Origin of the sequence: Peptostreptococcus canis (assembly GCF_014229965.1) — a bacterium.
GTDB classification, from domain to species: domain Bacteria; phylum Bacillota; class Clostridia; order Peptostreptococcales; family Peptostreptococcaceae; genus Peptostreptococcus; species Peptostreptococcus canis.
This window is the reverse complement of sequence record NZ_JABGBW010000002.1, coordinates 304,258-361,928: the sequence shown is the minus strand read 5'-3', so window position 1 is coordinate 361,928 and position 57,671 is coordinate 304,258. Positions and strand designations below refer to the sequence as shown.

Annotated in this window: 45 protein-coding genes and 1 pseudogene (1 of these 46 running past the window's edge); 41 read left to right on the top strand and 5 right to left on the bottom strand. The window is 29.3% G+C overall.

From position 1 onward, the window contains the following. From HLB29_RS04655 to HLB29_RS04605, 12 genes are all read left to right on the top strand, one after another. Positions 1-814: the 3' portion of a C40 family peptidase gene (locus HLB29_RS04655; RefSeq protein WP_207719516.1), read on the top strand. It extends 641 nt beyond the left edge of the window; 814 of the gene's 1,455 nt are visible here — the last part of the coding sequence; its start codon lies beyond the left edge, outside the window; its stop codon occupies positions 812-814. Between the two features lie 357 nt (positions 815-1,171). Beyond that, positions 1,172-3,322, top strand: a complete 2,151-nt coding sequence (locus HLB29_RS04650) for a family 10 glycosylhydrolase (protein WP_185623984.1) — start codon at positions 1,172-1,174, stop codon at positions 3,320-3,322. 120 nt (positions 3,323-3,442) lie between these two features. After that, a complete protein-coding gene (locus HLB29_RS04645) occupies positions 3,443-4,792 on the top strand; it encodes an alanine/glycine:cation symporter family protein (RefSeq protein WP_185623983.1) in 1,350 nt (449 codons plus the stop codon). Positions 4,793-4,944: 152 nt separating this feature from the next. Further along, positions 4,945-5,346: a transposase family protein gene (locus HLB29_RS09680; RefSeq protein ID WP_243155083.1), complete on the top strand. Its 402-nt coding sequence runs from the start codon at positions 4,945-4,947 to the stop codon at positions 5,344-5,346. Positions 5,347-5,545: 199 nt separating this feature from the next. Further along, the gene (locus HLB29_RS09675) at positions 5,546-5,734 is read left to right on the top strand and encodes a transposase (RefSeq protein ID WP_408635105.1); all 189 of its coding nucleotides are present in this window, start codon (positions 5,546-5,548) and stop codon (positions 5,732-5,734) included. A 354-nt stretch (positions 5,735-6,088) separates the two neighbouring features. Then, the gene (locus tag HLB29_RS04635) at positions 6,089-8,212 is read left to right on the top strand and encodes a hypothetical protein (protein WP_185623982.1); all 2,124 of its coding nucleotides are present in this window, start codon (positions 6,089-6,091) and stop codon (positions 8,210-8,212) included. A gap of 184 nt (positions 8,213-8,396) precedes the next feature. Further along, complete coding sequence (locus tag HLB29_RS04630) at positions 8,397-10,136, top strand: cell wall-binding repeat-containing protein (RefSeq protein WP_185623981.1); 1,740 nt, start codon at positions 8,397-8,399, stop codon at positions 10,134-10,136. Between the two features lie 736 nt (positions 10,137-10,872). After that, positions 10,873-11,607, top strand: a complete 735-nt coding sequence (locus tag HLB29_RS04625; protein ID WP_185623980.1) for a LytR/AlgR family response regulator transcription factor — start codon at positions 10,873-10,875, stop codon at positions 11,605-11,607. Positions 11,608-12,036: 429 nt separating this feature from the next. Then, positions 12,037-12,936 carry a sensor histidine kinase gene (locus tag HLB29_RS04620; RefSeq protein WP_185623979.1) on the top strand — a complete coding sequence of 300 codons (900 nt, stop codon included), beginning with the start codon at positions 12,037-12,039 and terminating at the stop codon, positions 12,934-12,936. A gap of 164 nt (positions 12,937-13,100) precedes the next feature. Continuing rightward, positions 13,101-14,072, top strand: coding sequence for an LCP family protein (locus tag HLB29_RS04615; protein WP_185623978.1), 972 nt, complete (start codon positions 13,101-13,103; stop codon positions 14,070-14,072). A 56-nt stretch (positions 14,073-14,128) separates the two neighbouring features. Next, on the top strand, positions 14,129-14,701 hold the full coding sequence (locus tag HLB29_RS04610) for a YdcF family protein (protein ID WP_185623977.1): 573 nt from the start codon (positions 14,129-14,131) through the stop codon (positions 14,699-14,701). Between the two features lie 713 nt (positions 14,702-15,414). After that, positions 15,415-15,771 (top strand): NifB/NifX family molybdenum-iron cluster-binding protein, encoded by a 357-nt coding sequence (locus tag HLB29_RS04605; RefSeq protein WP_185623976.1) that lies wholly within the window; start codon positions 15,415-15,417, stop codon positions 15,769-15,771. A gap of 215 nt (positions 15,772-15,986) precedes the next feature. Here the strand turns inward: HLB29_RS04605 and HLB29_RS04600 are convergent, their stop codons facing one another. Beyond that, positions 15,987-17,063 carry a GNAT family N-acetyltransferase gene (locus HLB29_RS04600; protein ID WP_185623975.1) on the bottom strand — a complete coding sequence of 359 codons (1,077 nt, stop codon included), beginning with the start codon at positions 17,061-17,063 and terminating at the stop codon, positions 15,987-15,989. Between the two features lie 123 nt (positions 17,064-17,186). On the opposite strand from HLB29_RS04600, the gene HLB29_RS04595 reads away from it, so the two are divergent. Next, positions 17,187-18,080, top strand: a complete 894-nt coding sequence (locus HLB29_RS04595) for a PIG-L deacetylase family protein (RefSeq protein WP_185623974.1) — start codon at positions 17,187-17,189, stop codon at positions 18,078-18,080. Positions 18,081-18,161: 81 nt separating this feature from the next. Further along, positions 18,162-20,573, top strand: coding sequence for a cell wall-binding repeat-containing protein (locus HLB29_RS04590; protein ID WP_185623973.1), 2,412 nt, complete (start codon positions 18,162-18,164; stop codon positions 20,571-20,573). Between the two features lie 60 nt (positions 20,574-20,633). Here HLB29_RS04590 and HLB29_RS04585 read toward each other — a convergent pair whose 3' ends face one another. Continuing rightward, positions 20,634-21,677 carry an LCP family protein gene (locus tag HLB29_RS04585; RefSeq protein ID WP_185623972.1) on the bottom strand — a complete coding sequence of 348 codons (1,044 nt, stop codon included), beginning with the start codon at positions 21,675-21,677 and terminating at the stop codon, positions 20,634-20,636. A gap of 153 nt (positions 21,678-21,830) precedes the next feature. Between HLB29_RS04585 and HLB29_RS04580 the strand changes: the two genes are divergently transcribed. The 6 genes from HLB29_RS04580 (at position 21,831) to HLB29_RS04555 (ending at position 28,597) form a co-directional block, all read left to right on the top strand. Beyond that, positions 21,831-22,619 carry a Cof-type HAD-IIB family hydrolase gene (locus tag HLB29_RS04580; protein WP_185623971.1) on the top strand — a complete coding sequence of 263 codons (789 nt, stop codon included), beginning with the start codon at positions 21,831-21,833 and terminating at the stop codon, positions 22,617-22,619. An 8-nt stretch (positions 22,620-22,627) separates the two neighbouring features. Further along, positions 22,628-23,653, top strand: a complete 1,026-nt coding sequence (locus HLB29_RS04575) for an N-acetylmuramoyl-L-alanine amidase family protein (RefSeq protein ID WP_185623970.1) — start codon at positions 22,628-22,630, stop codon at positions 23,651-23,653. 32 nt (positions 23,654-23,685) lie between these two features. Then, positions 23,686-25,425, top strand: coding sequence for an Eco57I restriction-modification methylase domain-containing protein (locus HLB29_RS04570; protein WP_185623969.1), 1,740 nt, complete (start codon positions 23,686-23,688; stop codon positions 25,423-25,425). A gap of 145 nt (positions 25,426-25,570) precedes the next feature. Next, positions 25,571-25,837, top strand: a complete 267-nt coding sequence (locus tag HLB29_RS04565; protein ID WP_185623968.1) for an HPr family phosphocarrier protein — start codon at positions 25,571-25,573, stop codon at positions 25,835-25,837. A 115-nt stretch (positions 25,838-25,952) separates the two neighbouring features. Then, entirely contained in the window at positions 25,953-27,668 is a 1,716-nt protein-coding gene (ptsP, locus tag HLB29_RS04560) for a phosphoenolpyruvate--protein phosphotransferase (protein ID WP_185623967.1), read from the top strand. Between the two features lie 272 nt (positions 27,669-27,940). Continuing rightward, complete coding sequence (locus tag HLB29_RS04555; protein ID WP_185623966.1) at positions 27,941-28,597, top strand: hypothetical protein; 657 nt, start codon at positions 27,941-27,943, stop codon at positions 28,595-28,597. Positions 28,598-28,857: 260 nt separating this feature from the next. Here HLB29_RS04555 and HLB29_RS04550 read toward each other — a convergent pair whose 3' ends face one another. Then, on the bottom strand, positions 28,858-29,814 hold the full coding sequence (locus HLB29_RS04550; RefSeq protein ID WP_416389945.1) for a hypothetical protein: 957 nt from the start codon (positions 29,812-29,814) through the stop codon (positions 28,858-28,860). A 146-nt stretch (positions 29,815-29,960) separates the two neighbouring features. Here HLB29_RS04550 and scfB point away from each other — a divergent pair, with 146 nt between their 5' ends. The 14 genes and pseudogenes from scfB to HLB29_RS04480 all read left to right on the top strand — a co-directional run bounded on the left by scfB (position 29,961) and on the right by HLB29_RS04480 (position 46,698). Next, on the top strand, positions 29,961-31,334 hold the full coding sequence (gene scfB / locus HLB29_RS04545) for a thioether cross-link-forming SCIFF peptide maturase (protein WP_207719515.1): 1,374 nt from the start codon (positions 29,961-29,963) through the stop codon (positions 31,332-31,334). A gap of 3 nt (positions 31,335-31,337) precedes the next feature. Then, complete coding sequence (locus HLB29_RS04540; RefSeq protein ID WP_185623964.1) at positions 31,338-33,005, top strand: ABC1 kinase family protein; 1,668 nt, start codon at positions 31,338-31,340, stop codon at positions 33,003-33,005. A 2-nt stretch (positions 33,006-33,007) separates the two neighbouring features. Beyond that, entirely contained in the window at positions 33,008-35,557 is a 2,550-nt protein-coding gene (gene recJ / locus HLB29_RS04535) for a single-stranded-DNA-specific exonuclease RecJ (protein WP_185623963.1), read from the top strand. Positions 35,558-35,609: 52 nt separating this feature from the next. Beyond that, positions 35,610-36,134, top strand: coding sequence for an adenine phosphoribosyltransferase (locus HLB29_RS04530; protein ID WP_185623962.1), 525 nt, complete (start codon positions 35,610-35,612; stop codon positions 36,132-36,134). Between the two features lie 48 nt (positions 36,135-36,182). Beyond that, a complete protein-coding gene (locus tag HLB29_RS04525) occupies positions 36,183-38,429 on the top strand; it encodes a RelA/SpoT family protein (RefSeq protein WP_185623961.1) in 2,247 nt (748 codons plus the stop codon). Positions 38,430-38,439: 10 nt separating this feature from the next. Further along, positions 38,440-38,889: a D-aminoacyl-tRNA deacylase gene (dtd, locus tag HLB29_RS04520; protein ID WP_185623960.1), complete on the top strand. Its 450-nt coding sequence runs from the start codon at positions 38,440-38,442 to the stop codon at positions 38,887-38,889. A 10-nt stretch (positions 38,890-38,899) separates the two neighbouring features. Then, entirely contained in the window at positions 38,900-39,526 is a 627-nt protein-coding gene (locus tag HLB29_RS04515) for an MBL fold metallo-hydrolase (protein WP_185623959.1), read from the top strand. Then, positions 39,526-41,214, top strand: coding sequence for a coproporphyrinogen dehydrogenase HemZ (hemZ, locus tag HLB29_RS04510; RefSeq protein WP_185623958.1), 1,689 nt, complete (start codon positions 39,526-39,528; stop codon positions 41,212-41,214). The genes HLB29_RS04515 and hemZ overlap by 1 nt, the downstream gene beginning before the upstream one ends. After that, complete coding sequence (gene hisS, locus HLB29_RS04505) at positions 41,186-42,448, top strand: histidine--tRNA ligase (RefSeq protein WP_185623957.1); 1,263 nt, start codon at positions 41,186-41,188, stop codon at positions 42,446-42,448. Before hemZ ends, hisS begins: the two co-directional genes overlap by 29 nt. A 17-nt stretch (positions 42,449-42,465) precedes the next feature. After that, the gene (gene aspS, locus HLB29_RS04500) at positions 42,466-44,253 is read left to right on the top strand and encodes an aspartate--tRNA ligase (RefSeq protein ID WP_185623956.1); all 1,788 of its coding nucleotides are present in this window, start codon (positions 42,466-42,468) and stop codon (positions 44,251-44,253) included. Positions 44,254-44,445: 192 nt separating this feature from the next. Continuing rightward, positions 44,446-44,817, top strand: a pseudogene (locus HLB29_RS04495) (SoxR reducing system RseC family protein); the annotation flags it as partial. 17 nt (positions 44,818-44,834) lie between these two features. Beyond that, on the top strand, positions 44,835-45,809 hold the full coding sequence (gene pta / locus HLB29_RS04490) for a phosphate acetyltransferase (RefSeq protein ID WP_185623955.1): 975 nt from the start codon (positions 44,835-44,837) through the stop codon (positions 45,807-45,809). Between the two features lie 195 nt (positions 45,810-46,004). After that, entirely contained in the window at positions 46,005-46,283 is a 279-nt protein-coding gene (locus tag HLB29_RS04485) for a diacylglycerol kinase family protein (RefSeq protein WP_185623954.1), read from the top strand. A 43-nt stretch (positions 46,284-46,326) separates the two neighbouring features. Beyond that, positions 46,327-46,698 (top strand): diacylglycerol/lipid kinase family protein, encoded by a 372-nt coding sequence (locus tag HLB29_RS04480; protein ID WP_330604416.1) that lies wholly within the window; start codon positions 46,327-46,329, stop codon positions 46,696-46,698. A gap of 200 nt (positions 46,699-46,898) precedes the next feature. On the opposite strand, the gene HLB29_RS04475 is transcribed toward HLB29_RS04480, so the two are convergent. Both HLB29_RS04475 and HLB29_RS04470 read right to left on the bottom strand, forming a co-directional pair. Continuing rightward, the gene (locus HLB29_RS04475) at positions 46,899-47,648 is read right to left on the bottom strand and encodes a threonine/serine exporter family protein (protein WP_185623952.1); all 750 of its coding nucleotides are present in this window, start codon (positions 47,646-47,648) and stop codon (positions 46,899-46,901) included. Position 47,649: 1 nt separating this feature from the next. Further along, a complete protein-coding gene (locus tag HLB29_RS04470; protein ID WP_243155082.1) occupies positions 47,650-48,426 on the bottom strand; it encodes a threonine/serine exporter family protein in 777 nt (258 codons plus the stop codon). Between the two features lie 175 nt (positions 48,427-48,601). Here HLB29_RS04470 and HLB29_RS04465 point away from each other — a divergent pair, with 175 nt between their 5' ends. The 7 genes from HLB29_RS04465 to HLB29_RS04435 all read left to right on the top strand — a co-directional run. Next, positions 48,602-50,029 (top strand): cell wall-binding repeat-containing protein, encoded by a 1,428-nt coding sequence (locus HLB29_RS04465; RefSeq protein ID WP_185623951.1) that lies wholly within the window; start codon positions 48,602-48,604, stop codon positions 50,027-50,029. A 267-nt stretch (positions 50,030-50,296) separates the two neighbouring features. Then, positions 50,297-50,836 (top strand): helix-turn-helix domain-containing protein, encoded by a 540-nt coding sequence (locus HLB29_RS04460; protein WP_185623950.1) that lies wholly within the window; start codon positions 50,297-50,299, stop codon positions 50,834-50,836. 24 nt (positions 50,837-50,860) lie between these two features. Beyond that, positions 50,861-51,904 (top strand): spermidine/putrescine ABC transporter ATP-binding protein, encoded by a 1,044-nt coding sequence (potA, locus tag HLB29_RS04455; protein ID WP_185623949.1) that lies wholly within the window; start codon positions 50,861-50,863, stop codon positions 51,902-51,904. Positions 51,905-51,906: 2 nt separating this feature from the next. Then, positions 51,907-52,782, top strand: coding sequence for an ABC transporter permease (locus tag HLB29_RS04450; protein ID WP_185623948.1), 876 nt, complete (start codon positions 51,907-51,909; stop codon positions 52,780-52,782). A gap of 103 nt (positions 52,783-52,885) precedes the next feature. Next, complete coding sequence (locus tag HLB29_RS04445) at positions 52,886-53,581, top strand: ABC transporter permease (protein WP_408635109.1); 696 nt, start codon at positions 52,886-52,888, stop codon at positions 53,579-53,581. Between the two features lie 9 nt (positions 53,582-53,590). Further along, the gene (locus HLB29_RS04440) at positions 53,591-54,682 is read left to right on the top strand and encodes an ABC transporter substrate-binding protein (protein ID WP_330604400.1); all 1,092 of its coding nucleotides are present in this window, start codon (positions 53,591-53,593) and stop codon (positions 54,680-54,682) included. Positions 54,683-55,148: 466 nt separating this feature from the next. Continuing rightward, positions 55,149-57,671: Cna B-type domain-containing protein (locus tag HLB29_RS04435; RefSeq protein WP_185623946.1), on the top strand; the 2,523-nt coding region annotated here is incomplete at its 3' end.

Genomic DNA, 57,671 nt, shown 5'->3' with positions numbered 1-57,671 from the left:
AAAAAATAGTTCATTTGTGAAAAATGGAATATTTAAAGAGGCCGGAAAGTGGTTTAAATATGTGGATGGCAGAAAAGCTCGTGGTTGGTATCAGGACGGTGCTAACAGACTATTCTTTTTAAATACATTTAGTAGAGCTGAAAATATGTGGAGAACTATAGATGGTGTACGCTATTACTTTGATTCAAATGGTGCAATGGTTTCAAATACAATAAGGTATATTGATGGCAGTACATATAAGTTTGAGGCAAACGGAGCTTTAAATAAATCAGTAAAAACTACTGTTATACAGAGGGATATTGATATAAGAGTAAATGCAGACAATAAATCTGCAATTGTAGGTAAGTTTATTAAAGGAAATGGAGTAGAAATAGTTTCTACAAACGGTTCATATTCAAAAGTTAAAAATGGAAATGGGAAAATTGAAGGATGGATACCTTCATCGGCTTATATAAGTGAATCTCAGAAAAGAATAGAAAATGTAATTTCAGTTGCTAAATCTAAATTAGGTGCTCCTTATGTCTGGGGGGCGACTGGTCCAAGTACATTTGACTGTTCCGGATTAATGCTTTATTCTTTCAGTCGTGGAGCGAATGTAAATTTACCAAGAGTTTCAAGGTATCAAGCCAGAGTCGGAAGATATGTAAGTAGAGATCAATTAAGGCCTGGTGACATGGTGTTCTGGGGTTCTCCAGTACATCACGTTGGATTATATATAGGTAATGGTAAATATATACATGCTCCAGAACCGGGTTCAAGTGTAAGAATAGCACAATTAGGTTCATACACAACTGCAAGAAGAGTAATTGAATAGCATTTTAAAGGTGAGATTTTCTCACCTTTTTTATATAAGTATAATAAGAAAATGATTAAATTGCTGTTAAAACTTAATATAAAAAGAATTAAGGTATAAAAAGTATATTATGATAAGTTAATTGTAAATAAAGTATAAGTCTATTTTAATAAGTTAAAAAACGAAAAAATATTTATTTTTTTAAATAAAATATGTTGTTTTTATATCAAATACGTGATAACATTAAGATACGATTATCATAAACTATAAAATACAATTGAAATACAATTAAAACGTCACTTATATTTGAATCAATTGAATGGATACCTTTTTTCTTAATTAAGTACAATAACGTAGAAATTTTAAGGAGGAAGAAAAATGAAAAAGCTTTTTGCAATATTAATGTCAATCGCTTTGTTGATTGGTTCAATAGTATTTTCTACTGATAATAAAGTAGAAGCAAGTGAAAATGAAGTTAGAGCTGCTTGGATTTCCACAGTATTTAATATTGACTGGCCATCTAAAGGTTCTAGGGGAAATGCCGAAGTTCAGAAAAGAGAATATATAAACTTAATTAACAGACTTAAAGGAGCCGGTATAAATACAGTGGTTGTACAAGTCAGACCGGAATCTGATGCAATATACAGATCTAAGATAAATCCATGGTCCAGATTTTTAACTGGAACTCAGGGAAAAGATCCGGGGTATGATCCTCTTGATTTTATTATTAGAGAGTCGCATAATAGAGGACTAAAAGTACATGCTTGGTTTAATCCGTATAGGGCAAGTATATACAGTGATATATCCAATACTTCACCATCAAATTATCTTAATATTCATAGAGATTGGGTTGTGAATTTCAATGGAAAGTGGTATTATGATCCAGGTCTTCCACAAGTGAGAAAATATATTGTGGATACAGTTACAGAAGTAGTGAATAACTATGATATAGATGGAGTACATTTTGATGACTATTTTTATCCGGGGGCCGGATTTAATGATAGTAAATCCTATGCAAAATATGGTTCAGGAGATAAATCAGCATGGAGAAGAGAAAATGTAAATACCATGATTAGAGAGGTGCATGATTCTGTAAGAGAGATTAATCCGAATATCGTATTTGGTGTGAGCCCTGCAGGAATTTGGAGAAATAAAAGAAATGATCCACGTGGTTCAAATACCGGTGGAAATGAATCATATAGTAGTCATTATGCAGATACCAGATACTGGATTAAAAACGGATTAGTAGATTATGTTGTACCACAGGTATATTGGAGAATAGGACATCCTGTTGCAGACTATGAAACATTAGTTAAATGGTGGTCTGAACAAGTGAGAGGTACAAATGTAGATTTATATATTGGTCAAGGTATATATAAAAATGGCCAAAGTGAATATGGAGGCGAAAATGTCGCTGCCCAAATAAAAAGACAGATTCAAATAAATAGAAAATATCCGGATGTCAAAGGAAGCATATATTTTTCGGCAAAAGATATAGTTAATATAAGTCAGGTATATAATGATCTTAAATCTCTATATTTAAATAATCAAGGTAATCAGAATTCTGGAAATCAAGGAAATCAACCTTCTAAACCTGGTGTAAGGCTTCCGTATCAAAATCAGATGTCCGGTCGCAATAGAGCAGAAACAGCAGTAAAGATATCTCAAAAAAGCTGGAAAAATAAAGCTGATTCTGTTGTATTGGTAAACGGAGAAGAATTATTAAATGCCGTTGCATCTAGTACCTTAGCGTCTAAAATGGATGCACCTATATTATTAAAATTTGGTGGTAAAATAAGCAATAGCACTATAAATGAAATAAAGAGGTTAAAAGCAAAAAAATTAATAATAGTAGGAGATAAAAAATCTATAACTGAAGTAGATTCCAGAAGAATAACATCTATGATTAGTGGAATTACAGTGGATAGAATAAATAGTTCTAACCCTCAGATTGTTTCAAATGCAATTGCTAAGAGATTAGATGGAGCTAGTACGGCATATATAGCGAGCGAAGAAGCTCTTGTGGATGCATTGTCTATTTCCGCAAAAGCAGGTAAGGAAAGAGCTCCTATCATTATTTCTTCTAAAAATAATATAAGCAACGAAAATATAAATTATTTAAAGAATAATAATATTAAGAATATATATTTTATAGGTGGTACAAGCGTGCTATCTGATAATGTAATAAAGAAAATAGAAAATTCTTTAGGTATAAATCTGAATGGAAAAAGAATACATGGAAGTAATAGAATTGAAACCAATTCTAAAGTAATAGAAGATTTTTACAAAGAAAAATTTTCTTCAAAGGCATTTGTAACTAGAAGTGATGCACCAATAGATGCAATAACTGTAAGTGTGTTTGCACAAAAAAATAATTCCCCTATAATATTAGCTGGAAATAGCGTTTCTCAGTATCAAAGAAATATTTTGGAACCTAGGGCTGTTAGTTTGCTTTATAAAGTAGGTGGAAATATAAACCAAAATTCATATAGTATAATTCATAGATTGCTTGGTGGCGAAATGAAATAGAAGATATGCCCCCAAGTAATGGTAAGTTTATATTTTGTAGTCAGTAAGTATTTAATCTAACCGGATATTAATCGGTATAACCGAATAATATAAATATTTAATACTTGGGGGTGTTTACCAATGAACGGAGGATTATTGGAAATAGTACAAGCCATAAATGGAATTTTATGGGGAAAAGTTCTTATCTTTGTTCTTGTAGGTTGCGGTATTTTTTTTACATTTAATTTAAGAGGAATACAGATAAGAAAATTTGGTACAGCTTTTAAACAGGCATTTGGTGGTTTTTCATTAAGTGGTGAGAAGGCCGGTAAAGATGGTATGACTTCATTCCAGTCGCTTGCAACAGCAATTGCAGCTCAAGTTGGTACCGGGAATTTAGCTGGTGCAGCAACAGCAATTGTATCTGGTGGACCTGGAGCAATATTTTGGATGTGGATAAGTGCATTTTTTGGTATGGCCACTATATTTGCTGAGGCAGTGCTTGCTCAGACATTTAAAAAAGAAGTAAATGGGCAAATAACAGGTGGACCTGCCTACTATCTAAGATATGGAATGAATAGTAAATTTTTATCTTCTTTCTTTGCTGTATCTATAATAATTGCACTAGGATTCATAGGGAATATGGTTCAGGCAAACTCAATCGGATCTGCTTTTGAAGCTGCTTTCCATATAAATCCATTAATCATAGGTATAATATTGGCGATAATAGCAGGATTTATATTTATTGGTGGTATAGGAAGAATAGCTTCTTTCACTGAAAAACTGGTTCCTATTATGGCAGCTTTCTATATAGTTGGAGGCATTGTTATATTATTTATTATGGGTGCAAAAACTGGAGATGCATTTAGACAGATATTTGTTGGGGCATTTAATCCAAATGCCGTACTTGGTGGTGCAGCAGGTGTTGCAGTTAAAGATACTATAAGATATGGTGTAGCCAGAGGATTATTCTCTAATGAAGCCGGTATGGGTTCGACTCCACATGCTCATGCTGTTGCTAAGGTTGATGATCCTACTCAACAGGGGTTGGTCGCAATAGTTGGTGTATTTATAGATACATTTATAGTTTTGAATGTAACTGCATTGGTAATAATAGCTACAGGAGCAAATGTATCTGGCTTGTCAGGTATTGCCGTTACACAAAAAGCATTTGAAATAGGATTTGGTTCTTTGGGAATAATATTTGTTGCTATTGCATTATTATTCTTTGCTTTCTCGACAATAATAGGTTGGTACTTCTTTGCAGAAGCAAATGTAACTTATCTATTCGGTGAGAAATCACTTAATATATTTAGAGTAATAGTTTTAATATTTATAGTATTGGGAACTACTTTGAAAGTTGATCTTGTATGGGAATTGGCAGATATGTTTAATGCTATCATGGTAATACCAAACGTAATTGGTCTTGTTGGATTATCTAAACTGGTTAAAAAAGCCATGATTTCAGCAGAAGAAAGACATATTTTATAATATATTACAAAAAAATAATGGTTCTATAATATATAGCGTTGATGAGAGAAATTTTTTCTCTCTCAACGCATATTTTTTTGCCAAAAAAAGAACAGCATGTCAAATCTGTTGTATAATTTAATCGCCTAAAAAAACAAACAAGGAGATGTGACATGTGTTCAAAAACTAGTATAACAGAAATTTTGGGAATTAACGATACAAATTTAGAAATTTTAGGAAATAGCAAAAAAATAATTAAAGGAGTTGAGTATACAGTTTTAAGTGGTAGACTTACATACACTCCTAACTATTGTCCAAAATGTCGATGTAAAAACGAAAAATACGATATTGTTAAAAATGGTAGCCAAACCGTAAAGGTTCTTTTTAACAGAGTAAATGTGAATCCTCTATTGCTTATTATAAAAAAACAAAGGTTCTACTGTAAGCACTGCGAAGCAACGTTTATGGCTGAAACTCCGTTGACTGATAAAGGCTGTTTCATATCAAGAGATGTAAAAAAATTAATAGTTTTAAACTTATGTGAGATGAAATCTATGAGTCTTATTGCAAGGTAACATGTAGTGCGGATATTTTAAATGATATATTGAAAATATCACCTACAAAAAGAGAAGTCTATCAATTTTATCAGAAATTCATTTTAAGTATTGAAAAGAAAAACATAGAAATGTTTAGATGGATTCTAAATACTAATAAAAATGAAATACCGGACTGTTTTAAAAAAGCATAAAAACTCTATCTGACTTGGGAGGATATGTGTTGAATGCATTGAAATATCAGTATACAAATGGTATGGTTGAGGGGAAGAACAACAAGATTAAAGTGATTAAAAGGATATCCTTCGGATATTCCAATTTTAGAAATTTTAGATTAAGAATTTTACTTATGGAAAAATATAAGGGCAGCATCCATAACACATCATTTGTTATGGATGCTGCCGCATAATTTTATTGATTAAATTTATCATCAACGTTATTTGACATAGAACCAAAAATTTATCCACCAAAGGTGAAATAATGTAGTAAGCATAACAAAAATATTAATTGTATTGCTATTCACGACTAAAATGGTGATTTTATGCCAAAAGTATTTTTTAAATATATATTTAAGTGTAAAATATCAAATGAAAAATAAATTAAGTAATAAGATAGTGACATTATTATTTATGATTAATTATGTACTTCTAATTGTACACTTATATATAAACTAATAATTTTAATTTTATTTTAAGTCAAAAATCTTATTGCTATATTATTTTGTTTGTATTATTTAATTATTTTTATTTTAGGAGGTTAACTTATGAAAAAAAGTTATCAAAAAAAAATTACAACTGTATTATTATCAGGTACTATAATAATGGGAACGCCATTTATTACAAAAGCTGCAAATTTGATACCACATTCAACTATTTATATTAATAGCTTCGTAGCGAAGGCCAGTGAAATTACAAAGGATTGTACAGTAAAATTTAATTGTAAGGATGTTTTTAAAGGGCATGATGAATTTAAAGTTAAGTTGAGAGTTACTGAAGATGATTCATCTTATGATTCAGATGAAGTATCCGATAAAGATTTTGGGCAAAGAGAAGTTATTGTAAGAAAGGGTAGTAGTCCGCATGCCAGTATTAAATTACCTGGTAAATTTCTGGAGGACAAAGAAGAAGCTGGAAAATTAAAATGGGAAATTACTCCTGTTGATGAAAATAATAAGGAAAGAATGGCTGATATAGTAGGATATCTTCAGCCTAAGTTTTTGAATAAAAAGAACGTATTTAGATTTTCTTTAGAAACAATTGCTAATCCTAGGGTTTATGTTGAATGGAAAGATAATATAAATGATTATTCATCTAGACCAAATAATTTAGGTATGGATTTGTATTATGATAAAGGAAGAGTACAAAATGATTCATATACCGAAGATTCTGATGCATTTGTTCCTACAGAAAATAATAGTTCATTTACTTTTAGAGAAGATTTTGGCGGTAAAATAAAGAGTGACAGTTTTGAAGTAGTTAAAGATGAGACAAAAATAAAGGAACAAAAAATTAATATAAAGGTACATGATAACGAGTTATTAAAAAATAGTAATTACGATGCTATCATAGTGCCAGAAAAAAATGGTATGGTACATAGGTTAAAATTAGTGAAACTATACAATATTAATGTGAAGTCTAATGATATTAATAAAGGTACCTTGAATGGTGATATCAATATTAATAATGTGAAGTTTGGTACTAAATTTGGTGATATAACATTACCGAAACCGGTAGCAAAGAAAGGATATAAATTTGTAGGGTGGACATTAAGTGGAACTATGAATCCAAGTAATGTAAATGCTAACGGTTTACCTAGTGATGATGCAAGTATAGAAAGTGATTTAGAATTAACAGCTAATTTTGCTTCAGAAAGTGATATAAGCTATTCTGTAGAGCATCATATAATTACATTTGATGGTACGGATAAATTAGTTAAAACAGAAAACTTTACAGATGGTGTTACCGATGAGGAAAAGGAAGTAACTCCACTAGAAGCTAGTTCGCAGGAAATTTATGGATATGAATTTGACAAGTCGAATCCGAATAATATTTTAAAGAAAATGATTGTTGTTGATTATCCAAAAAATATATTTAAAGTGTATTATGTGCCTAAAGTAGTGTCTTATAGTGTTAAGTATATTAACCAAGAAGGAAAGCAAGTAGCAACTGAAAAAAACGTTTACAATAAAAAATTTGGTGAAAATATTGAAGAGGAAGCTGTTGAACTACCAGGTTATAAACTTTTAGACTCTTTCAATAAAATAAAAACTTTGACATTGAACTTGAGTAACAATGTAATCGAATTTAAATATGTGCCAAGTGATTTTAAATTTGAAGAATTGAAAAATATAAAGTTAAAAGAATATCCAAAAACAAAATATAATGAGTTTGAAAGAGCTGATTTGAGTCGATTAGAGCTTCTTTTAATTGATAAATATGGAAATAAAAAAGTCATGAAATATGATAAATTAGTGAAAAAAAACTTTGACTTTGAAATTATAAATAAAAAAGGTGATAGAAAGAGTATAAATGAAAAGCTTAGAGTGGATGATAATAAAATCAGAATATCTAAAAATGGCAAACAATTAGATTTTAACATTGAAGTTACAAAAAGAGTTCCTAGTGTAAGTGTAATAAAGCCAACAAGTGGTGCCACTCGTATTAAAGGAAAGGCATTGAGAGATTCACTTGTAACTGTGAAAGTATACAGAAATGGAAGCAAATACACTCAATCAACATATACTTCAATAGCTGATGAAGATGGTTTCAATATTAAATTAAAATTTAATGGAAAAGCCTACAAGTTAAAAACAAAAGATAAAATAGAAGTATATGCAGAAAAAGAAGGTTTTGGAGTTTCTAAAACATTAAGATTTATAATAAAATAATTATGCTTCATATAAAATAGTATATATTTATTTTTAGCAAAAAGTAATAAGATTGAATTTATACCTAAAAAGTTCTACTTTTTTAGTGGAACTTTTTAGTGTTTAATTTTATTTAAGATGATTAATTGTAAGTGTTGATCTGTAAAAATAAAAAAATGGAATTAGATAAAAAAGAGGTGAAATAATGAAGAAAAAATATTTATCGGTTGCAATGGCTACTGCAATTACTGTGAATGTAACACCTATGATTAGTAATGCACAATTTATTGAAATCAAATCGCATAATGATAGAATGAATGAATCGGATATTATGTACAGATTATCTCCTGAGAATAGTAAAAAAAACATTAACAAAACTTTAGAAGATAGATATAATTTCAAGCTTGATTGGAAGGCTTTAAAGGAGTTTTCTGAACCTATAAAATTAAAAATATATGGATATAAGGACATTTCTAATGATTCAGATATACTTATAAGTGAGCAAGATATTGCATTATCAAAAGACAAATTAACAGAATCTATTAATTTGCCAAACAAGACAAGAGATGGAGAAAGAATTAAATATTATACAAAAGTTCTTAATGATAACTCTGAATTTGCAATAAACTTGAGAGAAACTATTGAAACTAGCGAAGATGAAAATGGTATCAATACTACATTAGTGGTGTATTCGATAGCTAATACTAAAGTAGATGTTATTTGGAATGATGGTGATAAAAAAACTCATGATAGACCTGAGATTAAAGTAAATTATGCAAATGGAGTTAATAAGTTTTCTACTGTTGATGAAGATGATAATATAATTGATGATATAAAATTACCTAAAGAGAGTAAAACCATATATTTAAGAGCAGGTACTGGCTTCGATGGTTATATAGAAAGTAATAGTTTTGATAATATAATTGATAAAAAAGATTTCGAAAATTATAAATTAGGCATTGAATTGAATGATAATAAATATAGATATGAATTAACCGGGAATGCAGAAACGGGTTATAAGTTGATTATTAGGAATGCCCAAGGAAGTTACAGAATCAGCGGTAGAGATAGGATAGATACATCTATTGAAATATCAAAAAAGTATTTTAATGATGTTGACACTGTAATAGTTGCAAATGCTCATAAATATGCAGATATTTTATCCGCAGTACCATATGCAAAATTATTGAAATCACCTATATTATATACATATAAAAATTCTATAACTGATGATACAATTCAAGAATTGAAAAGATTAGGTGCAAAAAAAGTAATTATATGTGGTGGCACTGATTCGGTTAGTGGGTTAGTATCAGAAAAGATAATTGGAAATAGTATCGAAGTGGAAAGAGTAAGTGGAGTTGATAGATATGATACATCTGTTAAAATATCAAAAGTAGTAAAGATTAAAAATAGAGATGCCAACAGTTTTATTATTGCAGATGGAGAAAATTTTCCAGATGCAATTTCAGCAGCTAATATAGCTTCAAGAGATGCAATACCTATTTTGTTGACTAAAAAAACTAAATTACCAGAACCAGTTAAATTGTATATTGATGGAGAAAATTATAAAAATAATCTAATATGCGGTGGTAAAAATTCTGTCTCAGAAGAAATAGCCAAATACTTAAGTAAAAAAATGCCAACAGAGAGAGTAGGTGGAATAGATAGGTATCAAACTGCGTACTTAATGGCAGCAAAAGCATATAGAAATCCAAGAGAAGTATTCATTGCTAGTGGTGAGTTATTTGCAGATTCCCTTTCAATAGCAGCTATATCTGGTATTGAATCAAATCCAATTTTATTAACAACGAAAAACAAATTAAATCCATGGATTATTAATTACATAAATGATAATAAGGTGAAAAATTACAAAATAATTGGAGGAGAAAGTGTGATATCTAATGAGGTAGAAAAATTAGTTATTGAAGCAATATTTAAGTAATGATTTTATATTTTTTAAATATATTTCTAGCACCCATACATTCTTTCATTCCATAACAAAAATCCTCCTATGATAATTGGACCGATCCTCAAAAGTTAAACCAAAAAATCTAACGGTTGAGAGATCGGTTTTTTCATATACTTGTATTAAAGTATCTAGTTTTTATTTGACATACAAAAAATTAAGTTATATTATAAAAAAAGGAGAGTTAGATTTTTTCTATCTCCTCCTGTAGTAAATAATTAAATTTAAAAAATTGCTTAATCGGTAGATTAGCCATAGAAGACTAATTTACAGAAAAAATTCTGTACACTCTAAAGAACTGATATTTTCAAGTTAAATAAACATAAAAAGAGTTAGTATTATTAAAAAAGGTAGCATCTTGGATACTATATGTACCCAAGATGCTGCCACATAGATTTCAGATTTTATTCATCAACTCTAGTTGAGAAAGAACCACTATTTTTTATTATTTGATGTGTTTTTATTTATACTAACACTTTATATACTTCGTCTGGCAATACAAATAATATAATATTCCATATTATCATATAATAAATCTTTATTTAATTAATATAATAATATTTTTGTCGTAAATCGTTTTTTTTTGTCGTAAAAAACAGTAATTAATTAAGAATTTTTACTCAAAAATAAGTTAAAATATTATATATATATTTACATTTGTAGATAATCAAAATAAGTACTATATAAAAGATTGAAAACAGGGAGAGAAGATATGAATATTGCTATTGTTGAAGATAATAAATATGAAGCAAATATATTAAAAAAAATATTAGATAAATTTAGCATAAAAAACTTAATTCAAATAAATTATAAACATTTTGACTCTGGAGAAAAATTTTTGGAAGATATAAGTAAAAATAATTATCAAATTGTATTTATGGATATTTATATGAATGAAATGGATGGTATAGAAACATCAGAACAAATCATAAAAGATAATTATAAGCCACTTATAATTTATTTTACATCAAGTTATGAAGATATATGGAGAGCAGTAAAAACACACAACTGTTTTGATTATATTATAAAAGATGATATTACTTATGAAAAAATAGAAAAACTACTACTAGATTCGCTTTTGCAAATAAAAAAGCAAAATATTACTCTAAAATTTTCTGTCGGAAAACAAAAAATACAAATAAAAATATCAACTATACAGTACATTATATCTAACGATAAAAATATAATAATAGTTCTAAAAAATGGTTTTGAACTCAAATATAGAATTACATTTATTAGTATATATGAGTCTTTGAAAATTTATTCTAATTTTATATTGATAAATAGAGGTGTACTGCTTAATATGGATTTTGTAAAATATGCTGATAGCAATGTTTTTATTACAGATAACAAAAATACATTTTCTGTAAGAAGAAAAGACCGTATGTCAATATTAAAAAAATATAATGATTATCAATTTGAAAAATTAATGAAAATGGAGGAATAATATATGGAAAATATTATAAACAGCTTTTATGCTACTTTAGGTAATATTATAATTATACCTTTAGCTTTTTTTTGTTATATTCCTATTTATAAATACAGAAAAACAGACACAAAAAAAATTTTTATAAATCTATTTTTTCATTTTCTATTTGCAATAGCATTTATTTTTTGTGTTTTTTTATTTTTTAAAACAATTTCATATTTTATAGTTTTTGTATTTTTCATGCTTTATTTTTTTAATGTTTATTCGAAAGACTTTGACATTCCTAGACCAAGGCTCTTATTTATTTTCTCAACCGCTTGCCTTATCGGTGGTCTAAGTTTTTTATTTTACAACTATTTAGGTGTAATTTTATATCCATCTGGTAATGCTTTTTCTCTTATTTTCAATATTAAACTAACTATTTATCAGATTATTTTTGAAGTATTTTTGATAGCAGTATTTTTTATACCTGCTAAAAAATATCTTGGTTGGATGATAGTGAATTTTGAAAATGAAAAAATTTGGTTTTTTGCTTCATTATTTCCACTTTTTTTTGCTTTTATATCTAGATTTTTAATATTTTATGAACACAAAAACGCATACATAGGAAGATTTTTTAAAATATATACTTTAGTTTTATTTTCATCATTTTGTGTAATTCTACTTTTATATATTATGTTTTATTTATATGTAAAAAACTTAGTTGAAAATAAAAATCTGCAAGAAAAAACAGCTTATTTTGATATTCAAACAGAACAATTTAGGCAACTTCAACGGTATCTACAAGAAACCAGTCGGCTAAGACATGATTTTAGGCATAATATAATAACTATTTCTAATTTAGCTAAAAAAAATAAATTTGATGATTTAAAAAATTATATTTACAAATATAGCAAAAATATTGAAACACCTTTTTTACATTATACTTCTAGTTTTGCACTAAATTCCATACTTTCTCATTATAAAACTCTATTCTATGAATATGGTATTTTTACAGACTTTTTTGTAAAATTGAATAATAATATTCCTATAGATGATATTGATTTTTGTGTACTGCTAGGAAATTTACTAGAAAATGCAATGAATGCTCTTCGAAATGTACATGAAGATAATAAAAAGATAACACTAAAAATTGGACAAACATCTGAAAATATTATTGCTATCCAAATTAATAATACACATACAAATAAAATAATAGTAAAAAATAATATATTTATGTCTACAACTCATGATGGTATGGGACAAGGATTGAAATCAGTGAGAATAATCGTAGAAAAATACAATGGAAATATGGATATAAATTATGATTCTAAAGAATTTGAAGTTAAAATTTTATTAAAATTTTAACTTCAAATTTTTAAATAATCTATAAAATATTACTGATGTACTGAAATGTTTTAGAGCAAATCTGCTTATATTAATTATTATACTATCATTTAGTTAATTATGGAAAATTTAAACTTTTTAAGATAGTATAAGATAACACAATAATCGAAAGGAAGGTGAAAAAGATGTCTAAACTTAGGAGGTTTGTACTTTTTCTTCTTGTATTAGTATTAGTGCTACCGATAGCCGGATTTGCTCTTACTTCAAAATTTCTGGGTGATTTCCATGATTCAAGTATAAATACAGACACATTGGATGACTATTCTCATACTAATAAAGATGGGATAAATAATATACTTATAATGGGATCCGATGCCAGACCCGGAGAAAAAGTATCTAGAACAGATTCTATGATGATACTTACAATTGACAAAGTACATGATGACATAAAAATCACGTCTTTAGCAAGGGATACATTAGTAAATATTCCGGGACACGGATATTCAAAACTAACACATGCATATGCATTTGGTAAAGAAGATTTACTTATAAAAACAATAGAAGAAAATTTTGAAATAGATATAAATGATTTTATGTTAATTAATTTCCAGTCATTTATTGCTATTATAGACTCAATCGGTGGTGTAACAGTTGATGTTTCTGAAAGTGAAATGTTAGAAATGAATAAATTTATACCTGAAACATATAAATGGAGCGAAAATAAAGATAAAGGTGAAATGCAACTTTTAACTAATGCTGGAGAGCAAAAACTTAATGGTTATCAGGCCCTTTCATATGCTAGAATTAGAAAAAATGACAGTGCATTTGACAGGGATAACAGACAGAGAATAATTGTTTCAAACTTAATTAAGGAAATAAAATCTGCTCCTAAATACAAGTATCCATTTATTGTTAAGGCTGCAGCACCATATATAAGCACCAATATGAAAACTCCGGAAATGATGAGATATGGAATAAAAATGCTTATGCTTGGTACTGACAATATCAAACAAATGGAATTTCCTATTGTATCATCACCAAGATATACAACTGGGGGCATCTATGGAAACTACGGTTGGGTACTTAGATATGAACCCGAGTCAGTGAAGTTTTTGAAAGACTTTATATTTAATGATATTGAATTTGGAAATAAATAACATAAAATCACTAGATTATTCATTGTCTAGCATATATTACGAAATAAGGAGATGCCATGAAAAGCTTAATTTTATTTTTAAAGATAATTATATTTGCCATAATAGTTTTTATAGTAATTTTAGAAGCTATTATTATAGTAGGAGGCAGAAATAATTATTCAGATGACGCAAATTATATAATAGTATTAGGTGCAAAACTTCATGGTGACAGACCATCGAAATCTTTAAAATATAGAATGGATATTGCTTTAGAGAAAATGAAGCAATATCCCAACACTATCTTGATTGCCACTGGCGGACAAGGCAATGATGAAAAAATACCGGAAGCGATAGCAATAAAAAACTATTTTTTAAAAAATGGAGTTGATGGCTCTAGAATCATGGTTGAAGATAAATCAACTAATACAAATGAAAATTTTAAATTTGCAAGAAAACTAATAGACAAAAAAGGTAATATTAAGATCAATGTAGTATCTAATAAGTATCATATATATAGGGCTAAAATTTTGGCTGGCAGAAATGGATTTGAGCCTTATGGTTTACCTGCTAAAACCCCAAAATCAGTTTTTCTTAAATCTTATTTAAGGGAATCATTAGCATTGGTTAAATCATTCATTATAGATAAATAATTTTATTGTATGAATAAAAAGGGGTATATAGGTAGCCAACTTTTTTACTATACCGGAATCTTTTACTGAAAAATATAGAGCATCTACATACGCAACTTAAATTGTCCTATCAAGATGTTCGTAGTTTGGTTTCACTTTTTGATAATACCATGATCTTTATTTTCTTTATTACAATGGCAATAAAAAGCTGGTTTATATGTTAATTTTCTTCTAATTGATTGTATGTTCGATACCTCTAAAAATTTTAGTTTTAAAGAATTTTTCATCAAATTCCATGTTTATATCGTGAATTTAAGTTATTTTTGCTATAATATTTGTAGATGTCATGTCAATTCTCCCTTGTTATTTGGTTTTAAGCGACTTTATTATACAACAGAATTGACATGTTTTTCTATATAAAAATAATGAGTATACTTGATGGTGAATCGTTAATATTTGATTCAGCTAGTGCAACTCAAACCTTCATAAATGAAATTGGTGCAGTAAAAAATATATTTTGGAGTTGATGTCAATAAAAAAATCCACAAAAACTTGACACTATCCGATTTTTTCTCATTTTTGCATTCTAATGATAAATGGTGTAGAATGGAATAGAAGATTAAAATAAATTTAAATATTTAATATATAATCTTAAAGTAGAAAATCAAATCAATAATTAATTTGATTTTAATAAAATAAGTTTAATTAATAATATAAATAGGGAGGATTTTATTATGAAAATAGGAGTAACAACAGAAAATGGAATCATATGTGGACACTTTGGGCACGCTAAGAACTTCACTGTTTTTACTGTGGAAAATGATCAAATAACAGATGTGTATGAACTTGGTACACAAGGAAATCATTGTTCTACTATGCCGGATTTTATCAAAGAAAATGGTATATCAGTGGTAATAACATCGGGTATGGGACAAGGAGCAATAGACGGATTAAGTGAAATGGGAATCAGGGCTTATTCAGGAGTAAATGGAGATCCTAAGAAAGCCGTTGAAAAATGTATAAAAGGTGAATTGGAAAATGAAGGAGCAAACTGTTCTGGTCATGGTGAACATGGCTCATGTCATCATTAAGGAATAAAAGAGCTCTAGAATAGATTAAAAATGGGTTAAATGATTTTAAGAAGATCAGAATCATGGGGAAAGTTATTCTGAAAATAGTAGGTAAATACTTTTAATTTATGATTTAATACTATCAATTTTATACAATGATAATTATATAAAAATGTGATAATAATCAGTTGATTAAATATTCGAAATCAAAGATTACTATCACATTTTTTATATATCTAATTATTAAAATATTTTTTTAATTTTAATAATTTTTCAATGAATTTACCATTTTTATTAAAGTAGTCTAGTTTGAATAATACATCAAAATCATCTGTAAATGAAAATTTCCACGGATATCCTCCTGAGCCAAAGTTAAAAAATTTGTAAGATTTATATTCAAATAAATATTTGAATATTTCGTAAAAGAATGTATTATTTACCCTGTATGAACTGAATTCCGGGTTATATGCGGTGTTCCAGGAATATATGGTATCATCTAATGTGTATGTATTTCTATAACAAATCAATTTGTCATCTGATTTTCTTCTCATCATAAAGTGAAGCACGTATTTAGAATCTTTTTGCAAGTCAAAAATATATTTTTTTCTGCCATTGTCTTCATAAAGAGAGTATCTTTTATTATTACCATTATCTATATGATAATTTTTTTCTTTTATATGTAATTCAGCCATTTCATCTAAAAGAGAATCATTCATCTTATCGGTAACTGATAAAATATAATCGTGGTCATTAATAAGCTTATTTCTATATTTATTTGTTTTCTTGGGGAAATGCTTTTTATAATTTTCAAAACTTTCAAATGAGTACATATTGAGTTTGGGTACTTGTATATGATAAGAAAGTTTCGGGTTTAAATCATCATTTTTAGATAGATATTTATACAGAGAAGAATGTTGACTTATATAATCAAGACAGACTCTCTCGCAATTTAGTTTATCTATTTCAAAAACCAGATTTTTAATTATCTGGTCTTCACCAATGTCAGATTCTTTAATTTTTTTTCTGATGATAAAACTTCTATAATCACCCTCTGTTGCAAATCTAACTTCATTCCATTTTAATAAAAAAAAGGATTTTTTCAAAATTTTTAGAGGAGCGATGCCAACTAAAATGCCATTATTTCTGAGGCATATTATGTGTAATTTATAAGTTTCACTGAAAGATTTTATATAGGATTTTAAAAATATAGGAGAATTAAATATATTTCTATCCACTGAACTTTCCCATAAATCAGTGTATTCTTTTTCAATTTTTAGAAATTCATCATAATTTGATATTATATCAGTCTTCATTTTTTCCTCCTAAATTATATTTTAATATAGTACCCATTATACCATAGATGTTGAAAAATTAATATGCATAAGGTATAATAGATAATGAAAAAATATTTAAATGATAAAGTCAGAGGGTTAAAAATGTTAAAAAATATAATAAAAAAAACAGTCAAACCTAAAATTTTGAAAAGAAATATAAAATATTTAAAATCGTATTATAGTGAAATTTCTCAGGACGAGGAATTAAAAGAAGATAGCTTGCCGTTTGATGAAAATATATTGGTACTTTCACCTCATCAGGATGATGAAAGTATAGGTTTAGGCGCTACAATTATAAAATTGAAAGAGAATAATTGCTATGTGAAAGTTTTGTATATTACTGATGGCAGGATAAAAAGAGATGGAATTGATGAAATTGAAATTTCGAAGACGAGATTGAAAGAAGCAGATGAAGCAATTAAAATATTAGGAGTAGATGATTTCGAATATATTGAATGTGAAAATCTCAAAGTCGAAGATAATTTGGATATAATTTCTAAAAAAATAGTCGAAGTTCTTAGTGATAGGAAATACAAGAGAATATATACCACAGCCTTTAGTGAATATCATATAGATCATAGAGGGTGTAGCATTGCTCTTGCCAGAGCTTTAGACGATAAATGTGATTTTGATGGAGAAATTTTCTTATATGAAATTAATAACTCTCTACAAAGGGGTTCTATCAATAGATATGTGCAATACCCTGATGATATTGCAAAGATAAAACATAAAGCCTTTAAAATGTATTCAAGTCAGAAGGGTATCAGTTTTGAAGTGGTGGAATTGATAGAAAGAGGAAAGTCGAATTTAGGTGATGGAAATTTCAAAAACGCCGAATTATTTTTGTGTATTGATGCTGAAAAGTTTATTGAGGTGAGTAAAAAAAATTTGTCTATTTTTAATAAAATGAAAAATGCCACCAATTTTTTTAGAATGATAGAAAATTACAACTATAATAAGTCTTTTGAAAAGGAAATTCTTAATTTGTATAAATAGCATCGTTAACCTATGTAAATATATTAATTAACATATATTAAGCATATTTTATGTTAAATATGAGTTTTTTTGGAGGTGGATATGAAGAGGAAAATTATTTTGGGTACAATATCGATATTATTAATTGTACCTAGCATTTCATATGCAAATAGTAGTGTACCTGTTAATGAAATATATGGAAGTAATAGAGTAGAAACTTCAGTAGCCATATCAAATAAGGCATTTGAAAAGTCAGAAAATGCCGTAATAGTAAGTGGAAATAATTATGCTGATTCAATCAGTTCATTGCCTGTTTCATCCTTTGAAAATTGTCCTATTTTGCTTACAAAAGGACATAAATTGGAAAATACTATTAAAAATGAATTAAAGCGTCTTAATGTAAAAAAGGTATCCATTATAGGCGGAAGTAAATCGGTTTCTGAAAAAGTGGCTTCAGACATTAAAAATGAAGGAATAGAGGTTAAGAGAATATATGGTATAAATAGATATGAAACGAATCGAAAAGTGTTGGAAAATTATTTTTCTAACAAAAAAAATGATGCGATATTTGTAAGTGGGGAAAATTTTGCAGATTCAATTAGTATCGGATGTTATGCCCATAAAAATAGAATTCCAATTGTTTTACTACCTACTAAAATAGATGATAATATTAAAAAATATATAATAGAAAATGATTTTAAAAACAACATTATAGTAGGTGGAAAATCCAGTGTTAACAAAGAATATGAGAAGTATATCAAAGCAAAGAGATATTATGGAAAGACGAGATACGAAACATCATTTCTTATTAACAAGGAATTATTTAGTGATTCGACTAAGATATTTCTTACATCCGGACAAGATTTTGCAGATGCTTTATCAGGAGTTCCATATGCATCTTTAAATGATTCTAATTTAGTGCTATATAATAGAAATCCTATTAAATTTTCCGGTATAGAAAATTACAGCGAAGTAAATGTTATAGGCGGAATGCTAAGAGCCAAGATAAACAGAAATCTAAATAAAAAAGATCTTATTGCAAAAAAAGTATTTAATGATGATTATATTTTTTCTGCAAATAAGTTGATTGATAAAAAGATAAGTGTACTGGAAAATGCTGATTTATATTTACACTATGATGGAAGTTTTAAGAAGTTTTTAAATGAGAAAAGATCGGTACAGAGGCGTATTTTCGGATTCTTTTTTCTTAATGATCTTGTCAATGCCTATAATGATACCAAAGATAGAAAATATTTTGATATAGGCATGAAAATGATAAAAGAATTTGAAACTGAAAACGCTTCTATCGATAATAGCATGGTCTGGCACGATGAGACTGTGGCAAGAAGATTATCATATTATCTGAATTTTTATTCAAATTTTAATCAATTAATGAACGCTGAACAAGAGCGATTGATGGAAAATTCTATGAAGAAAATTGCAAATTTGATATCTAACACTGATTTTTGGGCAGGAAATAATAATCATGGGATGTTTCAGGACATGGCATGTTTGGAATATGGAATGTTGATGGGTGACAAAAAGATTTTCGATAAAGCGGAAAGACGATTAATTGAATATTTTTTATCCACATTTGATAATGATGGTGTACATTTAGAAAATTCTCCTGAATATCATTTTGTAATATTGAAAGAATATAGAAATTTTATTAATTATATGAAAGATGGAAATTCTCCAAATTATGAAAAATTATTAAAAAGATATGAAAAAACAAAGTATTTTTCCAGAGCGATTTTATTACCTGATTTGAATATACCAAATATAGGTGATAGTAAGACCATGAAAATAGATTTAAAAGATTATTACGATGATTATTCTCTTGATGAATACAATGAAAAATTCGAGAGACATAGATTTCTTAATTCCGGATATGATATTGTTAAAAATAAAGATTCATATCTTCTGTTAAGAGCCGGATATCTTAAAAAATACCATCATCATGATGATGATTTATCTTTTTGGTTATATAAAAATGGCAATATAATAACGGAAGCCGGTGCGTTTGGATACGAGTACTCTAATCCTTATGCTAAATATTCAAAAGGATTTAGCGCTCATAATACACTCGTTGTCGATGGGAAGAATGATTCTGTCGGAAGTGATGTAAAGTTAGGTAATACAAAATATGAGGATATGTTATGTGGTGTAACTAAAAGAATCAAAGACATAGTATTTAAGAGAAGTATAAAATTTGATAATGAACTATCAGATATAAGTATTATTGACGATATACATTCGATGGGTGGAAAAAAACATAACTACAAATTATATTTTCATTTAGACCCTGCTATTAATCCGGTTAAAGAGGATAATGTTGTAAAGCTGTTTAGAGATGGTGAGTTTATCGGTCAATTAAAGTCAGATGAAAAGATAAATATAATAGATGATATGTATTTTCCGGATTATGATAGAAATATAAAAAATACCAAAACAATAGTAATTGAATCTTATGGTTCAGATAAGGCTATTATTACCAAAATAATTTTGAATTAACTAATAAATCCCAAAACTTTGTAATATTTTTATGCAAAAAGTTTTGGGGATTATTTTTAGTTATTGGCTGCTTGAAGAATAATCTAAATCATTAGAATATTGAGAGTTGCTTCCCGAATTCTTCCATCTATCTTCAGCATTTTGTATTTCAAGCTTTGTAGGCTTTTTATTATCAAAAATAAATGAGTGTAGGAATTGTAGTTCATATTCTTCAAATGGAATCACGTATCCTGCTTTTGGTAATTTAACTTCATTTTCCGGATGAAGAGGGAATTGCATAGTATTTAAACGTAAATCTCCAAATGATAGAACCTCCCTTCCTAAACCTAATATTTCGGTAGGTTTCATATTGGTTTCAACATAAGGTAAAATTGCATCAAGCAATTTAGGATATTTAGTTAGAGACATATTATTGACCTTTTTTAATATGGCTTCTATAACAAGTCGTTGTCTATTATCTCTTTGCATTGTACCATCACTTTTTCTTATTCTTGCGTATGTAAGAGCCTGATAACCTTTAAGTTTTTGATTTCCGGATTTTGTTATGTATTGTAACTTTCCCTTTTTAGGGTTTTTATCCCAAGAGTAGCATTCAGCTATAAACTTGTTCATTTCATTAATTTCATTTTCATTAATATTAACATCTATTCCACCTATAGTATCGACTATTTCCATAAATGAAAAGAAGTCGACCTTTGCATAGTTTTGAATATCAAGCTTGAAATTTTCTTCTATCGTTTCTATTAATAATTTTTCCTGACCATAGGCATATGAATGAGTCAATTTTTCAAATCCATGTCCTGGAATATTGACATATGTATCTCTACCAAGTGATGTTAATTTTAAACTTTTGTTTTTACCATCAACAGTAAGAATCATCATAGAGTCAGATCTGGATATTTCTTCTCCGGGTCTTGCATCACTACCTATCATCAATATATTGGTAATGCTATTATCATATTTATATTTATTAGTGGATAGTATATCAAAATCACCACTTACATGCATCATTTTTAGTTTTGAATAAATTACACCGGCAAATACCAGTGGTATCGTAACAACCAGGATAGCTAGAAAAATTACGAATTTTCTAAGTGCAGACACTTAATCACCTCTTTCTACAGAACTCACTACATTATTATATTAAATATTGCGGATATAGTAAAGGGATAAATAGAAAATAAAAATTTTCCTCTTTATTATGGAATGATGCATCTCTGTGGTATAATTATATTAGTATAATATTTAGGAGGATTTATGGTAAAGTTAATAGCAGTTGATATGGATGGAACTTTTCTTAATGATAATAAGCAGAAGAGTCCGGAGTATGGAAAAGTGATTGATTTTCTTAGGAGAAATAATATATATTTTTGTGTGGCTAGTGGCAGGCAATTGGCCAGTCTTAAAAAGGAGATGCATGACTACCAGGATCATGTTATTTTTGTAGCTGAGAATGGAACAGTAGTAGAGATGGATGAGGAAATAATAATGGTAGAAGAGTTGTCTAGAGATATTACACATTCGGTAATTGATAAAGTCAACGGTATGAATAATAAAAAATTGGTGTATTGTGCTAAAGATTGTTCTTACATTGATTTAAAGGATGAGCAAGATAAGAAAAATGCAGAGCAGTATTTACCTAGTTATAAGATTGTAGATAATTTTTATAATTTGGATGATTTACCTGTGAAGATTTCTATTTATTCTAAAACTGGTTATGATTCTGATTTTGATAATATAGTCAATACTTTTGGTGACATTGCAACTGTATGTACATCCGGTTTTGAATGGTTGGATGTAATTCCAAAGCGTTCCAGTAAGGGAAATGCCATAAAAAAAATACAAAAAATATTAGGTATAAGTAAAAAAGAAACAATGGCCTTTGGAGATCAAATGAACGATTTTGAAATGTTATCTGAAGCATATTATAGTTATGCAATGGATAATGCAGTCGAAAAAATCAAACAAATAAGCAGATTCAGTGCTCCATCGAATAATGAATTTGGGGTTATTCAAATACTCAAAAAACATTTTAATATTGATTAGGTGATAGTATGTCTAAGAGGATAAAATATAATTCGGGAAATAAACACATAGGAAAAAAATATAATAATAAAAATAAATCTGGAAATAGGAAGAAAAATATTGGGAATAAAGGGAATATAGATAATAGAATAAGTAGACCCAGGAAAAAGAGGGTAAATAAATTTAGGGTTTTTTTGTTATTTATTTTTATTATTTTGATAGTGTTTTCAATATTTAAAGGTATATCCGGTATAAAAAAACGATTTAGTAATACCGATAGCAAGCAAACTAATATAAAAACGGCAGAAGATATTGAGAAGGAAAAGGCTAGTATTATAAATATAATGATAGATCCTGCCAAAGGGGGGATTAATGCCGGCCTATCAACTAAAAATAGAGGACTCTCTGAAAAAGAAATTAATTTAAAAATAGCCCAGTTTATTAAAGAAGATTTATCAAAATACAAAGATGTAAGAGTTATGCTTACAAGAAATTATGATAATGATAAATCAATTAAGGATAGAGTAAAATTGGCAAAAGATAATGAAACTGATATATTTGTATCAATCAGACTTAATGCTCAAACAAGTAGCAATGAGGCTAGCGGTATTGATACGTATTATACTGAGCCAAAAGAAAAACCATCCTTGATAGAGGGTAGCAAAGATAATTCAAACAAATCTAATACAGAAGTGTCAAAAAACATCTCGGATATAGAAGATAATTCAAACCCAACTAAGCAAACAGATAAGATAGAAAAAAACTCCAGGTTGAATTTATCAAAAGAGTTAGCCTTAAATATTCAAGAGGCAACTCTTTCGTTTGTAGAGATGAAAGACAGAGGTATAATTAATAATAGTTATGATGTGTTAAAGTATACAGAAATGCCGGCAGTGATTGTTCACTGTGGATTTATAACCAATAAGAATGACGAAGCTATTTTGGAAGATGATGAAAAAGTTAAAGAATTAGCAGATGGTATTAGTGGTGGAATTTTACAATTTATCGATCATAACAAAAAAGAGATAATTAGGGATAGAATCAACTATAGGTAGCTTGAGTGATTAAATTAATTTTGGAGAACAAAATGGATTTGTATAAAATAGCCAATAATTATAATAAAAGTATAGATGAGAATACAAAAAAAACAAATGGTATTTATTATACCCCGTGTAGAGTTGTAAAATTTATGGTAGATGATTTTTTGTCTACAATAAAAGACGATATTTTAAAGAAAAATAGTGTGTATCACAATAATACGAATAATATATCAACCGACTATAAAATATTAGACATAGCTTGTGGATGTGGGATATTTTTTGCCGAAATTATGGAAAATATTTTAAAAGATGATGACATTTATAAAATATTGATAGGAAATTCCAAAAATAGTGAAAAACATAAAGATACCAAGAATGTAAAAGATATATTGGATATTTTATATGCTATTGAAAAAGATGAGGCAGCAGTCACAATTTTAAAAGATTACATAAGTAAAAACTATAATATTAATGATATAAAGTTGAATAATATAGTTTGTAAAGATGCATTATTCGATACCGATTATTTAAAAGGACAATTTGATTACATAATAGGAAATCCTCCCTATGTAGGACATAAGGGAATAGGAGAAGACTATTCTGTTATGGTTCGTGGGCTTTATTCAGAAGTGTATAAGGATAAATCTGATTTATATTATTGTTTTTTTAAATTGGCAGTTGATCTTTTAAAACCAGGAGGTATTTGTGAATATATAGTTCCCAGGTATTTTTTGGAGTCAAAATCGGGATCTCTATTAAGAAAGTATATTGAGAATAACGCGGATATAGAATTACTTATAGATTTAAGGTGTAGGACGACATTTACAAGTTCTATAGGAATATCACCTTGTATTATAAGATTTAGAAAAAAATCAAGTATTAAAAAACAAGTTGATATTGAAAAATATTTTTCAGATACTAAAGTTATTATAGTAGATAAGGAAAATAATTTGAATTCTCTAATAGCTGAAGGGGAAAGGAAGTCAAATGGCATGGTGCTAATTGGAGATTCAAACTGGTATGTTGTAAACAATGAACAAAAAGAAATCATCAATTCTATAAAAAATAAGTATTGCTATAGATTGGGAGATATAGTCGAGAGTAATCAAGGTGTAATAACGGGATGCGATAAAGCTTTTATAATAAATAAAGATTCAGAAGTTATAAAAGGTATAGATGATATTTTTATAAAAAGATGGATAAAATCCAAAGATATTAATAAATATTGTTTGAAATATTCAGATAATATTTTAGTGTATACAAATGATATGAAAATAGAGGATTTTACACCTGAATACTTGAAATATATAAATAAATACAAGGAAAAGCTATGCGCAAGAAGAGAAGTAAAATCGGGGGTTAGAACATGGTATAAACTACATTGGGGAAGAACAGCCGATGTATTTGAAAAGACGAAAATAATATATCCCTTCAAGAGTCGGGATAATAGATTTTCTTTGGATTTTGGTAATTGTTATTATAGTGCTGATATTTACTCGTTTACAATAAGAGACGAATACAAAAACATAATTTCTTATGAGTATTTACTATGTTTATTAAATTCCGAGATATACCAAAAATATATGCACTCTTTTTTAAAAAAAATGGGAAATGAAGTATATGAATACTATCCTTATTTACTATTGGAAACAAAAGTTTTTGTTGATGAATATTACGAAGATATAGAAATGCTAGGCAAAAAAATAGTGGCAGAAGAAAATGTAGATAAAAGAAATGAGTTGATACAAGAGGTAGATTTTTTGATAAATAGGTGTTTAAAAAAATAATGTTAGAAAAAAACAAAAAAATATAGTAATTTTGTATAAAATAGGGTAGAATATAAATATAATTTATTTTATTGAAAAACAGGGACACATGTTGTCCAAGAGGGACAGTGTATGCTGATTTAAGTGATTTTTTGGAGGTAAATAAATGGAAAAGAAAGTAACTATTATCAATGAAACGGGTTTACATGCCAGACCGGCTAGTATGTTTGTAAAAAAGGCATCTGAATTTAAATCAAGTGTGGAGTTAATTCATGAAGGTGAGAGAGTTAATGCTAAATCGATTATGGGAATAATGAAACTTGGTCTTGCTAAAGGTACTGAAATAACAATAGAAACAAAGGGAGAAGATGAAGAGCTGGCACTAAATTCAATGATAGAATTAGTGGAAAACGGTTTTGGAGAAAAAAAGTAGATTTTGTTGATAGATGTTAAGGGGGATACCCTTAACATTTTTTCAAAATCATGAATAATTGGTATTATTCAAGGTGTTTTGTAGCATTATAGGTGCAAAATATAGGAGGTAAGATATGAAGTTAAATGGTATAGGAGCTTCTCCAGGAATCGCTATTGGTAATGCATTAGTGGTAGAACATAGTGAGATAGTTATTGAAAAAATAGAAGAAGTCAATGTAGATGTAGAGCTGAAAAAACTAAGTGATGCTGTTAATGTTTCAAAAGAGGAGCTAACTAAGGTAAAGGAAAAGGTTGCTAGAGAATTAGGTGAAGAAGAAGCGGAAATTTTTGGTGCACATTTACTTGTTTTAGAAGATCCGGAATTTATTGGAGAAGCAGAGAACAAAATAAAAAATGAAGCTATAAATGCTGAATATGCATTAAATGACGTAAAAGAGATGTTTGTAACTATATTTGAATCTATGGATAACGACTATATGAGGGAAAGAGCTGCTGATATAAAGGACGTTACTAATAGAGTACTTAGACATATTCTTGGTATAAAAGTTGTAGATTTGTCATCTCTTGATGAAGAAGTTATATTAGTGGCACATGATTTAACACCTTCTGACACTGCTACGATGGATAAATCAAAAGTTTTTGGATTCTTGACAAATATAGGTGGAAGAACCTCTCACACAGCTATTATGGCTAGAACTTTGGAAATAGCTGCAGTAGTAGGTTTAAATGATGCTACAGAAAAAATAGAGGATGGAGATTTTATTATTTTTGATGGAGATAAAGGGGAAGTTCTTATAAATCCGGAACAAAAAATAATAGAAGAATATACTGAAAAGAAAAAGTTGTTTGAAGAAGATAAAAAAGCATTAGAGTTGTTAAAAGGAAAGCCATCGGTAACTATTGATGGAAAACACGTTGAACTTGCAGGAAACATAGGAACACCAAATGATGTTGAAGGTTTAATAAAAAATGATGCTGAAGGTGTAGGGTTATATAGAACAGAATTTTTATATATGGACAGTGACGAATTTCCTAATGAAGAAGTTCAGTATGAGGCATACAAAGCGGTTCTTGAAGGAATGAATGGAAAGCCAATTGTTATTAGAACTTTAGACATTGGCGGAGATAAAAAATTAAGCTATTTTGAAATGGAAGAAGAAATGAATCCATTTTTAGGCTATAGGGCTATAAGGCTTTGTCTGGATAAAACTGATATATTTAAAACTCAGCTTAGAGCACTTTTCAGATCATCTGTTCATGGAAAATTAAGAATAATGTTCCCAATGATTTCTTCTTTAGAAGAATTATTATCTGCAAAAGAAGTTTGTGAAGAAGTAAAGAGTGAATTGAAGTCAGAAGGTATTGCTTATTCAAATGATGTTGAGATTGGAATGATGATAGAAATACCGTCTGCTGCTATTATATCTGATGTACTTGCAAAACATGTTGATTTCTTTTCAATAGGTACAAATGATTTAATTCAGTATACTTGTGCAGTTGATAGAATGAATCAAAAGATTAGCAATTTATATAATCAATTCAATCCTGCCGTGTTAAGATTGATTAATATGGTGATAAAAAATGCTCATAAAGAAGGTAAGTGGGTAGGTATGTGTGGTGAATCTGCTGGAGATCAGAAGATGATACCAATATTACTTGGATTTGGATTAGATGAATTTTCAATGTCTCCTATATCCATTTTGAGAGCAAGAAGATTAATAAATTCAGTTAAAGAATCAGATATGAAAATATTGGCTGAAAAAGTTCTTTCTATGAGTACAGCAAAAGAGATTGAAAAATATATGAATGAATTTATAAATAATAGATAAGTGATAGATATTCGGCAATGAAATTTTCATTGCCGTTTTATATGTTGTTTATTTAAAACTATATCATAAATTTTAACTATACAGGTTCTCAAAGAATGATATATTCAAGTATAGTATATTATATTAAAATTAAATGATACACTATATATGTATATGCTCTTAATTATACATCATAAATATATGAAAAATTTTAAAAAAATACTAGACTTAAAATAAAAAGTATGATAGTATTTATTTAGAAACAATTTTACAAAGAGTGGAGGTATGATACCATGTTAGGAGATATAGTAAGATATAATTTTTTTGCTCTAGAAGATGTTGATAAGGATACTTATACACTTGATTATGCAGTGGTATTAGATATTAATGAGGAAAACGATACTATAAAAATTCTTCCGATATCTAATAAATTTCATAAAGATTCAATTGAATCATTTTGCATTGGAGAAATACCTGGCTTTGTCGAAATAAAGAATGAAGGGTATGTTCATAACAAACAATATGTACATTTTAGCAAGATTTTAAATGTGCCTGAAAGTGAACTATATCCGGTTCATGTACAAGATTTATGTGGCAATATTACCAGAAAAGAGGATGGTAGTCCACTAAATGTAGCTCTTGAAGATGAGCAATTAGAAAGGATTCTGAGAAAATACAAAATATACGAGATAGGTGAAGAAAAGAGTTTGATTAATTTACTTATGAAATCTGAAGTAGGTTTTGTATTATCAGATGAAGTAGATGTTGATGAAATTAAAAAGATTTCGTCAAAAGGAATGGATAAATATAGAGAATACAATTTTAATGATAAAAAAATAATTGTTTTCTTTGTTGAAGGAAAGCGCTATTCAATCAAAATGGTTATGACTGAGAACAATAGTGTTGAAGAAAGAAATAAGAAACTGAAAGAGATATTAATAGCTTGCTAATACGTTTTGTTTACAAAACTACCATAATCACTTCAAAAAGACTAGATGATAAGTTAATGTACTTTAAGTCTAGTCTTTTTAATTTTATTTTAAACAAATAAAATATATATAAACTATAAAAAAACTGGAAATCTCGGGGTTCCAGTTTTTTATAATTTCATTTTCTTATAAAAATGTTATATTAATGTTGTATTTTTTAAAAATATAGTAGCATATTCTAAAGAACTGAGCTAATCATATATGTATACTTCCCGATAGACCTAGTTTGAATTATATGCACTTATAAACGCATTTATAAATATTTGTCTTGCTTCAGAAATATCATTTGAATTTATTGGGTTATCACCTTCAATATCATTAAACATCTGGGCTGCGACTTGTGATAGGTTTGAAGAGTCGCCACCTGATTGTTTATAACTTGCTCCAGCACTAAAGCCGGCATTTTTAATTTCTCCTCTAAGACTACTGTTTAAGCTTGAAACTTTCGGCACAAATTCTTGATCAGGTTTATTTGCAGAACCATCATTAGAAGGTGGATTATTCTTACCACTGTTATTTTTATTACTAGAATTATCTTTTTTGTCTGAAGTTTTATCGTCTTTTTTATCTTTTACATCACTTTTGTTGTTTTTATCATCTTTTTTGTTGTCATTTTTATCATCACTCTTGATGTCTATGTCCTCAGTAGGAGATTTACCTCTGACTTTTTCTACGTCAGTTCTTATCGTGTCCATTATAGATTTAAACTCATCAAATAGTTTTTGATATTCTTTAGATTTTTTTTCATATTCAGATGGGTTTGAAACCACATAATCCGCCATGTCTAAGGAAATTCTGTACATTTTTATTAAGATACTTTTTGCATCAACAAGTGGTTTATATAATGTCTGAGTGCCCGATAGTAAAGTTAAGCCGTTATTTATAGAATCTTTAGTATTTGCTGCTTCACTTTCCAAATCAGGATTTTTGGCAATATCATCGATTGCTTTTAAGTTGTTTTTTAGGTCGTTATAGTAAGAAAGTATTTCCTTATATTCTATTACTATATCCTCTACGTTATCCTTTGTTATTTTAGTAATGTATTCAATCTTTTCAGTCTTTTTTTCGTTTGTCATTTTGGGATTTTCTTTTTTAGAACTACATGCCACCATTGAAGTTGCCATACAAAGTACTAAAACAGCAGCAATTGCTTTTTTGAAAAATTTCAAAATTTCCACCTCCATTCATAATTATTCATATTATAACATAAAAGTAGTTGTTAATGCAAAAATTTAAAAAAACAGGGAACTTATTCGGTAGTTTTAATGACAAAATATGTGTTATAATATAGAGTGGAATATTATTATATAAGGGGGAAATAAATTTGAAAATGATACATAAATACAATATGAACGGTTTTAATATCGTTATTGATGTAAACGGCGGTGCTGTTCATGTTGTAGATGATGTTACATATAGAGTATTAGACTATTATGAAGAAAAAACACTTGAAGATATAGTTCAATTATTGGAAAGTGAATATGATAAAGAAAAAATAGAAGAGTCATATGATGAGATAGAAAGTCTTGTCAAAGAGGGGTTGTTGTATTCAGAAGATGAATATGAATTACATCCTAGCTTTGTAGATAGGAAACCTGTTGTAAAAGCACTCTGTCTAAATGTTGCTCATGACTGCAACTTGAAATGTAAATATTGTTTTGCAAAGCAAGGTGATTTCGGAGGAAAAGCTGAATTAATGTCACTGGAAATCGGTAAAAAAGCAATCGACTTTTTGGTGGAAAATAGTGGTAATAGAAAAAATCTGGAAATAGATTTTTTTGGAGGAGAGCCACTTATGAATTGGGAAGTTGTTAAAGAACTGGTTAAATATGGTAGAGAAAAAGAAAAACCATTTGGAAAAAATATAAGATATACAATTACAACTAATGGAGTTTTATTAGATGATGAAAAAATAGATTTTATAAATGAAAATATGCATAATGTGGTACTTTCACTGGATGGAAGGAAAGAAATTAATGATGGTATGAGACCTACACTGAACAATCATGGAAGTTATGATATTATAGTTCCCAAATTTCAGAAACTTGTAAAACAGAGACCGAAAGATAAATACTACTATGTTAGAGGAACTTTTACAAGAGATAATCTTGATTTTTCGAAAGATGTTAAGCATTTTGCAGATTTAGGGTTTGAACTTACATCTATCGAACCTGTTGTGGATGATGAAACGAATCCATTTGCTTTGCGAGAAGAGGATTTACCAAGAATTTTTGATGAATATGAAAAATTTGCTGCCGAAATAGCTGAAAGACAACTTAAAGGAGAAAAATTTAAGTTTTTCCATTTTATAGTTGATTTGAATCAAGGACCTTGTGTAATAAAAAGAATAACCGGATGTGGTGCAGGCAATGAATATGTGTCGATAGTTCCAAATGGGGATATATATCCATGTCATCAGTTTGTAGGTAAAGAAGAATATATATTGGGCAATTTAAATGATAAAGAAATAAATATGCCTGAAGATATAAAATCAATGTTTAAAAATGCTCATGTGTATAATAAGGATAGTTGTAAGAGTTGTTGGAATAAGTTCTATTGTTCTGGTGGTTGTCATGCAAATGCAATCAATTTTAACAAAGATATAACAAAACCCTATGATTTGGGGTGTGAAATGCAAAAAAAGAGAACGGAATGTGCAATAATGATACAAGCAAAATTGTTGACTGAAGGTGAATAATAAATGAGAGTAAGCTATAAACATCTAAGTAGATATAAAGAAATCGCAACTGTACTAGTAAAATATGGTTTTGGATTTATAGTTGATAAATTGAATAAAGATTCTGTAGCTGGGAAAGTTATTACAAAATCACCAAACAGCAGTATTAAATCTATGACAACAGGTCAGAGATTGAGGCACGCTTTTGAGGAGCTGGGACCTACTTATATAAAAATTGGTCAGATTATAAGTACGAGAAAAGATTTGTTTGATAATGATATTATTGAAGAATTGAGCCAGCTAAGGGATAATGTAGAGCCTTTTGATAATTCTGTAGCGATGGATATTTTAAAAGAGGAACTCGCTTGTGAAATTGAAGAAGTTTTTGAATATATAAGTGAACAACCTATAGCAGCTGCCTCTATAGGTCAGGTTTACGGTGCAAGGCTTACCAATGGTAAAAATGCAGTAATTAAAATACAAAGACCAGGTATAGAAAATATCATAAAATCGGATATCGATATACTTAAAAGATTGGCGGGAAATCTGGATTTCTTTAAAAAAGATTGGAACATAGATGCTAAAGAGCTTATATCAGAAATGGAAGTACAACTTATAAGAGAACTGGATTACAAGTTTGAAGCCGTTAATGGAATAAAATTAGGTGAAATATTTAAAGAAAGCAGGGAAGTATTTATACCTGAAATATATAATGACTACACTACTAAAAGATTGCTTGTAATGGAGAAGGTAGATGGAATATGTCTATCTGAAATAGATGACTATAATATAGATGATGCCCAAAAGAAGAGGATTATTGATATAGGTGTTAAATCATTTTTTAGGCAGGTAATGACTTGTGGTTTTTTCCATGCAGATCCACATCCTGGAAATATATTTATACTTGACGATGGTAAACTTGCATATGTGGATTTTGGGATGATAGGTCTAATCGATGAAAAAACGCTTAGATATTTAAATCAGCTTATAATTTCATCAACTAATAAAAATACTGATCAGATAATAAGAATACTTACAGATATGAATGCCATATCAGGTGATATCAATAACGAAATATTGAGAAGAGATTTGTTATATCTAATACACTATTATTACGATATTCCTCTTGATAAACTAAGCATTGCCGAAATACTGGATGAAGTATTTAGATTTATGAGAAATCATAAAATAGTTCTTCCATCACAGTTGGTCCTTTTAGGTAAGACAGTAATAACACTTGAAGGAACATCAAGAGGTCTATATAAGGATTTTAGTGTTGAATCAATTGCAAATGCATATCTTAAATATTATAGGGAAGAGAAACTTGACATAAAGAGAAGTATGGGGAACTTAAAAGCAAATATAGATGAATATTATTATGATTTTATTACAGTTCCTGGACAAATAAAAGGTATCTTAAATATATTAGAAAAAAATAATTTAAAATTGGATATTGGAGAGTTTGAAGCTCCTACTTTAGAAGAAAGTTTGAGAAAGTTCACTACTCAGGTATCAATGAGTATAACACTTGCGGCTTGTATAGTAGGTTCGTCTTTAATATTGGCATCTTCAAATATAGAAAAAAGTCGTACAATAAAATATGTAAGCATAGCAGGATTTATAATTTCCTTTATTATTGGAATAACTCTTGTGTTTCTTATGTTGAAAAATAATTTCAATAAAGGTAAATAAAAATGAAAAAATGGACAGTGATTAATAAATGTGAGCCCAGTGGGAATATAAATACTGAAAAATTTAATATAAGCAATGAAATAGCTCAAATAATGATAAATAGAGGAATAACAGAATATGATGATATTCAGATGTTTATAAAATCTAATTTTGAATATTTGAGAGATCCGTTTTTATTAAAAGATATGGAGAAAGCGGTAATAAGAATAAAAAAAGCTATTGAAAATAGGGAAAAAATATGTGTTTTCGGAGATTATGATGTTGATGGTGTTTCATCAACATCGATTCTTATTCTTTATTTTAAGCATATTAGTTATGATGTTAATTATTATATTCCAAATAGATTAGATGAAGGATATGGCCTTAATAAAGATGCTATTGAGCAAATTAAATCTGACAATGTAGATTTGATTATTACAGTTGACTGTGGTATTACATCTGTGGAAGAAGTTGAATATGCAAAAAAATTGGGAATTGATGTTATAATTACAGATCATCATGAGTGTCAATTGGAATTGCCAAATGCAGTTGCAGTGGTGGATCCTAAGAGAGAAGATTGTGCATATCCATTTAAAGGTATTTGCGGATGTGGAGTTGCTTTTAAGCTTATTCATGCACTCGAAGGTGATGAATATATTATAAATAATATATATAGATATTTAGAAATAGTATCTCTTGCTACTATTTGTGATATTATGCCGGTACTCGATGAAAATAGAATAATAGTGAAGAATGGTCTGGATATAATTGGAAGAGGAAATAACATAGGAATGAAAGCTCTTCTGGAAGTGTGCGGACTAACAGATTTTAAAATAAAAAGTTCTCATTTAGGTTTCGCTATCGGACCTAGAATAAATGCATCAGGAAGGCTGGGATTTTCAAGCTTGGGGGTTGAGCTTTTTACATGTGATAATGATGAAAAAGCAAAAGAAATAGCTGAACTTATGAATATAAAAAATGAAGAAAGACAATTAATAGAATCCAAAATTTATAAAGAAGCTGAAAATATTTTATCGCTTGATGGAAGTTATGAGGATGATAAAGTTATAGTCCTTGCATCTGAAGGATGGCATCATGGAATTATAGGAATAGTGGCGTCAAAACTTACAGAAAAATATTATAAACCATGTATATTGCTTTGTTTAGAAGATGGCATAGCAGTTGGTTCTGCGAGGTCTATTAAGGGATTTGATATTTTCGATGCAATGCTTAAGTGTAAGGATTATATGTTAAAATTTGGAGGGCATGAGCAAGCAGCAGGTCTTTCAATAGAGAAAGAAAAAATAGCCTCTTTTAGAAAAAAAATAAATGAAATAGCTGATTTTGAGCTTGAAGATGAAGATTTAGTTGAAGAGATAAAAATAGAATATGAAATAGACGAAAAAAAATTAAATTTGAAATTAGTAGATAGATTACATTTATTAGAACCGTTTGGAATAAAAAATCCAACACCGCATTTTTTAATAAGAGATTGCTATGTAAAGAACATTTTTCTATTAGGTAAGGACAAAAATCATTTAAAAATATTAATTGAAAAGGAAAAGGAATATGAATGCATTGGTTTTGGTATGTCACATTTGAAAGAGATATTTGATGTAGGTGATATGATTGATGTAGTCTGCAGAATCGATGAGAATACTTTTAATGGAAATACAAAAATTCAGTTGCAAATAAAAGACGTTAGACTTAGTAGACCAAAAGACATTTCCCTATATCCGGAAGTTGTAAAAACTGTATCAAAAATTATTAATTTAGATAGATATAAAAATGATGATTTTAATAAAAATAAAGAAAAAAATGATACTGATTTTATTGAATATAATTTTATTTATGATCATATGAATAATTTTTTCAAAAATGATAATATAGATGATATCAAGAAAATTTTGAGTTATGAAAATTACGAAGAATATCAAGAAATTCGCCATAATATTGAAAATAGAAATGTGAAAAGAGATAGCGATATTATTATGGAAATTGATGATAATACAGTTGCAATTATAAATACTATAAATGGTTACTTCAGATACATTTCTGATTTAAATATTTCTAATAGTGAAAAAAATAATATCATGTTTTTATCAAATATTGATAAAAGTGAATTAAAAGTATATAATAAAATTATTATATATGATTATGTTGATAATATTGCGGACCTGGACAAAATATTTATTAGTAAAAATGAAAATTCTCAAATTATATTGAATTTTAATGAATCTGATTTTATACATCTTGTTAATAAATTTAATGAACAGTCGTTTAATAGAGAAAAATTCGTAAATGCTTACAAGTATTTGATGCTTGTGGAATCCGGTAAAGTAGATTTTGATTTTTTTGCTAGAACAATAGATATTTCAACTACGGAGTTACTAATTATTCTGGATGTTTTAAAAAATGAAAATCTAATAGATTATAATATTGATTTTGAAAAAGGTGAGTTTGTTTTTAAAATTCTTCCAAAACCGGCGAACAAGTTGGATTTAAAAAAGAACAGAATAATAGTAGGCATTAACGAGACAAAACAAAAGTTCGAAAATACATATAAAATATAAATTTTGAAAAAAATAATCAAAATATGAAGAATAACCATTTACGGAGGGTATTATGAATTTACAGTCAAAAATTAGAAATGTGCAAAACTTCCCTAAGCCTGGTATCGGTTTTAAGGATATTACAACTCTTTTGGGAGATGGAGATGCATTTAAATTTGCAGTGGATACTATTGCTAATAATCTGGAAAGGCTCGGCGGCGTAGACATAATTGTTGGACCGGAAGCAAGGGGATTTATTCTTGGAACTCCGGTAGCCTATAAATTAGGAGTTGGTTTTGTTCCAATTAGAAAACCAGGGAAGTTGCCATCTGAAGTTGAATCATACGAATATAGTTTAGAGTATGGAACAGATATATTGGAAATACATAAGGATGCTATTGCTCCCGGACAAAAGGTAGCTATTGTAGATGATTTGCTTGCAACAGGTGGAACAGTAGCTGCAGCTTCGAAATTGATTGAAAAGCTCGGTGGAGAGGTGGTTTCGTTACAATTTTTAATAGAATTAGACTTTTTAAAGGGTAGAGATAAACTGAATGGATATGAGGTCAATTCTTTGGTTCACTATTCTGCAGAATAGAAAAAATTGAGGGCTTTATGGAATTGGCATGGATGGGAGTGATTATGTATGAATAATAATGAACATTATTGTGATGAAGATTTGAAAAAATTAATAGAAAAAATAAGATTATATGCACCAAATGCTGATTTCAATAAAGTCAAGGAAGCTTATAATTTATCTGAAAAGGCACATGTTGATCAGGTAAGAAAATCGGGTGAACCCTATTTTATACATCCTAAAGCTGTTGCCAATATTTTGGCGGATATGCAATTGGATATTGATACTATTTGTGGCGGATTATTACACGATGTTGTCGAGGATACTAAATACGAAGATAAAGATATAGAGGAAATGTTTGGTAAAGATGTAGCCATATTGGTTGATGGGGTTACGAAGCTTGGTAAAATTAAGTATATGACAAAAGAAGAATCTCAATCTGAAAATCTTAGGAAGATGTTTTTAGCGATGGCAAAGGATATGAGAGTTATACTTATTAAGCTAGCTGACAGGCTACATAATATGAGAACACTAGAATATATGGATCCTGAAAAGGCAATATATAAGGCGCAGGAGACTTTGGATATTTACGCTGGAATTGCACATAGACTAGGTATATCTAAGATAAAATGGGAATTAGAAGATCTTTCATTGAGATATCTTGATCCTGAAGGATACTACAAACTTGTCAAAAAAGTAAAAATGAAGAGGGAACAAAGAGAGAAATATATTCAAAATATAGTTGAATTGCTTAGAGATACTTTTAATGATATGGAAATAAATTGTGAAGTATATGGAAGACCAAAACATTTTTACAGTATATATAAAAAAATGAAATCAAAGAATAAAAGTTTTGATGAAATATATGATTTAATAGCGATTAGAGTGATTGTGGATTCTTTAAAAGACTGTTATGGTGTATTAGGGACTATCCATACACTTTGGAAACCTATGCCTGGTAGATTTAAAGATTATATTGCGGTTCCAAAACCTAATATGTATCAATCTCTTCATACAACTGTAATTGGTTCTGATGGAGAACCTGTTGAGATTCAAATTAGAACTCATGAAATGCATAATATTGCAGAATATGGGGTTGCTGCACATTGGAAATATAAAGAAGGGATTACCAGTACCGAAAATTCTAAGATTGATGAAAAGTTGCAATGGCTAAGGTTGATGATGGAATGGGAAAAAGATGTGACTGATCCACATGAATTTTTAGATGCGCTGAAAGATGATGTATTAAATGCACAGGTATATGTTTTTACACCTCAGGGCGAAGTGATGGAATTGCCAAATGGATCAATTCCTATAGATTTTGCATATAGAATTCACTCGAAAGTCGGTAATTTATGCACAGGAGCCAAGGTTAATGGAAAGATGGTTCCGCTTGACTATAAATTACAAAATGGAGAAATTGTAGAAATACAGACTAGTTCAAATTCGCCCGGACCGAGTAGGGATTGGCTCAATATAGTTAAAACTCCAAATGCAAGAAATAGAATAAGGCAGTTTTTCAAAAAAGAAAGAAGAGAAGAAAATATAGAAAGAGGATTGGCAATCTTAGAAAAAGAATTAAAGAGAGTTAATCTTAATAAAAGTGATGTAGATGTTCAAAATGCATTGAAAGAAGTTGGGAAAAAATTTAATCAACCGGACTATGATGATTTTTTAGCTACTATAGGTTACGGTGGAATAGCGTGCAATCAAGTTGTGACAAAAGTAAAAGATATTTTATTGAGAGATGCTCGTAAGCTAGAAAAAGTACAACAAATTAACCTTGAAGAAGATGTAGAGCGACATAACATTACTGAAAATGAAAAATTAAAAAGCAGTAAATCAAAGAAAAAAGAAAAAAGGCATACTGGTGTACAGGTTGACGGACTTGAAGGGATTTATGTAAGATTTGCTAAATGCTGTAGTCCACTTCCCGGTGATGATATAGTGGGATATATCACAAGAGGCAGAGGTGTTACAGTTCATAGAGTAGATTGTGAGAATATAATTAGAGACAAAGAAAAATATTCGGGTAAAATGGTAAAAGTATCCTGGATAGAGGATAATGATTCTAGATTTGAAGCAGATATACAAATTAAAGCAAATGATAGAAGAGGTATAGTAAATGAAATAACCCATGTAATATCAAATGAGAAAATAAGATTGGCTGGCATATATGCTAGAAAGGGAAGCGAAATTGGTATTACTATAGATTTAACTTTAGAAGTCAATGGAATAGATCAATTAAATCAGGTAATTAGAAAAATGATGAATATACCAGGTGTTGAGGAAACTTATAGAATAAATGGAAAATAGAGGTAGATAAATGAGGGCGGTAGTTCAGAGAGTATCTTCTTCAAATGTCAAAGTAGATGGAGAAGTGACAGGTAAGATAAATTCCGGTCTGCTTGTGTTACTAGGAATTGCAGAAGATGATGAAATAAAAGATATAGATTATATGGTTGATAAAATAATTAATCTAAGAATATTTGAAGATGAAAATGATAAAATGAATTTATCATTAAAAGACGTTAATGGAGAATTATTGGTCGTAAGTCAATTTACACTTTTTGGTGATTGTAGAAAAGGAAGAAGACCGGGATTCACAGACGCAGCTAAACCGGATAAAGCGGATGATTTCTACATTAAATTTGTAGAAAAAGTCAGGGCATTAGGAGTGAAAACTGAAACAGGAAAATTTAGAACTCATATGATGGTCGAGTTAATAAATGACGGCCCGGTTACATTGCTAGTCGATTCAAATAAAACTTTTTAGGAGGAAATAGATGAAGTTAGAAGTTATAGTCGATAGTATGATGCAGGAAAATACATATATATATTATGATGAGAAAACTCTTGATGCGGTAGTTATTGATCCAGCTCTAAGTTTTGATAGGCAGAAGAAATTTATAAAAGATAAAAATCTCAATGTAAAATATATTATGCTTACACATTCTCATGCCGATCATATAGGGGACGTAAAAGAGTTAAAGAAATTTACTAACGCACCGATATTGGCAAATATTCATGAAAAAGAAATGTTAAATGACGCAAATAAGAATTTGAGCAGTCAGTTTTTTCCATATCCAATTGAGATAGAAGCGGATATTTACGTGGATGAAAAGGATAAGATAAAGATGGGAGAACATATATTTTCATTTATTAATACTCCCGGACATACTGAGGGTGGTATGTGTATAAGGTGTGGAATGGAAATGTTCACCGGAGATACATTATTTCAGGGTTCAATAGGAAGAACTGATTTATATGGCGGTGATTATAATAAAATTTTGAAGTCCTTAAAAAAACTTGCTAAATTAGAAGAAGATCTTGTAATCTACCCTGGACATGGACCAGCAAGCACTATTGGCAGGGAAAAGAAAAGCAATTATTATATGAAATTGGTGATATAATGATAAATATATTATTACTAGGACACGACTATAAATATGAATTGTCCGAGTTTTTTAGACTTTTCTCTTCTGAGTTTTCTTATTTAGATAGCTCAGAAGATTTTGACGTTATAAAAGATATTAATAAGGTTTTATTGGAAAAAGAAAAGTATGATGAACTTGTAGAATTATTTGTTGAAAAAAGTTTATATATAAAAAATGAAAATAATAGAATAAATATAGCTGATAAAATTAAAAACGTTATCGATAAAATAGAAGGAGATTTATTAATTAATTTATTATGTAGAGAAAGTACAGATGAAGGTATAATATTAAGAACCAGAACAATCATTTATTCCGGTTATGAAATTATTTTTGATAATCAAATTGAAGAATTGATAAACGAAAAAAAATTTGCAAAAAACTTTAAAAAAATAGATAATAATATTAAGACTGTTTCTAAAAGAATTATTCAGAGGAGTATATTCGACTATTTATATAATAAATTTGATGCAAATGTTCCATGGGGAATACTTACAGGAATAAGACCCGTGAAAATAATTCATTCTCTATTAGATAAGGGGATGAATGAATATGAAATATCGGAATTTATGAAAAAAGAATATCTAATTTCTGATGAGAAATTAGATTTGACAATAAATATTGCAAGGAGAGAAAGAAAGTTTATTTATCCTTTATCAAAAGATAAAATTTCGCTATATGTAAGTATACCATTTTGTCCAACGAGATGTTTGTATTGTTCTTTTCCATCGCATCCCCTTGGTAAATTTGGAGATTTAAGAGGGCAATATGTAAATGCTCTTATAAAAGAAGCAGTTGGGTTAAATAAGTTGATAGAAATGCAGGGGAAGGAAATAGAGACTTTATATATAGGAGGAGGAACTCCTACAGCATTAGAATATAAAGATCTAGAGACTCTAATTAAAGCGTTATTTGAAATTTTTGATTTATCAAATATAAAAGAGTTCACTGTTGAAGCGGGAAGACCCGATAGTATAACATTTGATAAATTGAAAGTTTTAAAAGATAATAATGTTACCAGAATAAGTATAAATCCGCAGACTATGAATGATTCAACATTGAAATTAATAGGTAGAAACCATACTGTTGATGATATAAAAAAATGCTTTACTATGGCTAGGGAGTTAAAATTTGATAATATAAATATGGATTTAATTTTGGGATTACCGGGAGAAACTCCGGAAATGGTTAAGCATACTATGGATGAAATTTTAAAACTAAATCCCGAAAGTATAACAGTTCACACGTTGGCTTTGAAAAGAGCATCCGACTTAAAAATTAATGTGGATAATTATAAAGACGAATTTACTTCTTACCAAAATATGATAAAAATGTTGGAAATTTCAAAGCAAAGTATGAATTATGGCGGTTATAATCCATACTATATGTATAGACAGAAACATATGCTTGGAAACTTAGAAAATATTGGATATTCTAAAGAAGGATATGAATGTCTCTACAATATGCAAATAATGGAAGAAAAACAATCAAATTATGCAATTGGTGCAGGTGCTGTATCCAAATTTGTATATATTGATGAAAATAGAATTGAAAGAGTAGATGATGTCAAAAATCTTGAAATTTATCTTGAGAGAGTTGACGAAATGATAGATAAAAAAGTTAGGGAGGTAGAAAAAAATGCTAACAGGAGCTCCAAGGGGGACTAAGGATATCACACCTAAAGAATCTTATAAGTGGAATTACTTGGAAAGTAGATTTAGAAAATTATGTTCACTTTATGGATATGAAGAAATTAGAACACCAATTTTTGAACATACTGAGCTATTTAAAAGAGGTGTAGGCGATACGACAGACATAGTACAAAAGGAAATGTATTCTTTTAAGGATAAAGGAGATAGAGAAATAACATTAAAACCCGAAGGTACAGCAGGTGTGGTAAGAGCCTTTATAGAACATAAAATGCATGCTGATGCTCAACCGACAAAGTTGTTTTATATGACACCTTGTTTTAGATATGAAAGACCTCAATCCGGAAGGCAGAGGCAATTTCATCAATTTGGTGTTGAAGCAATAGGAGGAGATTCTCCGTCATTGGATGCCGAAGTAATAGGATTGGCAATGCAGTATTTGAGTGAACTGGGGTTAAAGGATCTTACTGTATCTATAAACTCAGTGGGATGTTCTGTATGTAGAGAATCATATAATGAAAAACTGAAATCATATCTTGCCGAGAGAGCGGAAGTATTATGTGACTTATGTAATGATAGAAGAGATAAAAATCCTATGAGAGTAATAGATTGCAAAAATGAAACTTGTCAGGCTAATATAACAGATATACCTTTGATGGCAGATAATCTTTGTGATGATTGTAAAGAACATTTTGAAACATTAAAATCTTATCTTAATGAAATGTCGATTAAATACCAAATAGACAAAAAGATAGTAAGAGGATTAGATTACTATAAAAGAACAGCATTTGAAATTATATCAAATGATCTTGGATCACAGTCTACCGTTTGTGGTGGAGGTCGTTATGATGGTCTTGTAGAACAAATTGGAGGACCAAAGGGATTTAGTGGTATAGGATTTGGTATGGGAGTAGAAAGATTATTGCTTACTCTCGAAGCCAATGATATAAAAATTGAAAATCCAAATGCAACTGATATTTTTATAGTTACAATAGGTGATAGGGCAAAATTGAAAGCTTTTGGAATATTAAGTGATTTGAGACATAACCAAATATCAGCAGATAAAGATCACTTAGACAGAAGTGTGAAAGCTCAATTCAAATATTCTAATAAGGTAAATTCCAAATTTACAATTGTAATTGGAGATGACGAATTGGAAAAAGATGAAGCTGCACTTAAAAACATGGAAACCGGTGAACAAAGACTGGTAAAAATTAGTAATTTAGTCGGAGAATTAAAAAAAGAATTATAATTCGGAGGAGATAAAAAGTGGATAATATTAAAGGGTTGAAGAGAACTTGTTATGCAGGAGATTTAAGAACTTCTGAAATAGGTAAGGAAGTAATATTGATGGGTTGGGTTCAAAAAAAGAGAAATCTTGGTGGACTAGTATTCGTTGATTTAAGAGATAGAGGCGGAATAGCTCAGGTTGTATTTGATAGTGATATAAGTAAGGAGGCTTTTGAAAAAGCCGAAAAACTTGGAAGTGAATATGTAATTGCGGTAAGAGGCAAGGTATTTGAGAGGCAGTCAAAAAATCCTAATATGTCAACGGGCGATATAGAAGTTTTTGCCGAAGAACTTAGGGTGCTTAATGAATCTCAAACACCTCCGATATATATTAAAGATGACGATGAAGTAAGTGAGTCACTAAGGTTAAAATACAGATATTTGGATTTAAGAAAACCTAAAATGCAGAAAAATTTGATGTTAAGAGCAAAAGTTGCAAATGTAGTCAGAAATTATTTATCGAATAATGACTTTTGTGAAATTGAAACTCCATTTTTAGTAAAACCTACACCGGAGGGAGCGAGAGATTATCTTGTACCATCAAGAGTAAATGAGGGGAAATTTTATGCGCTTCCCCAGTCTCCACAGCTATATAAACAATTATTGATGGTTAGTGGCATGGATAGATATTTTCAGATTGTTAAGTGTTTTAGAGATGAAGATTTAAGAGCGGACAGACAACCAGAATTTACTCAGATAGATTGTGAAATGTCATTTGTGGATGAAGATGATGTAATGAGTGTTATGGAAGGTATGCTTAAAGATGTTTTTAAACAAGTATTAAACAGAGAAATAGATGTTCCATTTCCAAGGATGACTTATGCAGAAGCTATGAGTAGATATGGTTCGGATAAACCCGATACAAGATATGGTCTTGAATTTGTGAATTTAACTGAAGTTGTTGCAAACTGTGGATTCAAGGTATTTGCAGATTGTTCAAAAGAAGGATATTCAGTAAGGGGAATAAATGTAGTTGGTGGAGCAAATGAATTTACAAGAAAAGGAATTTCGCATCTGGAAGATCATGCAAAGACATACAAAGCTAAGGGATTAGCTTGGATGAAAATTGCTGAAGAAGGAGTTAATTCTCCAATTGCGAAATTCTTCAGTGAGGAAGAATTAAATGTCATCCAAAAAGCAATGGGAGCTAAAGTAGGGGATTTATTATTATTTATTGCTGATAAAGATTCTGTTGTATATGATGCGTTAGGCCAGGTTAGAATAGCAGTAGCAGATAAGTTGAATTTAGCGGATCCTGATAAATTCAATTTATTGTGGGTCACAGAGTTCCCTATATTTGAAGAAGATGAAGAAAACGGAAGATTTGTGGCAAAACACCATCCATTTACTTCTCCGATGGACGAGGATTTGGAGAGATTAGAAGATGGAGATAAATTGAAATTAAGAGCCAAAGCCTATGATATAGTTATGAACGGATATGAAATAGGTGGAGGTTCAATAAGAATTTCAAATGCACAAGTTCAGGAAAAAATGTTTAGAGCCCTTGGTTTTACAGATGAGGAAGCATATAATAAGTTTGGATTCCTGATTGATGCATTTAAATTTGGTACTCCTCCTCATGGCGGACTGGCCTTTGGTCTAGATAGACTTGTTATGCTATTGGCAGGTGCTGAGAATATCAGAGAAGTAATAGCTTTTCCTAAAAATCAAAATGCCATATGTCCAATGACGAATGCACCTTCAATTGCTGAAGAAAATCAGCTTGAAGAATTAAGTATTAAAGTGGATATAGCTGAAAAAGAATAGATTTATAAAATGATTTTAGTATAGATTACAGTTAGGTTATAAGAATATAAAAACTTATAAAATTTTAGAAATATAAATTGGAATGAGGATGATATTATTATGGATCAGAGAGGGTATATCTTAGAGGTTATTGATAAAAATACTGCTTTATTTAAGATGCAAAGACAGTCTGCATGAGCCAGTTGTGGTAAATGCTTCGGTTCGAAGACAAGTGAATCTCAGGATATAGTGGTTGAAGTAGATAACAGAATAGGTGCTAAAGAAGGGCAATCTGTAGAAGTTTCTATGGAACATATAAATGTAATGAAAGCTATATTTATAGTCTATGGAATTCCATTGATAGCATTGATTATAGGGGCTGTTGGGTCATATTATGTTATGAAATATCTAGGAGTAGGTGGAAAAAGACAGGAAATCATAAGCTTTTTTATAGGTATAATATTTACAGGAATTTCATATTTAATAATAAAAACGAAAGATGAAGCTTTTAGAGAAAGCAGAAAATACATGCCAACAGTTGTTAGAATTTTGGTAGATACTGATGAAAATCAGAAAATAGAATAATTTTAGGAGGAAAAAGAATGGATTTAATCACAGGATTAAAAAAGCAAATTAAGGGTAAAGAAATACGAATTGTTTTACCGGAAGGGACAGAACCTAGAATTCTTAAAGCAGCTTCTAGATTAAGTAAAGAAGAGATATTAATTCCGATTTTAGTCGGTTCTCCGGAAGCTATAAAATCTGTGGCGAATGAAAATAATATAGATATTACAGGGATAGCAGTTTTAGATCCTAATAATTATCCGGAATTTGATGAAATGGTAAATTCATTTGTGGAGAGAAGAAAAGGTAAGGTAAGTGAAGAAGAAGCCAGAAAAATTTTGCTTGATGAAAATTATTTTGGAACAATGTTGACATACATGGGTATAGTAGATGGCATGGTAAGTGGTGCCGTTCATTCGACTGGAGACACAGTGAGACCTGCATTACAGATTATAAAAACTAAGCCGGGTGTATCAAGAACAAGTGGTGCTTTTGTTATGATAAAGGATGATAAAAAATATATATTTTCAGATTGTGCGATAAATATAGAGTTGGATGCCGAAGGATTAGCAGGTGTTGCAGTGGAAAGTGCTAAAACAGCTAAGATTTTTGGAATAGACCCTAAAGTGGCTATGTTAAGTTTTTCTACTAAGGGATCTGCTAAACATGAACTGGCTACAAAGGTTGAAGAAGCAACGAAAATGGCTAAAGAACTTGCACCAAAACTTCCAATAGAAGGAGAAATACAGTTTGATGCCGCAATTGTTGAATCTGTCGGTCAGCAGAAAGCACCGGGCTCAAAAGTTGCCGGGCATGCAAATGTATTTGTATTTCCTTCATTAGAAGCAGGAAATATAGGCTATAAAATTGCTCAGAGACTGGGTGGTTATGAAGCATTAGGACCGATACTTCAGGGATTGAATAAACCTATTACTGATTTATCTCGTGGTTGTAGCGTAGAAGATGTATATAAATTAAGCATAATTACAGCTTGTCAGAGTTTAAGCAAGTAAAAAATTGATTAATATAAATGAGTATATAATAAATTCGGCTATATAGTCTTGATAACTAGGGTTAGTAAAAATCTAGTGATAAAAGCACTATATAGTCGTTTTTTTTTGTTCATAATAATTTTAACTTTATAAGAAAGGGGTTAACAAATTACTGAAATTAGGAGTATAATTAAAATAAAAGTAGGTGAGTAAATTATGAAAAATATAGATAATATTGTTATTGTATGTAATGGAAGTGCCGGTCAAAATAAATCAAATCTTTTATCAATAGAAATAAAAAAGTATTTAGAAGGAAATGGAATCGAATCTCAAAAAATACAAATCTTAAAGCCCAAAACCATAGAGGAGTGTTATGAAACGGCATATCAGGCATCAAAAAATAAAACTGATATAGTTGTATCTTTAGGTGGAGACGGAACAATAAATACGTTACAACTAAAGAAAAAAATAAACTTGGTAAACTTGTTTTTTTGAAATATGCCTTCAAAGTTATTAAAAGGAATAAAATGTATCATTTATTATAAAGACAAAACACAGAAATATAAAAGTCGATACTAAAATTGTTTTAGTTACAATGACAAATTCTGTAGGTGGAGTAACAACGTTCGATCCTCGTGCAGAATTGGATGATGGTTCTATGAGTATTTATATATTGAAAAATTCTAGCATTATAAAAATGATTAAAAACTTGCCTGCATTTGTTTTGGGACATTTAGATGATGTTGAAGAAGTAGAACATTTAAGAACAAATGTATTAGAGATAGAGCAATATAAAAATAAAGGTAAAATAAAAACAAGAATTGATGGTGATGAAAGTTTTTCTTTACCAATAAAAATGGAGGTAATAAATAATGCCATTGATATAATCGTTCCAAAAGTCAAGAATTAAATTTTGAAAAAACTAAGAACTTGTTATACTTTTTCTACTATATGAAAATTTTTCAATAAAAATATCGACCTCCAATCATCAGATTTTTAGATCTAACTTTGGGGGTCGACATTAAATTATAGTACGGTTTTACAACTAATATATTTAAAAAAATAATTATTTTTGCGGTTTTATTGAGGTTTTTATCTATATGAGTGTTTTCATTTTTTTTCTTGATTATTTTTATCCACTTTGATTTCTTGTTTATCTTCTTCGACTATTTTTACATTATCAGATGATTTTTTTGTGGATGTATCGATTGAAGTATCTATATCTATTGCATAATCTTCTGTATTGCTTCTTTCAAGTTTTTCAAGGTTTTCTCTTTCTTTTAAAGAAACATCAATATTCATACTATTCAAATTATCGTTCATTTCTTTTCTATTTAAAATAAAAGTGGTAGAAGTTCTATTTTTTCCATAATTTACCCAATTAACATACTTTAAACTATCATTTTTTATAAAAGCTTTTTTTAGTTGATAAAGGTTAAATACTCTTGATAAAGAAGATACAACCAATATTCCAAGTGCAATACCAACGCTTATAATAAATGTTCTTGTACCGGTAGTTGCTGCTTCAAAATATTCTTTTTGCATTATATAGTAAAGAGTATTATATAATCCGATACCCGGTATTAGAGGAAGTATTCCGGGAATTACTATTATTATAGCCGGTTGTTTTAACTTTCTGGCTAAAAGTTCTGAACAAATCGATACAACAGCAGCAGCTGCAAACGAATATATAAATGGATTATCATATTTGAAAGATAGTAAATAATATACCATCCATCCGATACCACCAACTATACCATCATAAAATAGAAGTTTAAGTTGGATATTAAAAAATATAGCAAATCCACAAGTTGCAATGGATGCAAATATAAAATGTTGCCATAAAGGTACATGTTCCATTTTATAAACCTCCTATTCCTAATACTAAAGCAACTCCAGAAGCAATTGCCGTTATAATTATAAATACCTCGAAAATTCTAGAAGTACCAGCAACAAGGTTTCCGGAAATCAGGTCTCTCATTGATTTAATAAAAGATACTCCTGGTAAAAGAGGCATAATTGAACCTACTATAAGTGCAGATGGTTGGGGAATTAAACCAATATTGTGCAACAAAACACCTAAAGCTGTTATTATTACAGAGGAAAGTAAAGTAGAAAACATTACTATTGAGCTGTATTTTATCGTTTTATCATATACATAAGTGGCTATAATCGAAGTAAGTACAGTTAACACATATGTATTTAACTGATTACCACCTAGCATTGCAGCAAAGCTAGCAGAGCCAAGACCTGTTCCAAGTAGATAAAACCAAGATGGATATGTTTTCATATTATCTATTTTATGAAGCTCCTGAATTTCTTCAGAAATATCCGGGTCTATTTTGTTTACAAATTCCCTTGAAAAACTATTAAGCATGGAAATTTTATTTAGATTCATTCCGCGGGTATTAATTGTCTTCATAAAACATAATCCATCAAATTTATCATCTGAAATGATTATGACAGTAGGAGTTGTAAAACAATTTATATGATTATATCCTCTTGATTTACATATTCTAAGCACACTGTCTTCTACTCTATAAGTTTCAGCTCCATTTTTTATTAGTAATTCTCCAAGAAAAAGAGCTAATTTTATGGTTTCCATTTTGTATTGTTTATCTTCAAGTTTGTTAGCCAATTTATTTCCTCCTTTCGATTATTCAACAATTCCTAGTATACATCAAATAGACATAAAAGTATACCATGGAGAGTAATTTAAGATTAAATTTAGGTATATGGTGGTATAATATAAAAATACAATTAAATTTAATTGTATTTATTAGGATTTGATATCCGGGATTGGAGGATGCAAAATGAAAAGGAAAGTTTCTTTAATTCTCTCTGCTACAATAATGCTTAGTATATTATCTTCCTTAGGTGTGTCAGGAAGAACAGCATATGCAGATGAAGTTGATTTTGAGACAGAAGAAATATTAGATGAAAATTTCGTTAAGTATGAAGATATTTCTTCAAGTATACCTAGAGAAAATATACCTGAGAATAATGAAATATTTATTCAAAAATTTGAAAATGTCAAGGAAGTTATAGAAAAAGATTTAAAAACTACTATAAGTATTCCTGAGAATATCGATAGTAAGATGGATGCCATAAATGGAAAATTATCTAAGGGAGTTGGAGTGGCCCTTTATAGATTGGCTAAAGAAAATTATGAATCAGGAAGAGTAAAACTTAGCAAGGATATTTTAATTAGCGATCCTAAGTTTAGTATTAGTTCTGAAAATGGAGATTTTTCAATAAAATTTGATAAGAAAAATCTTAATAATGGAGATCATATTGGAATATGTATTTCTTATCCATCTATAGATAATTCAGGTAATGATATTCATAAAACGTTCGTTATCGATTCTGTTTACACTCAAGAAGATAATAATGAGTTAGAAAAAAATAGAATTTCAGGGAGTAATAGGTATAAGACAAATATAGAGTCAATTAGAAGAAGTTATGTAGTTGGTAGTACTGATACTGTGATAATTGTTTCAGGAGAAAATTTTGCGGATGCACTTGCAGCTGGACCTGTATCCATGAAAAATGGTTATCCCGTACTTTTTTCGGGGAAAAGAGGTTTGAGTGAGGAAGCATTAAAACTGATAAAGGATTACAGTATAAAAAAGGCGATAATAGTAGGTGGGAAAAAATCTGTTGTTCCTGCAGTTGATAGTCAAATTAGCAATTTGTCATTGAGAAGAATTTCGGGTAGTGATAGATATGATACTTCGAGGATGTTATTAAGTGAACTTGGAAACAGTAAACATGTTATCATTACGGACGGTAGAGATTTTGCGGATGCTTTGTCGGCGACACCTTTGGCTAAGAAATTGAATTCACCAATATTATTGGTTGAGAAGTTCAGAGATATACCAAAGGATCTAGATAAATATAATGATGTGTATATAGTAGGCGGAAAAAGTTCGGTTAGCAATATATTGGAGAAGCATATAGAGGATATTATGAGAAATAAAAAAGTATACAGAGTATACGGAAAAGACAGAATGATGACATCTTATCAAGTTGCTAAGCTTATAAAATATGATGAAAATGTACTTGCTAATGGAAAAATATTTGCAGATGCTCTTAGTTCTATTAATTTGATGAATGGAAATGGAAAGAATTTACTTCTTATAGGAGAGAAGAAAATACCGGATTATATGAGTGATATTGTAAAAAATCATCAAAACTACATAATTGGTGGCTATAGTACTATAGCAAAAGGTATACTTTAAATAAACCTTTAGTTTTGTATATGTAAATTTAATGAGATTTTAAAAAAAAGAATAATATTTAATTGGGCGATGGAAATAGTGTATTCACTAGGATTCATCGCCTTTTTTAAAATATATGAAATTAAATATTGAATTTTTTTGAATATGAGGATATAATAGTATTTGTTTAGAAATAATAAACTTATGGTAAACCAAAAGTAAACAATAAAAATATATAAACTATAAAATAATATATAAGAAAGGGGAAACACTTGTAGTGTACTTATTATGGATATAGGAGAAAAAATTAAAAGACTAAGAACAGAAAAACAGCTCACCCAAGAAGAATTGGCAAATCGCTGTGAGCTTTCGAAGGGGTTTATATCACAATTAGAAAATAATCTCACATCACCATCAATTGCTACTTTAATTGATATATTGGAGATATTAGGTACAAATCTCCGGGAGTTTTTCGCAGATGAAGTGAATGAAAAAATAGCTTTTAAGAAAGATGATATGTTTGAAGTTGAGGATTTCGATTTAGGTTATACATTTAAATGGCTAGTTCCAAATTCTCAAAAAAATGATATGGAACCTGTCATCATTAATATTAATCCCGGTGGAAGATATAAGGAAGAAAAACCTCATGAAGGAGAAGAATTTGGATATGTCATAAAAGGCACGATATGTCTATATATGGGGAACAAAAAGTTAAAGGTAAGAAAAGGGGAAAGTTTTTATTATAAACCAAAAGAAAATCATTATTTGACGAATGAGGGTAAGACTCCCGCCGAGGTGTTATGGGTAAGTTGTCCTCCTTCATTCTAAGTATGTTGTAAAGAGGTGGAACTATTGAGCGATAAAATTATAGAACTTGTAAATGTATCGAAGTCATTTGACGATCATACTGTGCTGGATAATTTTAATTTGACAGTAAATGAAAATGAATTTTTAACACTTTTAGGACCGAGTGGATGTGGGAAAACTACATTATTAAGGATAATTGCCGGATTTGAATTTGCGGACGTAGGTGATGTATATTTTGGAGGATATAAGGTTAATAATGTTCCTGCATATCAAAGGAATATAAATACGGTATTTCAAAAGTATGCTTTATTTCCACATATGAATGTATATGAAAATATAGCTTTTGGCCTAAAGATAAAAAAAATGGATAAAGAAGCCATAGATGAGAAAGTTAAGTCTATGCTAGCGCTGGTATCTTTATCAGGGTTTGAAAAAAGAACTATTAGATCATTATCCGGTGGACAACAGCAAAGAGTTGCAATAGCGAGAGCTTTAGTTAATGAACCAAAAGTATTATTACTGGATGAACCTTTAGGTGCTCTTGATTTAAAATTACGTCAAGAGATGCAAATTGAATTAAAAAAGATTCAGAAAAAGCTGGGAATTACATTTATATTTGTAACTCATGATCAAGAAGAAGCATTAAGTATGAGTGATACAATAGTAGTTTTACATAAGGGTGTTATTCAGCAGATAGGGTCACCTGTGGATATTTATAATGAACCGGAAAACGCCTTTGTTGCAAACTTTATAGGGGAAAGTAATATTGTAGATGGAATCATGCATGACGATTTTGATGTTGAATTTTGTGGTAAAAGATTTATATGTGTTGATAAAGGGTTTGAAAAGCATGAAAAAATTGATGTTGTTATCAGACCGGAGGACATACAAATGGTAAAAGCTGAAGACGGGATGTTAAGAGGGATTGTAAGAACATCTACATTTAAAGGAGTTCATTATGAAATTGAAGTCGAAGAAAATGGACGTATGTGGCTTCTTCAAAATACTAAAACTGCTCCGGTAGGTAGTGAATTGGGAATGTCATTTAATCCAGAAGATATTCATATTATGCATAAAAGGGAGGCATAGTAATGAAAAAATTGAGGATAAAAAATACTGATGTCGATAAGATGCAAGCCAGACTAGCATATCCATATGCAATATGGTCGATAATTTTTATAGTGATACCCCTTATTTTAGTGGTATTTTATAGTATTACTCAAACGAATGATGATGGCAATATCTCTATAACTTTAAGTAATTATAGAGATGTGTTTGATCCGCTGTTTTTTAAAGTTTTTGTTAGATCATTTATTTTATCAGGAGCTGCAACTATTGCATGTATACTTCTTGGATATCCGGTAGCTTATATAATATCAAGAATGGATGTCGGAAGAGGTGGAAAATTAATATTACTATTTATTTTACCGATGTGGATGAATTTTCTACTTAGAACTTATGCATGGATAGCTATATTGGGAAAAAACGGATTACTAAATAGTTTTTTAAACATATTTGGTATATATCCAAATTCCATATTATATACAAGTTCGGCAGTTTTACTAGGGATGATATATAATTTTTTGCCATTTATGGTATTGCCAATTTATACCACACTTCAAAAAATTGATGATGATCTTGTAAATGCTGCAAAAGATTTGGGAGCTAATAGTTTTACTGTATTTATAAAGATTATTTTTCCGTTGAGTATGCCAGGTGTGATGAGTGGTATCACAATGGTATTTATGCCTTGTGTTACGACTTTTGCGATTTCCAGATTATTAGGGGGCGGAAAAACAATGTTGGTTGGTGATTTAATAGAACAACAATTTACAACTGTTGGAGATTGGAACTTTGGTTCTGCACTTTCAATAGTTATGATGATTATTATATTAATATCAATGGCGATTATGAATAAAATGGATAAGGATGGAGAGGAAGGAGGAGATTACAATATTAAAGCGTAGAGGAAGTAAATTTTTTCAAAATATATATTTAGTAATAATTTTTATATTTTTGTATGCTCCTATTGCTGCACTTATGATTTTCTCTTTCAATAAATCTAAATCTATGGGTCATATAACAGGTTTTACATTACATTGGTATAGTGAACTTTTTAGAAATGAGACAATATTGAGTGCACTTTATTACACTGTGACTATAGCCATAATAGCTTCTATAGTATCTACAATTTTTGGTACAATAACGGCGATAGGCATTTATAAAATGAGAGGTAAAAGAAAAAAAGTTCTTTTAAATATAAATTATCTTCCTGTTCTTAATACTGAAATTGTAACGGGGATAGCTATAATGAGTCTATTTGCATTTTTTCAGATGGATTTTGGATTTAGAACTATGTTGATTGCGCATATTATGTTTTGTGTTCCTTATGTAATTCTTTCGGTATTGCCGAAATTAAGACAACTTCCGGCTAATGCAGAAGAAGCGGCGCTTGACCTTGGTGCAACTCCTTGGTATGCAATTAGAAAAGTTGTAATACCACAGATTAAGCCGGGGATTATATCTGGATTTTTGATGGCATTTACAATGTCAATAGATGATTTTGTAATATCGTTTTTTAATACTGGAAATGGAGTTAGTAACCTGTCAATAGAAATATACGGAATGGCTAGAAGAGGGATAAAACCTGAAATAAATGCTTTATCAACATTGATGTTTACAACAGTATTAATATTATTGATATTGGCTAATAGAAAAGATTCTATAATAAAAAATAACACTAATCGAGAAGAATTGGAAGGATAGGAGGTAATTATGAACAATAGCAATATATTAAGAAAAATCAATAATTGCATTCTCTTTAGAATAAAAATTGCCTCTATTATATTTGCCATGGTGACTTCATCTATAATTATAACAGGATGTGGGGCGGGCAAGGATTCTTCAAAAGTTTTAAATGTTTATAATGTAGGAGATTATATAGACGAAGATCTAATAGATGAATTTGAAGAAAAAACGGGTATTAAAGTACAATATTCGACTTACGATACGAATGAAATGATGTATCAAAAAGTAAAAAGCGGCAGTACAAAATATGATTTAATTTTTCCATCAGATTACATGGTTCAAAAAATGAGTTCTGAAGGACTTTTGAAAAAAATTAATTATAACAATATACCTAATTATAAGTATATTGATAAAGAATTCTCCAATCCAAAGTATGATTCTACAAATGAATATTCAGTTCCATATATGTGGGGGACTTTAGGTATAGTGTATAATAAAGATGTTATCAAGGAAAAAATTGATTCTTGGGATGTATTATGGAATCCAAAATATAAGAGAAATATTTTGATGTTTGATTCAGTTAGAGATACTATGGGTGTTGCCTTAAAAAAATTAGGGTATAGCATGAATACAACTAACCAAAAAGAAATAGACGAAGCCAAGCAACTTCTTATTAAGCAAAAAGAATTGATTTTGGCGTATGTAAATGATGATGGTAAGGATAGGATGGTTGGAAACGAAGCTTTAATTGGCATTTTTTACTCCGGAGATGTGCCCGGTATAATATCGGAAAATGATAGCCTTACATATGTTATACCTAAAGAAGGTAGTAATGAATGGGTAGATGCAATGTGTATACCTAAGACATCAGATAATCAGGATTGGGCAGAAGAGTTTATTAATTTTCTCTGTGAACCAAAAATAAATGCAAGAAATACTGAATACATAGGATATTCAACTCCAATATCAAAAGGCAGGGAATTATTACCTGATGAGATGAAAAATGATAAAAGTCTATATCCAGATAAAAAAATACTTGAAAAATGTGAGGCCTTTTTAGATTTAGGACCTGAAATTAAAAAGTACGATAGAGCGTGGATAGAATTGAAAAGTTATTAATTGTAAATATTTCATAAAACAATTAAGTATAAATATATAGTTAATGGATTTGAAAATTATTTGTGTACTATAAAAAAATAGAGAGTATCTTTAGTATTTGATTCGAAATTAATTCAAATATGGAGGGATTTCTCTCTTTTTTTTATTTTTTACATCATATCAATTTTAATACTATATAATTAAATTAAACAAATTATAAATAACATAGACTTTTGATGGCGTAATTTGGTATAATATAATAAATAAAGACTTTTATTCAGTTTGATATTAAGAAAATTTATTATAATTTATTATAATTTTTTATAAAATGAATAGTATTCATTTATAAGGAGGGGGGAATGTAAATGAATATCTTGATTTGTCCTAAATATATTATAGAAAGAAAAATGAAATTATATAATATTTACAATTGATTAAAAGAATAATGTGAAAAAAAGTAAAAAAAATTATAGGAGGTAATATTTAAATGAAAAAAAGTAAAAATATTCAAAAGGCATTTTCACTTTTTTTAGCTTGTGTAATGTTTTTTGGTGTATTATTTGAAAGTAACAGGTTATCTGCAGAGGGAACAGGGGTTGACCGTGTTCAAACAAAAATAACTAAATTTGAAATTAAAAATCAAGATGGTAGTGCTGTACCACCTAATCAAGAATATGGTTATTGGAATCAATATCGTCTGGAGATGGATTGGGATGCAAGCATATATGGAAATCAGCTAAAAGAAGGTGATTACTTTATTGTTAAACTACCTAATCAGTTTAAATTTCCAACAGAGGGACCAACAGTAGATTTCCCGCTTTATGCCCCGGATAATCAGACTGTTATTGCTAATGCACATGTTAATTCCAATGGTGAAGCTGGTGGGGGAACTGTAACGGTTACATTTACAAATTATGTAGAAAATAAGGAAAATATAAAAGGTAATTTGTATCTACAGGCAGGATTTGCTCATAATAATATTAATGCAGGTGGAAGTAATACAATTATAGTAGAAATTGGAGGAGTTCAGACATCTATTAATATTAATATAGGAAAGAGACCTACTGTTAATAATGAAACATTCACTAAATGGGGACAAAAAGTTCCAGGAAATAATGAACAAGCAACATGGGTTTTGCGTATTAATCACAAGAAAGGTAATTTTAAAAATTTAATTATATCAGATAGACTTTTTGTAAACTCAGGGAATTTACCACCTGAAATTCATTACATTCCAGATTCTTTTGTGTTAAAATATGCTGATATTGATGTATATGGAAATCCAACACATATCCACCAAACATTCACATATGAAGAGTTAAAAGATTTTTTGGAATTTTCTAATAATAACACAAGGTTTACTTTTAAATTTAGTGAAAAATTCGGTGATACAAATGGCAGACAATATATTATGGAATATAAATCTACTTATATTCCACAACTTTTGTTAAGAAATGAAGCTATATTTCAAAGTATTGAGGAAAATGTAATAAAACAATCATCGTTTAAGAATGCACAAGCCGGTGGTGGCGGACAAGGTGATTTAACTCAAAAAATTAAAATTTTTAAAGTCGATGAAGATAATATGGAAATTAAATTACCTAATGCTGAATTTCTAATTACAAAGGTAAAAGATAACTCAACTTTTATATTGAAAACAGATGGACAAGGAGAAGCAGTTTCTGAAAAGCTTGAAGAAGGAAAATATAAAATAAAAGAAATAAAAGCTCCTGAAGGGTATATTCTTGATGAAACGGAGCAAGAAGTAACGGTAGTCGCAGGTGAGCCATTATTTTGGACAGCAAAAAATACAAAAAATATAACCGTAAAAGCAAGAAAAGTATGGGAAGATAATGGTTATGGTGGAGATAAAAAAGATTTATATTTTTGTTTAAAAGCCGATGATAAATTACTAAATGATACTAAGAAAAAAGTAGAAGGTACAGAAGATATAACATGGAAAGTACCTAAGTATAATGAACAGGGAAAAGAAATTAAATATGAAGTAATAGAGATTGATAGTGAAGGTAAGCCATGGACTGAAAATACGAACTGGGAGTCTAAAATTGAAGGTACTCATGTAGGAGGTTTTACTGTTACGAATACCTATAAAAATAATAATATAAAAGTAGAAGGTAAAAAAACTTGGGAGGATAATAATGACCAAGATGGAAAAAGACCAACAGAAATTAAGATTAAATTAATGAAGAGTGTTGGAAATGCAGTAGCAGTTGAAGTGGATACTAAAACAGTAACAGCAGATTCAAATGGCGAATGGAAATGGTCATGGAATGATTTACCAGAATATGAAAACGGACAAAAAATTATTTATACTATTGCGGAAGAAAAAGTAGAAGGCTACTCTACGGAAGTAAATGGTTATAATGTCAAGAATTCATATACACCAGGGAAGATAAGTATTCGGGTTACAAAGGCTTGGGAAGACAATAATGATCAAGACGGAAAACGACCAAACAGTGTAACAATCAAGTTATTGGCAGATGAACAGGAAGTACCTGGAAAGACACTAACTTTGACAAAGATAAATAACTGGACAGGAAGTTTTACGGACCTTGATGAATACAAGGCAGGAAAGAAGATAAAATACACTGTTAAAGAAGAAACAGTAGGCAGTGGTTATACAAGTGCTATTACAGGAACAGCTGAAAATGGATTTACAGTAACAAATACAAGAGAAATTGACAAGATATCTGTAGAAGGTTCAAAAACTTGGGAGGATAATAATGACCAAGATGGAAAAAGACCAACAGAAATTAAGATTAATTTGATGAAGAAGGCTGGAAATGCAGAAGCAGTTAAAGTAGATACTAAAACAGTGACGGCAGGTCCAAATGGCGAATGGAAATGGTCATGGAATAATTTACCAAAATATGAAAATGGACAGGAAATTGCTTATATTATTACAGAAGAAAAAGTAGAAGGATATTCTACAGAAGTAGATGGTTATAATGTCAAAAACTTATATACACCTGAAAAGACAAGTATTCGG

Excerpts from the sequence above, each read along its gene's own strand:
- HLB29_RS04650 (WP_185623984.1), top strand. The coding sequence starts at position 1,172 with ATGAAAAAGCTTTTTGCAATATTAATGTCAATCGCTTTGTTGATTGGT.
- HLB29_RS04645 (WP_185623983.1), top strand. The coding sequence starts at position 3,443 with ATGAACGGAGGATTATTGGAAATAGTACAAGCCATAAATGGAATTTTA.
- HLB29_RS09680 (WP_243155083.1), top strand. The coding sequence starts at position 4,945 with ATGTGTTCAAAAACTAGTATAACAGAAATTTTGGGAATTAACGATACA.
- HLB29_RS04635 (WP_185623982.1), top strand. The coding sequence starts at position 6,089 with ATGAAAAAAAGTTATCAAAAAAAAATTACAACTGTATTATTATCAGGT.
- HLB29_RS04630 (WP_185623981.1), top strand. The coding sequence starts at position 8,397 with ATGAAGAAAAAATATTTATCGGTTGCAATGGCTACTGCAATTACTGTG.
- HLB29_RS04625 (WP_185623980.1), top strand. The coding sequence starts at position 10,873 with ATGAATATTGCTATTGTTGAAGATAATAAATATGAAGCAAATATATTA.
- HLB29_RS04615 (WP_185623978.1), top strand. The coding sequence starts at position 13,101 with ATGTCTAAACTTAGGAGGTTTGTACTTTTTCTTCTTGTATTAGTATTA.
- HLB29_RS04610 (WP_185623977.1), top strand. The coding sequence starts at position 14,129 with ATGAAAAGCTTAATTTTATTTTTAAAGATAATTATATTTGCCATAATA.
- HLB29_RS04605 (WP_185623976.1), top strand. The coding sequence starts at position 15,415 with ATGAAAATAGGAGTAACAACAGAAAATGGAATCATATGTGGACACTTT.
- HLB29_RS04600 (WP_185623975.1), bottom strand. The coding sequence starts at position 17,063 with ATGAAGACTGATATAATATCAAATTATGATGAATTTCTAAAAATTGAA.
- HLB29_RS04595 (WP_185623974.1), top strand. The coding sequence starts at position 17,187 with ATGTTAAAAAATATAATAAAAAAAACAGTCAAACCTAAAATTTTGAAA.
- HLB29_RS04590 (WP_185623973.1), top strand. The coding sequence starts at position 18,162 with ATGAAGAGGAAAATTATTTTGGGTACAATATCGATATTATTAATTGTA.
- HLB29_RS04580 (WP_185623971.1), top strand. The coding sequence starts at position 21,831 with ATGGTAAAGTTAATAGCAGTTGATATGGATGGAACTTTTCTTAATGAT.
- HLB29_RS04575 (WP_185623970.1), top strand. The coding sequence starts at position 22,628 with ATGTCTAAGAGGATAAAATATAATTCGGGAAATAAACACATAGGAAAA.
- HLB29_RS04570 (WP_185623969.1), top strand. The coding sequence starts at position 23,686 with ATGGATTTGTATAAAATAGCCAATAATTATAATAAAAGTATAGATGAG.
- HLB29_RS04565 (WP_185623968.1), top strand. The coding sequence starts at position 25,571 with ATGGAAAAGAAAGTAACTATTATCAATGAAACGGGTTTACATGCCAGA.
- ptsP (WP_185623967.1), top strand. The coding sequence starts at position 25,953 with ATGAAGTTAAATGGTATAGGAGCTTCTCCAGGAATCGCTATTGGTAAT.
- HLB29_RS04555 (WP_185623966.1), top strand. The coding sequence starts at position 27,941 with ATGTTAGGAGATATAGTAAGATATAATTTTTTTGCTCTAGAAGATGTT.
- HLB29_RS04540 (WP_185623964.1), top strand. The coding sequence starts at position 31,338 with ATGAGAGTAAGCTATAAACATCTAAGTAGATATAAAGAAATCGCAACT.
- recJ (WP_185623963.1), top strand. The coding sequence starts at position 33,008 with ATGAAAAAATGGACAGTGATTAATAAATGTGAGCCCAGTGGGAATATA.
- HLB29_RS04530 (WP_185623962.1), top strand. The coding sequence starts at position 35,610 with ATGAATTTACAGTCAAAAATTAGAAATGTGCAAAACTTCCCTAAGCCT.
- HLB29_RS04525 (WP_185623961.1), top strand. The coding sequence starts at position 36,183 with ATGAATAATAATGAACATTATTGTGATGAAGATTTGAAAAAATTAATA.
- dtd (WP_185623960.1), top strand. The coding sequence starts at position 38,440 with ATGAGGGCGGTAGTTCAGAGAGTATCTTCTTCAAATGTCAAAGTAGAT.
- HLB29_RS04515 (WP_185623959.1), top strand. The coding sequence starts at position 38,900 with ATGAAGTTAGAAGTTATAGTCGATAGTATGATGCAGGAAAATACATAT.
- hemZ (WP_185623958.1), top strand. The coding sequence starts at position 39,526 with ATGATAAATATATTATTACTAGGACACGACTATAAATATGAATTGTCC.
- hisS (WP_185623957.1), top strand. The coding sequence starts at position 41,186 with ATGCTAACAGGAGCTCCAAGGGGGACTAAGGATATCACACCTAAAGAA.
- pta (WP_185623955.1), top strand. The coding sequence starts at position 44,835 with ATGGATTTAATCACAGGATTAAAAAAGCAAATTAAGGGTAAAGAAATA.
- HLB29_RS04485 (WP_185623954.1), top strand. The coding sequence starts at position 46,005 with ATGAAAAATATAGATAATATTGTTATTGTATGTAATGGAAGTGCCGGT.
- HLB29_RS04475 (WP_185623952.1), bottom strand. The coding sequence starts at position 47,648 with ATGGAACATGTACCTTTATGGCAACATTTTATATTTGCATCCATTGCA.
- HLB29_RS04465 (WP_185623951.1), top strand. The coding sequence starts at position 48,602 with ATGAAAAGGAAAGTTTCTTTAATTCTCTCTGCTACAATAATGCTTAGT.
- HLB29_RS04460 (WP_185623950.1), top strand. The coding sequence starts at position 50,297 with ATGGATATAGGAGAAAAAATTAAAAGACTAAGAACAGAAAAACAGCTC.
- HLB29_RS04450 (WP_185623948.1), top strand. The coding sequence starts at position 51,907 with ATGAAAAAATTGAGGATAAAAAATACTGATGTCGATAAGATGCAAGCC.
- HLB29_RS04445 (WP_408635109.1), top strand. The coding sequence starts at position 52,886 with ATGGGTCATATAACAGGTTTTACATTACATTGGTATAGTGAACTTTTT.
- HLB29_RS04440 (WP_330604400.1), top strand. The coding sequence starts at position 53,591 with ATGAACAATAGCAATATATTAAGAAAAATCAATAATTGCATTCTCTTT.